At 60.4% G+C, this 57,671-nt stretch carries 51 protein-coding genes and 1 pseudogene (2 of these 52 only partly in view); 22 read left to right on the top strand and 30 right to left on the bottom strand.

Annotated elements, in window-relative coordinates; genetic code table 11:
* On the bottom strand, positions 1–955 hold the 5' portion of the coding sequence (locus tag ROSERS_RS13650; RefSeq protein WP_011957366.1) for a terpene synthase family protein. Its footprint begins 17 nt before the window's first position; the window shows 955 of its 972 coding nt (coding positions 1–955); its start codon is at positions 953–955; its stop codon lies beyond the left edge, outside the window.
* A 195-nt stretch (positions 956–1,150) separates the two neighbouring features.
* Between ROSERS_RS13650 and ROSERS_RS13645 the strand changes: the two genes are divergently transcribed.
* From ROSERS_RS13645 to ROSERS_RS13620, 6 genes are all read left to right on the top strand, one after another.
* A complete protein-coding gene (locus ROSERS_RS13645) occupies positions 1,151–1,372 on the top strand; it encodes a hypothetical protein (RefSeq protein ID WP_041333694.1) in 222 nt (73 codons plus the stop codon).
* Between the two features lie 27 nt (positions 1,373–1,399).
* On the top strand, positions 1,400–2,185 hold the full coding sequence (locus ROSERS_RS24230) for an STAS domain-containing protein (RefSeq protein WP_011957364.1): 786 nt from the start codon (positions 1,400–1,402) through the stop codon (positions 2,183–2,185).
* A gap of 670 nt (positions 2,186–2,855) precedes the next feature.
* A complete protein-coding gene (locus ROSERS_RS13635; protein ID WP_011957363.1) occupies positions 2,856–3,881 on the top strand; it encodes a gluconeogenesis factor YvcK family protein in 1,026 nt (341 codons plus the stop codon).
* On the top strand, positions 3,874–4,974 hold the full coding sequence (locus tag ROSERS_RS13630; protein WP_011957362.1) for an aminopeptidase: 1,101 nt from the start codon (positions 3,874–3,876) through the stop codon (positions 4,972–4,974). The genes ROSERS_RS13635 and ROSERS_RS13630 overlap by 8 nt, the downstream gene beginning before the upstream one ends.
* Positions 4,975–4,982: 8 nt before the next feature.
* Positions 4,983–6,218 carry a lycopene beta cyclase gene (gene crtL, locus ROSERS_RS13625; protein WP_041335414.1) on the top strand — a complete coding sequence of 412 codons (1,236 nt, stop codon included), beginning with the start codon at positions 4,983–4,985 and terminating at the stop codon, positions 6,216–6,218.
* A gap of 15 nt (positions 6,219–6,233) precedes the next feature.
* On the top strand, positions 6,234–6,515 hold the full coding sequence (locus ROSERS_RS13620) for a DUF507 family protein (protein WP_011957360.1): 282 nt from the start codon (positions 6,234–6,236) through the stop codon (positions 6,513–6,515).
* On the opposite strand, the gene ROSERS_RS13615 is transcribed toward ROSERS_RS13620, so the two are convergent.
* Together ROSERS_RS13615 and ROSERS_RS13610 are read right to left on the bottom strand one after the other, a co-directional pair.
* Positions 6,516–9,017: a transglycosylase SLT domain-containing protein gene (locus tag ROSERS_RS13615; RefSeq protein WP_011957359.1), complete on the bottom strand. Its 2,502-nt coding sequence runs from the start codon at positions 9,015–9,017 to the stop codon at positions 6,516–6,518.
* 29 nt (positions 9,018–9,046) lie between these two features.
* Positions 9,047–9,820 carry a Uma2 family endonuclease gene (locus ROSERS_RS13610; RefSeq protein WP_011957358.1) on the bottom strand — a complete coding sequence of 258 codons (774 nt, stop codon included), beginning with the start codon at positions 9,818–9,820 and terminating at the stop codon, positions 9,047–9,049.
* Between the two features lie 107 nt (positions 9,821–9,927).
* Between ROSERS_RS13610 and ROSERS_RS13605 the strand changes: the two genes are divergently transcribed.
* The gene (locus tag ROSERS_RS13605; RefSeq protein ID WP_011957357.1) at positions 9,928–10,827 is read left to right on the top strand and encodes an RluA family pseudouridine synthase; all 900 of its coding nucleotides are present in this window, start codon (positions 9,928–9,930) and stop codon (positions 10,825–10,827) included.
* A gap of 3 nt (positions 10,828–10,830) precedes the next feature.
* Here ROSERS_RS13605 and ROSERS_RS13600 read toward each other — a convergent pair whose 3' ends face one another.
* The 6 genes from ROSERS_RS13600 to ROSERS_RS13575 form a co-directional block, all read right to left on the bottom strand.
* A complete protein-coding gene (locus tag ROSERS_RS13600; RefSeq protein WP_011957356.1) occupies positions 10,831–12,168 on the bottom strand; it encodes a serine hydrolase domain-containing protein in 1,338 nt (445 codons plus the stop codon).
* Between the two features lie 16 nt (positions 12,169–12,184).
* Positions 12,185–13,450 carry a glycosyltransferase gene (locus ROSERS_RS13595; protein WP_011957355.1) on the bottom strand — a complete coding sequence of 422 codons (1,266 nt, stop codon included), beginning with the start codon at positions 13,448–13,450 and terminating at the stop codon, positions 12,185–12,187.
* A 185-nt stretch (positions 13,451–13,635) separates the two neighbouring features.
* Positions 13,636–14,616 carry a zinc-dependent alcohol dehydrogenase family protein gene (locus tag ROSERS_RS13590; protein WP_011957354.1) on the bottom strand — a complete coding sequence of 327 codons (981 nt, stop codon included), beginning with the start codon at positions 14,614–14,616 and terminating at the stop codon, positions 13,636–13,638.
* An 80-nt stretch (positions 14,617–14,696) separates the two neighbouring features.
* Positions 14,697–15,764, bottom strand: coding sequence for an STAS domain-containing protein (locus ROSERS_RS13585; RefSeq protein WP_011957353.1), 1,068 nt, complete (start codon positions 15,762–15,764; stop codon positions 14,697–14,699).
* Between the two features lie 14 nt (positions 15,765–15,778).
* Positions 15,779–18,568: a hypothetical protein gene (locus ROSERS_RS13580; protein ID WP_011957352.1), complete on the bottom strand. Its 2,790-nt coding sequence runs from the start codon at positions 18,566–18,568 to the stop codon at positions 15,779–15,781.
* Positions 18,569–18,596: 28 nt separating this feature from the next.
* Entirely contained in the window at positions 18,597–19,613 is a 1,017-nt protein-coding gene (locus ROSERS_RS13575; protein WP_011957351.1) for a nucleoside hydrolase, read from the bottom strand.
* A 221-nt stretch (positions 19,614–19,834) separates the two neighbouring features.
* Here ROSERS_RS13575 and ROSERS_RS13570 point away from each other — a divergent pair, with 221 nt between their 5' ends.
* The 3 genes from ROSERS_RS13570 (at position 19,835) to ROSERS_RS13560 (ending at position 24,897) form a co-directional block, all read left to right on the top strand.
* Positions 19,835–20,341 carry a ribonuclease H-like domain-containing protein gene (locus ROSERS_RS13570; protein WP_011957350.1) on the top strand — a complete coding sequence of 169 codons (507 nt, stop codon included), beginning with the start codon at positions 19,835–19,837 and terminating at the stop codon, positions 20,339–20,341.
* Positions 20,342–20,348: 7 nt separating this feature from the next.
* Positions 20,349–22,130: a Stk1 family PASTA domain-containing Ser/Thr kinase gene (pknB, locus tag ROSERS_RS13565; RefSeq protein WP_011957349.1), complete on the top strand. Its 1,782-nt coding sequence runs from the start codon at positions 20,349–20,351 to the stop codon at positions 22,128–22,130.
* A gap of 361 nt (positions 22,131–22,491) precedes the next feature.
* The gene (locus ROSERS_RS13560) at positions 22,492–24,897 is read left to right on the top strand and encodes a glycosyl hydrolase (protein WP_011957348.1); all 2,406 of its coding nucleotides are present in this window, start codon (positions 22,492–22,494) and stop codon (positions 24,895–24,897) included.
* Between the two features lie 322 nt (positions 24,898–25,219).
* Here the strand turns inward: ROSERS_RS13560 and ROSERS_RS27250 are convergent, their stop codons facing one another.
* Complete coding sequence (locus tag ROSERS_RS27250; protein WP_332249098.1) at positions 25,220–25,462, bottom strand: transposase; 243 nt, start codon at positions 25,460–25,462, stop codon at positions 25,220–25,222.
* A 73-nt stretch (positions 25,463–25,535) separates the two neighbouring features.
* Entirely contained in the window at positions 25,536–25,787 is a 252-nt protein-coding gene (locus ROSERS_RS26840; protein WP_232282606.1) for a transposase, read from the bottom strand.
* 73 nt (positions 25,788–25,860) lie between these two features.
* Here ROSERS_RS26840 and ROSERS_RS25060 point away from each other — a divergent pair.
* Positions 25,861–26,088, top strand: a pseudogene (locus tag ROSERS_RS25060) (NgoMIV family type II restriction endonuclease); the annotation flags it as partial.
* Positions 26,089–26,092: 4 nt separating this feature from the next.
* On the opposite strand, the gene ROSERS_RS13555 reads toward ROSERS_RS25060, so the two are convergent.
* The 5 genes from ROSERS_RS13555 to ROSERS_RS13535 form a co-directional block, all read right to left on the bottom strand.
* Positions 26,093–26,599 (bottom strand): cyclic nucleotide-binding domain-containing protein, encoded by a 507-nt coding sequence (locus tag ROSERS_RS13555; protein WP_011957347.1) that lies wholly within the window; start codon positions 26,597–26,599, stop codon positions 26,093–26,095.
* A gap of 141 nt (positions 26,600–26,740) precedes the next feature.
* Positions 26,741–27,118, bottom strand: a complete 378-nt coding sequence (locus ROSERS_RS26075; protein WP_157041084.1) for a hypothetical protein — start codon at positions 27,116–27,118, stop codon at positions 26,741–26,743.
* Positions 27,119–27,753: 635 nt separating this feature from the next.
* On the bottom strand, positions 27,754–28,974 hold the full coding sequence (locus ROSERS_RS13545; protein WP_011957346.1) for a sensor histidine kinase: 1,221 nt from the start codon (positions 28,972–28,974) through the stop codon (positions 27,754–27,756).
* Positions 28,971–29,666, bottom strand: coding sequence for a response regulator transcription factor (locus tag ROSERS_RS13540; RefSeq protein WP_011957345.1), 696 nt, complete (start codon positions 29,664–29,666; stop codon positions 28,971–28,973). Before ROSERS_RS13540 ends, ROSERS_RS13545 begins: the two co-directional genes overlap by 4 nt.
* 126 nt (positions 29,667–29,792) lie before the next feature.
* Positions 29,793–33,326: a cyclic nucleotide-binding domain-containing protein gene (locus tag ROSERS_RS13535; protein ID WP_011957344.1), complete on the bottom strand. Its 3,534-nt coding sequence runs from the start codon at positions 33,324–33,326 to the stop codon at positions 29,793–29,795.
* A gap of 621 nt (positions 33,327–33,947) precedes the next feature.
* On the opposite strand from ROSERS_RS13535, the gene ROSERS_RS13530 reads away from it, so the two are divergent.
* The 4 genes from ROSERS_RS13530 to ROSERS_RS13515 are packed head-to-tail and all read left to right on the top strand — an operon-like array spanning position 33,948 to position 39,237.
* Positions 33,948–34,709: an SDR family NAD(P)-dependent oxidoreductase gene (locus tag ROSERS_RS13530; protein ID WP_011957343.1), complete on the top strand. Its 762-nt coding sequence runs from the start codon at positions 33,948–33,950 to the stop codon at positions 34,707–34,709.
* Between the two features lie 6 nt (positions 34,710–34,715).
* Positions 34,716–37,673 (top strand): phosphoribosylformylglycinamidine synthase subunit PurL, encoded by a 2,958-nt coding sequence (gene purL / locus ROSERS_RS13525; RefSeq protein WP_011957342.1) that lies wholly within the window; start codon positions 34,716–34,718, stop codon positions 37,671–37,673.
* A gap of 23 nt (positions 37,674–37,696) precedes the next feature.
* A complete protein-coding gene (locus tag ROSERS_RS13520) occupies positions 37,697–38,515 on the top strand; it encodes a DUF5688 family protein (protein WP_011957341.1) in 819 nt (272 codons plus the stop codon).
* Positions 38,515–39,237, top strand: a complete 723-nt coding sequence (locus ROSERS_RS13515) for a hypothetical protein (protein ID WP_011957340.1) — start codon at positions 38,515–38,517, stop codon at positions 39,235–39,237. Before ROSERS_RS13520 ends, ROSERS_RS13515 begins: the two co-directional genes overlap by 1 nt.
* A gap of 4 nt (positions 39,238–39,241) precedes the next feature.
* On the opposite strand, the gene ROSERS_RS13510 is transcribed toward ROSERS_RS13515, so the two are convergent.
* Entirely contained in the window at positions 39,242–39,895 is a 654-nt protein-coding gene (locus tag ROSERS_RS13510; RefSeq protein WP_011957339.1) for an O-methyltransferase, read from the bottom strand.
* A 524-nt stretch (positions 39,896–40,419) separates the two neighbouring features.
* Here ROSERS_RS13510 and ROSERS_RS13500 point away from each other — a divergent pair.
* The 4 genes from ROSERS_RS13500 to ROSERS_RS13485 are packed head-to-tail and all read left to right on the top strand — an operon-like array spanning position 40,420 to position 44,677.
* A complete protein-coding gene (locus ROSERS_RS13500) occupies positions 40,420–41,139 on the top strand; it encodes an esterase family protein (RefSeq protein ID WP_011957338.1) in 720 nt (239 codons plus the stop codon).
* 26 nt (positions 41,140–41,165) lie between these two features.
* Positions 41,166–42,128, top strand: coding sequence for an ATP-grasp domain-containing protein (locus ROSERS_RS13495; RefSeq protein WP_011957337.1), 963 nt, complete (start codon positions 41,166–41,168; stop codon positions 42,126–42,128).
* Between the two features lie 15 nt (positions 42,129–42,143).
* Positions 42,144–43,541: a hypothetical protein gene (locus ROSERS_RS13490; RefSeq protein WP_011957336.1), complete on the top strand. Its 1,398-nt coding sequence runs from the start codon at positions 42,144–42,146 to the stop codon at positions 43,539–43,541.
* Complete coding sequence (locus tag ROSERS_RS13485) at positions 43,538–44,677, top strand: carboxylate-amine ligase (RefSeq protein WP_011957335.1); 1,140 nt, start codon at positions 43,538–43,540, stop codon at positions 44,675–44,677. The genes ROSERS_RS13490 and ROSERS_RS13485 overlap by 4 nt, the downstream gene beginning before the upstream one ends.
* A 30-nt stretch (positions 44,678–44,707) precedes the next feature.
* Here ROSERS_RS13485 and ROSERS_RS13480 read toward each other — a convergent pair whose 3' ends face one another.
* The 8 genes from ROSERS_RS13480 to ROSERS_RS13450 all read right to left on the bottom strand — a co-directional run bounded on the left by ROSERS_RS13480 (position 44,708) and on the right by ROSERS_RS13450 (position 50,343).
* Positions 44,708–45,697 (bottom strand): beta-ketoacyl-ACP synthase III, encoded by a 990-nt coding sequence (locus ROSERS_RS13480; protein WP_011957334.1) that lies wholly within the window; start codon positions 45,695–45,697, stop codon positions 44,708–44,710.
* An 81-nt stretch (positions 45,698–45,778) separates the two neighbouring features.
* The gene (gene rpmF / locus ROSERS_RS25055; RefSeq protein ID WP_083763299.1) at positions 45,779–45,976 is read right to left on the bottom strand and encodes a 50S ribosomal protein L32; all 198 of its coding nucleotides are present in this window, start codon (positions 45,974–45,976) and stop codon (positions 45,779–45,781) included.
* A gap of 27 nt (positions 45,977–46,003) precedes the next feature.
* Positions 46,004–46,546: a YceD family protein gene (locus ROSERS_RS13475; protein WP_232282605.1), complete on the bottom strand. Its 543-nt coding sequence runs from the start codon at positions 46,544–46,546 to the stop codon at positions 46,004–46,006.
* Positions 46,547–46,619: 73 nt separating this feature from the next.
* The gene (locus ROSERS_RS13470; RefSeq protein ID WP_011957331.1) at positions 46,620–47,039 is read right to left on the bottom strand and encodes a hypothetical protein; all 420 of its coding nucleotides are present in this window, start codon (positions 47,037–47,039) and stop codon (positions 46,620–46,622) included.
* 21 nt (positions 47,040–47,060) lie between these two features.
* Positions 47,061–47,543 carry a pantetheine-phosphate adenylyltransferase gene (coaD, locus tag ROSERS_RS13465; protein ID WP_011957330.1) on the bottom strand — a complete coding sequence of 161 codons (483 nt, stop codon included), beginning with the start codon at positions 47,541–47,543 and terminating at the stop codon, positions 47,061–47,063.
* Between the two features lie 65 nt (positions 47,544–47,608).
* Positions 47,609–48,226, bottom strand: a complete 618-nt coding sequence (rsmD, locus tag ROSERS_RS13460) for a 16S rRNA (guanine(966)-N(2))-methyltransferase RsmD (RefSeq protein WP_011957329.1) — start codon at positions 48,224–48,226, stop codon at positions 47,609–47,611.
* Between the two features lie 15 nt (positions 48,227–48,241).
* Entirely contained in the window at positions 48,242–49,609 is a 1,368-nt protein-coding gene (locus ROSERS_RS13455; protein ID WP_011957328.1) for an aspartate aminotransferase family protein, read from the bottom strand.
* On the bottom strand, positions 49,609–50,343 hold the full coding sequence (locus ROSERS_RS13450) for a metallophosphoesterase family protein (RefSeq protein ID WP_011957327.1): 735 nt from the start codon (positions 50,341–50,343) through the stop codon (positions 49,609–49,611). The genes ROSERS_RS13455 and ROSERS_RS13450 overlap by 1 nt, the downstream gene beginning before the upstream one ends.
* A gap of 209 nt (positions 50,344–50,552) precedes the next feature.
* Here ROSERS_RS13450 and ROSERS_RS13445 point away from each other — a divergent pair, with 209 nt between their 5' ends.
* The gene (locus ROSERS_RS13445) at positions 50,553–52,184 is read left to right on the top strand and encodes a GerMN domain-containing protein (RefSeq protein ID WP_011957326.1); all 1,632 of its coding nucleotides are present in this window, start codon (positions 50,553–50,555) and stop codon (positions 52,182–52,184) included.
* 34 nt (positions 52,185–52,218) lie between these two features.
* On the opposite strand, the gene ROSERS_RS13440 is transcribed toward ROSERS_RS13445, so the two are convergent.
* From ROSERS_RS13440 to ROSERS_RS13420, 5 genes are all read right to left on the bottom strand, one after another.
* Positions 52,219–52,554, bottom strand: a complete 336-nt coding sequence (locus tag ROSERS_RS13440) for a hypothetical protein (RefSeq protein WP_011957325.1) — start codon at positions 52,552–52,554, stop codon at positions 52,219–52,221.
* Positions 52,551–52,805: a hypothetical protein gene (locus ROSERS_RS13435; RefSeq protein WP_011957324.1), complete on the bottom strand. Its 255-nt coding sequence runs from the start codon at positions 52,803–52,805 to the stop codon at positions 52,551–52,553. The genes ROSERS_RS13440 and ROSERS_RS13435 overlap by 4 nt, the downstream gene beginning before the upstream one ends.
* 71 nt (positions 52,806–52,876) lie before the next feature.
* Positions 52,877–53,389 carry a CRISPR-associated protein Cas4 gene (locus ROSERS_RS13430; RefSeq protein WP_011957323.1) on the bottom strand — a complete coding sequence of 171 codons (513 nt, stop codon included), beginning with the start codon at positions 53,387–53,389 and terminating at the stop codon, positions 52,877–52,879.
* A gap of 3 nt (positions 53,390–53,392) precedes the next feature.
* Positions 53,393–53,641 (bottom strand): hypothetical protein, encoded by a 249-nt coding sequence (locus ROSERS_RS13425; RefSeq protein WP_011957322.1) that lies wholly within the window; start codon positions 53,639–53,641, stop codon positions 53,393–53,395.
* A 24-nt stretch (positions 53,642–53,665) separates the two neighbouring features.
* Positions 53,666–54,781, bottom strand: coding sequence for a M50 family metallopeptidase (locus ROSERS_RS13420; RefSeq protein ID WP_041333678.1), 1,116 nt, complete (start codon positions 54,779–54,781; stop codon positions 53,666–53,668).
* Between the two features lie 535 nt (positions 54,782–55,316).
* Between ROSERS_RS13420 and ROSERS_RS13415 the strand changes: the two genes are divergently transcribed.
* Together ROSERS_RS13415 and ROSERS_RS13410 are read left to right on the top strand one after the other, a co-directional pair.
* Positions 55,317–57,206, top strand: coding sequence for a protein kinase domain-containing protein (locus ROSERS_RS13415; protein WP_011957320.1), 1,890 nt, complete (start codon positions 55,317–55,319; stop codon positions 57,204–57,206).
* Between the two features lie 284 nt (positions 57,207–57,490).
* Positions 57,491–57,671, top strand: partial view of a YgaP family membrane protein gene (locus ROSERS_RS13410; protein WP_011957318.1) — the 5' portion only. It continues 41 nt past the right edge of the window; 181 of the gene's 222 nt are visible here — the first part of the coding sequence; it begins with the start codon at positions 57,491–57,493; its stop codon lies off the right edge, out of view.

The following is a 57,671-nucleotide window of genomic DNA, read 5'->3' as shown; positions in this document are numbered from 1 at the left end:
TGACCATCTGTGATCTATAACGGTTCGTGCGATGCGACCAGTCTTGCGTGGCGCGCAACCATGCTGCGACGTTTTCTAAAAAAATTGTTGTTTGAGCGTTTTCGCCACTAAAGCCCTGTATCCGTTGTTTGAGTTCCAGAAACCGTCGAAGCGACCAGTTGTGTTGAGTAATGACCCGATCCAGTGCTTCATAGAGAGAAAGGCGCTGCTCCTGGATGAGAATGTGGACAATATTATGAGCTAAGGCATTTGCGCTTTGCTCTTTCGGGTATGACCAGAGATCGTTGTACCACAGCACAGTTCGAGCAGCTGCATCTAACAATTCTCGCATCAGGGCATGCTCGAAAAGATAAGAAGGCAGAACAAAGTCCCGCGCCATATCTATCAGCGCAATCATTGGAAAAAACGCGCCAGACCAGAGGCGCATGTCGGCATATGTTGCACTATCCGGATAGACGCGATCAACTCGAGTGGATACCTCCCACAGATGCGCTTCCAGTGTTTGAACGAGCGCGCGTTGAAAACGAACCTGTGTGACGAGTCCTGCGTATCGCCTGAGTTCAGCCCAAAGATCCGCAACTGCAGAAATGAGCGGATGCACCTGTCCGTATGTGGTATCTTCAGCTGTCGCCGAAAGGATGCGCAGATGGAAATCCGCCAGTGCGTCAACCGAGGGAACTGTATCGGTCAGGTCATCCAGAAAGAAAAACCAGACAGTCCATAACCCGATCAGACGAAGCATGGGACGACTTAAGTCTGCATTTGCGCGTGAAACGAACTCTGCCAGGAGTGCGTCACGGATGTGTTTGATTTGCTCCTGACTCTGAATAAGACGGTGAGCACAGCACCACTCAATGATTTCTTGTTCTAACCAGTCAGCATCAGGATGTATCCGCTGCGGAAATGGGTAGTCTATCGACTCGACAGCCCGCCAGTACCACGACTCGATTGTCATATGGCGATGTTTCCTTTCACGGCGCTGTCGCGGGTGGTGTGACGTGCGCCTGCTGCGAGATGCTTCTACGACATCGATCAGGTAAGATTTCGATCATTGCAGAACTGCTACCGTTTCGAGACGATGTTGAACGGCAGAGCGCCGATCTCCTGCGATTATAGTATGCCTGGAGCATGTACAGAAAGGAAAATAAGGATGGAAACCGGTCTGGAGTTCGTTGCGAACGCACGACGACAACTGATCCGTCTCATCGCACTCACAATTGTGGCGAGTTCGTGCGCCGCTCTGCTGTTGATCGCCATCCTGATGATCATAACGGGAAATGTTGTCGGTCTTGCATCCTATGCTGGCGTGGTGGTATTAGGACTCGCCGGAAGTCTGGCCACGCTGGCCCTGCTGAAACGCCGGGTGCTGTAGCAGGCTATCATCCCGATCACTGTCGGGATGATGGTAGGACTTACTCTAAGCGTGTTTCTGATCCCGGAGCAGACATTTGTGGCGCTTCCGTTCCTCACCGTCCCGATTGTGTTGGTCACTCTTGGACGACATCGCCTCTCCATTCTATTGACGCTGGTCAGCGGCATTGTCGCTGGTGCAGGGCTTGCCTGGTTTGCGCCGTCGGTCGAGGTGGAGCAGGTTATCATCGGCGACGCGCTGCCGCTCGTCAGCGGCATTGGATTTGTCACCCTGCTGGTGATCATCTGGCTCCTGAGCGACCGGTTGCTCACCATCTCCGATGCAGCCGTAGCGCTCGCCGATAAACGCGCGGCGGAAGCCGAAGACGCGCGGCAACGCGCCGAGGAAGCACAATCCACTATTGCGCAACAGTATGCTGAACAGCAACGCCTGCTCGATCTGGTGAGCGTGCTTGAAACGCCGGTAATCGCCATCGCCGAGGGGGTGCTGCTGGCGCCGATCGTCGGTCACCTGGATAGTCGACGCGCCGGGCAGTTGACGCAGCGGCTCCTGGACGCCGTCTATGCGCAGCGTGCACGTGCAGTGATTATCGACATTGCCGGCGTGCCGCTGGTCGATACACAGGTGGCGCAGTTGCTGATCCGCACGGCGCAATCCATCCGTTTGCTCGGCAGCCGTGTCGCGCTGACAGGGATCTCTTCAGAAACGGCGATGACGTTGAGCAACCTGGGGATGCGCCTGGAAGAGATGCAGACCATGCGCAACCCGCAGGAAGCGATTCAGGTGATGACCATGCGTACTGTCAACCGTTAGCGTGTTTTTTGACTCGCCGCTGCCGATAGGCGATAGGCGATAGGCAATAGCCGATAGGCGAGAGCCGATAACCGATAGCCGATAGCCAATAGGGTCACTGTTGGAGTTCGCGTTCCGCGCAGGCGGGCTTTGCCCCACAGAGCCGATAGCCGATAACCGATAGCCAATGGTCGAGAGGGTCACCGTTGGAGTTCGCGTTCCGCGCAGGCGGGCTTTGCCCTGGATAGCCAGGGGCTGATGGTCTTCGCAGAAATAATCCGCTCCAGCCCGCGCAGGCGGGCTTTGCATTCCATAGCCGAGGGCTTATGGTCTTTGAGTAAATAATCCGCTACAGCCCGCGCAGGCGGGCTTCGCCTTGGCTAGCCGAGGGCTTCAGCCCCACGGCTAGCGCGGGATAGCGGAATAAATTCTCAATCGCCATCAGCCCCACGGCTCGCACGGTATAGCGGATTCAATCTCCATGAGCCCGACGTCCAGCGCTCCTCTCGGCTATCAGCTATCGCTTATCGGCTATTCATTCAGCCCAACGGCAAGAGGCGCATACCGGGTTAAAAATATCAGCACACGATCAAAGCCACGCTCTTGATTTGCACCTGCCACACCTGTTCTGTATAATGCCCCGTGCGTGCCTGTTATCTCGCCGTAAACAGCGTTTGCCGCACGATCCAGCATGGATCCCTGTTCATTTGACATAAAAATTGATGTCGTTGCAATTGGCGGCGGCGGCGGCGCAACCCACGTATTACGTGCAGTTGCGCCGTTCGCTGCATCGCGCACGGCGATCATCGCCGTGACCGATACCGGTCGTTCCACCGGGCTGGCGCGACAGATCGGCGCAATGCCCGCTCCCGGCGATCTGCGCGCGACGATCGCAGCGTTCGCCAGCGATCAGGTCATGGCGGAGACGCTGAACCACCGCTTCGATGGCGCCGGTGTTCCTGCGCTCGCAGGAATGGCGTTCGGCAATCTGCTGATCGCTGCGCTGACCCGTGTCACCGGCGACTTTGCCGTAGCCGTTGAGCATACCGCGCGTCTGGCAGGGGCGTCGGTGCATGTGCTGCCGGTCAGTGTCGCCAACACCACGTTGTGCGCCGAACTGATCGATGGCACATACGTGACAGGGGAGTTCGAGGTGCGCGCGCCGGGTAAATCTCCGCTTGCCCGCCTGTTCCTGCACGAACCGGCGAATGCCTATCCCCCGGCGCTCGATGCGATCCGCTCCGCCGATCTGGTGGTGATCGGACCCGGCAGTTTATGGACGTCGGTGCTTGCCTGTTTGCAGTTTGGCGGTGTGGTGGAAGCGCTGGCGCATTGTCGCGGGACGGTGGCGTATGTCTGCAATTCGACGACGCAGCCGGGGCAGACCGATGGCTACCGCTGTATTGACCATGTGCAGCGGATCGTCACAACGCTGGGTCCGGGTGTGCTCGATGTGGCGCTGATCAACCGCAGCAACCCGGATGCGGATGCGCTTCGTCCGTATGAGGAGGAAGGGCTTCATCTGCTGCGCCCCGATGAAGATGAAATCGCCGCCGTTCGCGCATTGGGGGTGATGCCGCTGGTGCGGGAATTGACCGGCTATGTCGAACCACGACGTGCGTTGTGGAACAAGCAGGATACCATTCGCTACGATACCGGTGCGCTGGGTGTGGCGCTCCACGAGGTTGTCATGATGAAAGGCAAAACCAATGGCTGATCCGCGTGTCGAAAAGATGGCTCAGGTGCTGGTGCACTACTCGCTGGCGATCAAGCCGGGCGACCTGTTTCGCATTATTGCGCCGCCAGCTGCCGCACCGCTGGTGCGCGCATTGTACAGAGAAGCCCTGCTCGCTGGCGCCCATCCCTATCTGGCATTGACTCTCGAAGAAACGGAAGAATTGCTCTTCCGATACGGCTCCGAAGCGCAGATCCGGTTCGTTTCGCCCCTCATGCGGCAGGAGATTGAAGAGATCAATGCAACCATCCGAATCATGGCGAGCGATAACACCCGTGCACTTTCCGGGATCGATCCGAACAAAATCGCGCTGCGTCGTCAGGCATTGAGTGACATCCAGAAGCGTACCATGCAACGTTCTGCTGAAGGGACGCTCAACTGGTGCGTGACGTTGTTTCCAACCAATGCGGCAGCGCAGGATGCCGATATGTCGCTGAGCGATTTTGAGGATTTTGTCTACCGCGCCTGCAAACTGCACTACGATGACCCGGTTGCCGAATGGCGCAAAACAGCCGCTGAGCAGCAGCGGATTGCCGATCTGCTCAACGAGTGCAGTGTTATCCGCCTTGTTGCGCCCGATACCGACCTGACCTATCGCGTTGCCGGGCGCACCTGGATCAATTGCGCGGGCGATCGTAACTTTCCCGATGGCGAGGTCTTCTCCAGTTGCGATGAAACCGCGACCCAGGGGTATATTCGCTACAGTTTCCCGGCTATCTATGCCGGGCGCGAGGTTGAAGACATTCGTCTGTGGTTTGAGAACGGCAGGGTCGTCAAGGCGACTGCGGCGAAGGGCGAGGATCTGTTGCACTCGCTATTGAACATGGATGAGGGAGCGCGGCGACTGGGCGAAGTGGCTTTTGGCACGAATTATGATATTACCCGCTTTAGCCGGAATATTCTGTTCGATGAAAAGATCGGCGGCACAGTCCACCTTGCGCTCGGTGCAGGGTACCCGGAAACCGGGTCACAGAACGTATCGGCGCTTCACTGGGACATGATCTGCGATATGCGCCAGGGGGAGGCGTATGCCGATGGACGCCTGATCTACAAAGATGGGAAGTTTTTGATTTGAGCATGACTATGCATGATGTTCTCGTCGTCGGCGCCGGTCCGACCGGCATGGCAATCGCTGCTGCGCTCAGCGCCACAGGACTGCGCGTGGCGGGGCTTGCGGCGGCGCCGCCGACGAAACCATGGCAGAATACCTACGGCGTGTGGCTCGATGAATTGCCGACGCCGGAATTGCGCGACACGCTGGGGCATCGCTGGTCGGATGTTGTGGTGTGCGTCGGCGAGCGCACCATTGCCCTTGATCGTGCGTATGGGTTGTTCGACAACCCGCGCTTGCAGCAGTACCTCCTCGACCAATGCGAGCGCCACGGTGTCACGTGGTCTGCCGGGATTGCGGCGCGCGTCGAGCATCAGGCGACGCATTCCCTGGTGACCACGCGTGATGGGCGTGTTGTTGCGGCACGGTTGGTGGTGGATGCCAGCGGTCATTCACCGGCGCTGCTGCGTCGCCCTGCAACATCGCACGTGGCGCGTCAGGCGGCGTATGGCATCGTCGGTGTCTTCTCCGCCCCGCCGATTCAGCCGAATCGAATGGTGCTGATGGACTACCGCGCTGATCATCTGACCGCTGAGGAACGGCGTGAGCCGCCAACCTTTTTGTACGCCATGGATCTGGGGGACGGACAATTTTTTGTTGAGGAAACGTCGCTGGCGCATGTGCCCGGCTTACCGCTCACCACGCTCGAACAACGGTTGCAGCGCCGGTTGACCGCCAGAGGTGTGACGGTGCAGCAGGTTGTGCATATCGAGCGGTGTCTGTTCCCGATGAATAATCCGTTACCGTACCTCGATCAGCCGATGATCGGGTTTGGCGGTGCAGCGAGTATGGTGCATCCCCCGTCGGGGTATATGGTCGGCAAGGCGCTGCGCCGTGCCCCTGAGGTTGCGCAGGCGATTGCTCGCGCATTAGGCGCAGCGGACGCTACCCCGCGCAGCGCTGCCCGTGCCGGATGGCGGGCGCTCTGGTCACCGGCGCGCCTGCGTCGCAGGCAGTTGTACCTGTTCGGGCTGGCGAGCCTGATGCGCTGCGACAGCGCAACAATCCAGGAATTTTTCGCTCTTTTTTTCAGTCTGCCGCGTCACGAATGGATGGGGTATCTATCGGACACGTTGAGCACTGTCGAGTTAGCGCGCACGATGCTGCGTCTGTTCATCCGCGCGCCCGGAAATGTGCGCCGAACCCTGATGGCGGCTGCGGGCGCAGAACATGCGCTGCTGCGCCGTGCGGCACTTGGTCAGGCTTGAAGCGGAGGAGTTCAGATGAAACTTTCGCCTGCGAAAATCGAACAGTTGTCGGCGTCGCTTGTTGACTATCTGGCAGAGGTGGACGGCGTGATGTTCCGAGGTGACGACAGCCAGTTGCGCTTGGCAGTGGAGCAGATCATCACCGATGAACTGCTGGTCGAAGAACGCCTCGACGCCGAGATCCATAAGATGCTCCAGGCGCACAAATACGAGATTACGATGGGTCGTCTGAGTTACGACGAACTGTTCAAGAAGACCAAACAGCGCCTGGTGCGCGAACGCAAACTGGTGTTGTAATCATTCCCCGTCCCAGCGGTACAGACGCCGGTAAACATCGTACTGGGCGATTACCGACTTGACATAATTTCTCGTCTCCTCGAAGTCGATCCGCTCGGCGAACAGATCGGGATCGGTGATCGGCGCGCCGCCCGACCAGCGTCGCGCGTTGCCGGGTCCGCCATTGTACGCGGCAAGCGCTCCCTCGATACTTCCATTCATCGCTGTCATCTGGCGACTGAGATAGAACGCGCCAAAACGAATGCTCAGATCAGGGCGATAGAGATCTGTTTCGCGGAATCCAGTTACTCCAAGCGCCTGGGCGATACCCTGACCGGTTGCAGGCATCACCTGCGCCAGACCGCGCGCTCCCGCCCATGAGGTCGCCGCCGGGTCGAAGGCGCTCTCCTGACGCAACAACGCATACATGAGAGCGGGATCGACGCCAAACTCTCGTGATCGTGTCAGCACCGTCGCTGTGAATGGAACCGGATAGAGGATGCGCCGCAGCGCAAGCGGTGCGTCTGACGCTGCGCCGCCAGGAGACAGACGGATGAGGCGGTTGGCAGCGCGCAGTGTAACGCTGGCAGCGCCCTGCTCATGCGCATAGCGCGCCAGCAGGTAGAGCGCATATGGGTTGTCATTGCGTATTGCCAGCGCCGCCGACCATTCCGCCATCGCCTCGACGCGCAGACGAAGCGCGTCGAGTTCGCGCGCGCGCCGGATTGTGGGGTCATCAGCCGGATTGGTTGTGTCGGGCGGCGGTTCGCCAGCCCATGTGGCAAGCCACTCCTCGATGGAACGCCAGTCATCCGCACTCATCGGGTCATCAGGCGCAATCGCGCCCGTTTCCCGACGATTGAGCAATACGCGGGCGCGTGCAGCGAAGTAGGAATCGGGTGCAGACGCAATTACCTGATCCAGCAATGCGCGCCCTTCTTCCCCGTTGCCCGCGGCAAGCGCTGCACGCCCTGCCCAGTACCGCGCTCGCAGCGCCGCTGCGCCTGTGGCGGCGGCAGCCAGTTCGTCCCACACCTGGCGCGCCTGCACCGCCTGACCAGACACGAACAGATGCAGCCCGCCCGCAAACCAGGCTTCCTGTGCCAGCGGCAGAGACGGATACCGCCGACCCAGGTCGATACGCTGCTGCGCCGCCGCTTCTCCATCACCGAGTCGGTCGAGCAACGCCGCAGCGCGACGCAACGCCTCTGGAGCGCGGGAATCATTGGGGAATGTCGCGGCAAAATCACGGTACCCCTGAATTGCCGCTTCGGTGGCGCCACTCTGCCCGACCGTCTGAATCCGGTCGAGGCGCGCCTGAATGCCAGCGTCGCTTTCGCCAGCTGCAGCAATTGCGGCATCAAACCCTGTCAGTGCTGCGGGAAAATCTCCCAGACCACGCAGCGCCAGGGCCCGTCGTCGGAGCAGATCGGCGCGCTGTGAGTCGTCCGCCGTGGCGAGTGCGGCATCGAGCGCAGCAACTGCGTCAGACCAGCGGCTATGCGCCTCGTAGACGCGGGCTGCCAGATCAGGCGGGATGGCAATCTCAGGATCAGTGCGGAGCCGATCCACCATCGCCAGGGACACCGGCAACCCCGGCGCGCGTGTGAGACCCTCGAACAGCCAGGATCGCGCTGTCGCCAGGTCTCCCTGGCTGCGCGGCAGATCGGCGAGTTCGATCAGCAGGCGGGCGCGGTATGCCGGTTGCTCCGCCAGCGTTAGCAGTTCGTTTGCCAGCTGCAACGCACCATCGATCTGTCTCAGGTCACGGCGTACCTGAATTGCCGCCTCATATGCCGCAGCGCGCTGACTGCGCGCAAGATCGCTGCGCGCAACCGCCTCATAGTTCGCGGCAGCGGCGTCGAGGCGACCAACGGCGCGTTCCTGAGCGGCCTGTCGCAGGCGAGCATATGTCTCAGCAGGTGTGGCGAAGGAGCGGAACTGCTCATACGCCGCGATTGCCGCAGCGTGCGAACCGGCTTCTTCATGCCCGCGCGCAATCCAGAACCATGCCCGTGCTGTCAGATCGTCCTGGATTCCGTCGGCAACAAACGCATTCAGCGCTTCGACAGCCGATGTCCAGCGTTCGCGGAGGGCAAAACTTTCTGCCAGGTAGAAGCGCGCGGCACGTCCCGTCGGCGTTCCCCGCGCGGCATTGGCAGCTGCAAAGAACGCCTCAGCAGCCGCATCGTAGTCGCCGGCTTCGCGTCGCTCCAGCCCACGCGCAAGCAGCTCATCGGGCGAGGCGACAGAGGAAGACGAACCTCCGGGGAGAGCGGGTGGCGAATCAGGTTGCGGTGTTCCCGGCGCCTCCGGCGATGCCATGTCGGGACGCGACTGCAGCGAAGTGGACAGGGAGGCATCGGGAGGAGACGGAACGTTTGTTTCGGTTTCCGGCGTACCTTGAGTTCCAACCGGCGTTACCGCTTCGATCAGGGAAGGAGACGGAACGTTTGTTGCAGTTTCCGGCGTACAGGCGATAAGCGACAGTGCGATCACCAGCACGCTCCAAAGACAACGCATGGCTCCATTGTACCACAGGAAACGGGGTATCAGGCGCGCTCTTCGCCGCGCAAGCGGCGGAGTTCGGCTTCGAGCGCAGCAATACGTTGTTCGGCTGCGATGCGTGCTGCGGTTTCGGCGTTGAGCGCGGCCCGAAGGTCAGGGTAATCGCCGATTGGTTTGCCGGAAGCGTCGTAGCACATCACCGCCTGTTCCTGTACACCGAGCCAGATCTGGAGCGGCTCGATCCACAACCGCCCCTGCGCGTCGGGCGACAGCACGCCGTAGACGGTCGGCGTCCGCCGGTAGCCGAGCAGACGCGGCGCGACCTGCCCGCGCCGCTGTACCACGTCCACAATCACGTAGAACTCAACCCCGGCAAGGTCATACTCGTCGAGTTTGACCATCAGGTCGATGGCGCGCGTTTCGGGGGAAGTGACTTCGATAATCAGCGTGGGACGTACCCCCTCGACAGCGACATCGAAGGTGCTCCAGTTTTTGGATTCCCGCACGCCGAAGATCACCGCCAGGTCGGGACCGTGCGCCTTCAGGTCGGGAACGTCCCAGGCGATGCGCACATCGTGCAGCACGACGGCGCCGGGGATGCTGGCGAGCACGCCGCGCAGGACATTGTACAGATACGCGCAGATGCGCTGATGCAGGTCGCTGTGGGTCACCTGGTCGCCCTCCTGGGGATGTGCGACATCTTCCAGCGTCAGGGGGATCTGTTCGAACGTCACCGTGCCATCGGGCGCGACGCGCTCGACATAGCGCCAGCCGTAGGGGAAGCGATCGGTCGTCGGCGTTTCGGTTACAGTCGTCATGGCATACGCTCCGGGTGCAGGCAACATGGTCATTATAGGACACATGTGTCAAAACGGCAAGGTCGGGAAAGCAGTAGAATATGTTCGTCTGGATTCGGTTCTGAGCCATGCCGTTAACGATACCGACAACCTCTCCCGGCGCATTGCTGTGCGATGCACTCACGGCTGCACTCGGCGACGCAACGGAAGCCTTGTGGCTGATCGCGCGCGGCGGCGTGTGGGTCGATGGCGTGCGTGTGCGCGATCCGGGCATGCGTCTGCCTGCGGACGCAACCATTGTGGTTCAGCGCCCCCCTGATGGGATCTACCGCGAACCGGTCGTGACCCCGGAGATGATCCTGTACGAAGACGACGACCTGATTGCGCTCAACAAACCGATAGACACCTACGTTGAGGCGACGCCCTGGGATGCGGAGGGGCATCTGCGCGCAGCACTGGCGCGATTCCTTGCGCTGCGCAATGGCACTGCACCGCCGCTGCACCTGGCGCACCGCCTGGATCGGGACACCTCCGGAGTCCTGTTGATCTCGAAAACGCCCGATGTCAATGCGGCGCTGCAACGCGTGTTTCGGGATGGAGCGGCGCACAAGACATACCTGGCGATCTGCGCCGGTTTGCCTTCTTTCGATGAGATCGAGATTGAAACCGGGCATGGACGGGGGCGTGGCGGCATGTTCCGGGTGTTCCCGCCCGAAGCGATCGGGCGCACGCTCCCGCAGGGCGGAACGGTTAAATCGATGCGCACACGCTTTCGTGTTGTTCGACGGTTGGACGATGCCGCGCTGGTACGCGCCTGGCCCCTCACCGGGCGTACACACCAGATCCGGTTGCACCTTGCCTTCCTGGGTCATCCGCTTATCGGCGACAGCAAATATGGCGGTCTGTCCATCTGGCGCGGCACCCCGGCGTTCCACCACCACCTGCACGCCGAACGCCTGGAATTGCCACATCCGCAGAGCGGCGCACCGCTGGTCATTGTGGCGCCAGCGCCGGAATGGGCGCAGTGACTATCATCGCGTTCGGGTTGGAGAAGGTGTTGGCGGCGGCGGGAACATGCGCGATGCGATAGAGTTGGCGATCCCTTCGACGTTGGCGTACTCCATGTTCGCCAGCACAATAATCGTCGCGCGGTCGTCGGGGTAGCGGGCAAAGAACGTTGCGACGCCGGTCATATTACCGGGGTGGCTGATTCGTCGGCGTCCATTGATCACTTCGATCTTCCAGCCGAACCCATAATCGCGCAGTGCCGGGGTAAACATCTGATCCAGTTGATCGCGCGCAAGCGCCTCATTCGTGTAGAGCGCCTGATCCCAGCGGAAAAGGTCGCCAACCGTCGAGTACAGCCCTCCGGCTGCGTAGAGCGTTGAGGCGTCGAGGAAGCCGGATTTCCTGCCTGGAACGACGTATCCCTGCGCGCCGTCAGCAATCGCGCCCCGACTGGTATCGTAACCGGTGGCAGTCATGCCAAGCGGCAGGAAGAAGCGCTGGTGCAGGTAATCGGCATACGCCATGCCCGACGCGCGCTCAATGATCAGTCCCAGCAGCACATAGTTCGAGTTGCAGTAATCGTAGAGCGTTCCGGGCGCAAAGGCGAGCGGAAAGGTGCGAAACCGCTTAACCAGTTCCTGCGGCGTCGCCGGGTGCATCTCGGTCGGCTCGAAACTGGCAAAATCGGTGTAATCGACCAGACCGGACGTATGGGTCAGCAGGTGACGGATCGTCAGCGGTTTCCAGGCATCGGGGCAATTGTCCAGGTAGACGCAGATTGCATCATCCACAGTCAGTTTGCCATCCTGCTGCAACGCCAGAATTGCAGCGGCAGTAAACTGTTTGGTGATCGACGCCAGGCGGAAGCGCGTGTACACGGTGTTCGGAACGTTCTCATCGGCATTGCCATAGCCGCGCGCAATCACCACCTTCCCGTCCTGCGCGACAAGCACCGCCCCCTGAAACTGCCCGCTGGCGGTGAGTCCGGTCAGGTACGCATCGATCTCACGCCCAAGCGGATCGAGCGGTGGTGCGCCAGGCGCAGAACCCGGCATCAACGTTGGCGTAGGAATTGGTGTGGCAATGGGTATTGCTGACGGCAGCGGAGTCGGCGACGGCTGCGGCGCTTTCGTGGCAACCATCCTTGGATCAGAGACGATCGCCGCAGCCGGGAGCGGCGTTGGCGCCGCTTCAGACGCCTGCCGGAGTCTGAGCGGCAGAAGCGGCGCGCTACAGGTCGCAAGCGTCACCAGCAGCGCGCCGGCTATGATCAGCACGACGCGCAGTATCGGCGGCGTGACGCGCCGCGCATGATGCCGCCGTCGGCGGCGATGACGTGGTTGGAGACGAACCGGTTGCACTGGCTTGAAAGATACGCTACCCTGCCCGCGCCTGACGGTCGCGCTGCTGCAACAGGTCGCGGTAGATGCCGAGAATGTCACACGCAATATGCTCCCAACCGAACCGCAGCGCCCGTTCCCGTGCCGCAGCGCCCATCGTTGCGCGCTCGTCGTCATTCAGCAGCAGGCGCTCAAGGTGTCGCGCGAGGGTCGGCGGGTCGGAAGGCGGGGTCAGCAGACCGCTGACGCCATCTTCGACGATAAACGCCGGACCGCCTGCACTCGTTGCTATCACCGGCTTGCCGCATGCCAGCGCTTCGAGCGCCGCCATCCCGAATGACTCGTAATGAGACGGCATGGTAACGACATCGGCAGCCGCGTAGTAGAGCGGCAGGCGTTCCTGCGGCTGCGCGCCGGCGAATCGCACAACATTGGCGATCCCAAGCCGCTGCCGGATGGCGTCCAGGCGCCGCTGCTCGGCGTTCCAGTGCGCCCGTTCCTCCTCGCTGCCCCCACCGACGATCAATGCCGTCAGCGTGTCGCGCCACTCAGGGTGGCGCTGCACCAGCAGGGCGCTGGCTTCGATCAGCGCATCGATGCCTTTGAGCGGCTCAATACGCGCCACCAGCAGGATGATGCGGTGCGGCGCTGGCGGGAGATCGAGCATTGTGCGCGCCATTGCTGCATCGCGCGGCTGAAAGCGGCGCAGATCAACCCCTGCTGGAACAACACGAATCCTGCCCACATCGGCGGCGTAGTGCCAGACCATCTGCGCCCGGTCGAGCGGAGTGGCTGCCACAATCGCGTCGGCTTCGCGCAGGATACGCTCCTCAACCGCGACCCGCTCGCGGGTTTCACGCTCCTGGTCGCCGCGCGCCACCAGATTTTTCATCGCGCCGAGCGTATGGAACATATGAACGACCGGCGCACCCCAACTACGGCGCAGCGCCAGCGCCGCCTCGCCAGAAACCCAGTAGTGGCTGTGAATGACGTCGTAGTGCAGGTCTTCACCGTCGGCGAAGCAGCGCACCCGCCCGATGAACTCCGGCAGATAGTCCAGCAGGCGGTTTTTATCGCAGGGCGCCGGTGGACCGGCGCGCACATGGATCAGGCGCACGCCCCGATCGATCTGAACGACCGTCGGTGCGTCGTGCGCCTGGGCGCGGGTGAATATATCGACGGCTATGCCGCGACGTCCGAACTCGCGGCTCAATTCGCGGACATAGACGTTCATGCCGCCCGCCTCTTTGCCGCCGAGACGCGCGAGGGGGCTGCTATGAACGCTCAACATTGCGATGCGCATGAAATTTCTCCAGAAAAGGTTGCCCTGCAGGACGATTGATTGTGCGTATGGTCATCGAATGTGACATAAGGAAGGGACGCGGCGCCCGCATCCCTTCTTCGCATCAGTGCGAGGTTGTCCCTGGTATTATACGTTCAAATGATCGTCGGTGTATGCACGGCGTTGGTGAAACGCCGCATATTCGATCATCCCACCAGCAACACCTTGCCGGGGCGGGTCTTGCGCTCGGCTTCACGTACCGCTTCCCGCACGTCGGCAAGGTCGTACTCCGCCACGATCGGGGTGCTGAGCGTCCCGTCGCCGATCAGTCGAAACAGGGTATCGAAGAGACTCTGCACCTGCGACGGTGTTGCGCTCTGGAACCAGTGCGTGAGCCACCATCCGCGGATGGTGGCGCTGCGGAAGAGGAGCATGCCCGGATGGATCGTCAGCGATTCGCCTGCAATTGCGCCATAAACCAGCATTGTGCCGCCTGCACCGAGTGACGCCGCCAGGCGCGCCCCGCTTGCGCCGCCAACCGAGTCGAGCGCGTAGCGCACCCCTTTCCCGCCTGTCAGCGCATGCACCCGCGCTACAACATTCTCATCCTGCTCACAGATGACTTCGTCCGCTCCCATGGCGCGCAACTCGTCGATGACCTCGCGTCGCCGCACAACATTGATCGTGCGGAAGTTGAGGCGTTGTCCCAACTGGATAACATGCCGCCCAACCACGGAACTGGCAGCGTTCTGCAACACCCATTCGCCGGGTTCGACGCGCAACGTCTCAGTCAACATCAGCCAGGCGGTCGCCGGGTTGACGAACGCCGTCGCCGCCTGACGGTCGCCGATCGGCTCAGGAACCGGGATCGCCCTGGCTGCCGGGACGACGACATACTCCTGCCACAGACCAGAGGCGCCCATAGGGATGACCAGTTGCCCGATGGTGCGGTCGGTCACTCCTTCGCCCACACCAACAATGACGCCGGCGCCTTCAAAGCCGGGAACTGCGGGCAATCGCGGCAACGCACCGTACAATCCGCGAATAACGAACAGATCGGAGGGGTTGATCGGGCGCACCTGCACCCGTACCAATACCTGCCCCGGACCGGGCTGCGGCGCAGGGATGTTTTCAACAGTCAGAACATCGGCGGGTTCGCCAAAGGAAGCGAAACGAACGGCGCGCATGGCTGTCTTCTCCTGAAATGCTGGCGTGCAAGCGACACTAGTGTACCATAGGGTGGTCGAATGTTCTGTTGTGTTATGTTCTATCGCTGCGCCAGAATATCCTGCGGCGAGCGCGCAATTGTAATGTTGTCCATCCGTATCCCAAGCGTCGTCATCGTCTGCGCCGTTGTGGGAGAAATGCCGGTCAGCGCCACATGGCAACCGATCAGTTCGAGCGCCTGAGCAGCGCGAAGCAGACTCTGCGCGACCTGGGTGTCGAATGCGGGCACGCCTGCGATGTCGATAACCATCAGGCGGGCGCGCTCGGCGCTGGCGACGGTGAGCAGACGATGCACGAGCGCCTCGGCGCGCCGGCTATCCAGCTGTCCGACAATTGGCGCCAGCAGGACGCCGCTGGCAAGCGGGACGGTCGGCGTCTCCAGGGTGGTAATCAGGGTGCGCAGCATGTGTTCGGTTTCCTGAAGACGTACCGTCTGACGCTCCAGTTCGGCGGCGCGTTCCTCCGCGAGTCGCGCATTCGCCTCCGCTCGCGCGGCATCGGCGGTCGCGCTGCTCGCCAGTGTGCTGAGACGATTCAGAAGATACATAAAAGGAACTGCCGCAAGACAGGTCATACATACGTAGACTGTAACCGCTCCAATCCAGGACGGCGATGTGTTCAATACGGCTATTTGCGCCGGAGCAGCGTTCAGCGTTCCCCCGACGTAGAACCACCCGACAATACTGAAGCCCGCCAGTGACATTGCCAGTGCGACGATACCGCCGCGTACTCCAAACAGTGCCACTGCCAGAACAACGCTCCCCATCCAGGCGATCCGTCCGCTCCCCAACAAACCATCACTGGCGAGGATGAGGGCGCTCATCGCCATGACAAGTCCGAGCAGCGCAATCGCCCGTACTGTGAAGCCGAGTCGTTTTACCAGGGCGATAACCAGGACAATCGCATATGCAGTCGTATAGGCGACAATCAGGGGTATCGCTTCTGCCCCGCGTGCCATATAATCCGACCAACCGCCACCGATGATCGCCAGCAGACCGACGACGATCAGCACGATCAGCAGACCGTCGAGCATACGGGTCTGCCATTGGCGCAGAAGTCCGGCTGCATCGGGGGTTCCGGTCTGCATCTTGTCGTGTGTGCTCAGCATACATGTTCACTTTCTTAGCGTAAGGCGCGTAACGGAAGGGGCGCCGGTTGCGCATCGCTGATCACGCCGTTGCGTATGGAGAATGTTGCAATCGGCGCAACAGGAGCGCGGGAGCGCCCGGCGGATTTCAGGTACACGATGTAGCGTCCGTCCTCCGCTTTCCCACGGTGGGTCAACCACGGTTCTGTCGGGTCAAGCAGGTCCACACTGAACGTAATCTCGCCGTTGCCGGACGTGACCGCTGGCGGTATGCCTCCAAGCAGATGGATGGGCTTATCGTCGCGGGCGGATGCGCCGCGCACATCCAACACCAGCGCGCCCGCGCCGCCGATGCGTGCAGTGACCAGCAATCGCGTGCCGTCAAAACGACAGTTGGCGGTGATCGCCAGCGATCCTTCCGGCGGCGGCGCGGGCGCGCGCGGGGCTGACAGCACCCGCAACCGCTGGATGCTGAGACGATCCGTCTGACCGATGATCGCCGTCTCCTGGTTGATCGGAACCGGAGCGGCAACCGTCACAGCGCCGGGTGGGACAGTGTATGCTTTGTCGTCGATCATCAGCGTTTGCGTCACCAGGCTGGCGATGTCAAGTTCAATAACGGCTGCGGTCAGCGACGTATGCAACGGGAATACTTTATCATGGATGCGTATCCGGTCTGTTTCGACGGTCACGGTCAATGCAGCAGGATACACCGGATGAAACTGTCCCGCAACCGGTTGCGCCAGGTCGATAGCCGTGCGGAGCCGTGGATCGCGGGCGTACAGCGCCAGACCGTTCGAGCGCCAGCGCACCCCTTCGGTATCGAAGCCGTAGATCAGTGGGTCTTCATCGGCAGCCAGCAACCCGTAGTCGAAAACCTGTCCGGGTTGCGGGATATGCAGCGCGGGGTAGTAGCGTGTCCGTTCAAAACCGTACAGGCGGGCGCCTTCCGCTTCCCAGCGTCGGATCAGACCCAGCGCCAGCACTCCCGGCGTCCGTTCGTCCGACGATACAAAGATTGATGCTCCGCTCATCACGGGTGATGGCAGATCAGCCTGTGGATCGATGGCATAGACCAGCGCGTTACCGACTTCAGCGCGACGCTTCAGCAGTGGTGTGGCGTCTGCCCATGCCAGAAGACGCGCCAGTGTTTCGGGATCGTACTCGTCGCGATGGATCACCAGCGTATCGACGCCGATCAGTGCCAGGTAGCGCAGCGTCTCGTCGTCGGGCAGGCGTTGTACGCGCCGCAGCAGGTCGGTTGTGCCAAACGGAATGATGCCGCTATACCCGGCAACGAGTGGTTTCCAGTGGCGTATCTGGTGAAACTGACGCACGGTGATGCGTTCCAGTTCTGCGCCACGCGGGATGGGACCGACCGGCAACTCCAGCAGAGCGCGCATATCGTGCTGCGCTCCGAGCCAGGCATACACCGGCTTTGGTATGGGAATGGTTGCCAGTGGCAGCGGGAAGGAGGCATGCTCAACAAGTGCGACCGTTCCGATCACTGCCGGAATGATCAATGCCAGACGATGGTTGACCATTGAGCGGAGCCATTGCCCGATGTGAACCAGCGTGAAGCTGGCAAGCAACGCCAGTGCCAGGTGGGTCAACATTGCCCAGCGCGCCGGAACCCGCAGTGCGCCAAAACCGGGGATGCGCTCGTAGAGCGTCGCATATGGCATCGGTATCGGCAACATCTCACCGCCGCGCTCCAGGCGGATGCCGACGCCGAGAGATAACACCCATGCGCAGGAAGCCAGCAACGCCAGGAAGATGACATCCGACGCACCAATCAGATCACGGTCCGCTTCCTTCCCGCTGCCACCCCGCTTCCAGACCGCCAGCGCCAGGCTCGCAATGGCAAGCACGGCAGTTACAAAGCCGGGAAACAGGGCAAACTCACCGCCACTGGCGGCAAACCAGGCGCCTCGCCCCCCATACAGCCAGTTTGTCGGTACGACTGCCAGGTACGCCTGGAGTGGCGCTGACCAGTTATCGAGTTCGCGTAGCGAGCGAACAACCCCCAGATACTCATACACACGGATGTAGGGCAGTGTCACCGGCGCAGCAATGAGCACGGCAAGCGCACCACCCAACGCCAGTCCGCCAATCCGTTGCCAGAAGTCGTGTTGGCGCTGATAGTTCAGCACGTCCCGCAGCCGGACTGTGATGGATAACCCAAGCGCCAGCGCCGCAAAATATGCGTAATAGAGCGCGGTTGCGCACTGAATACCCGCAAACAGTCCAAACAGCGCTGCGTTGCGCCAGCGCCTGTTCCCCGTTTCGGAGTCGCACAACAACCGCCGCAGAAACAGCAGCGCCAGCGGCAGCCAGGCGGTTTGCAGCAGTTGCAGATGAACAACATGCGTTATCCGATACGTGCCAAACGCAAACAGCGCACCCGCAGCAAAAGCGCCGACGATACGCATCCGCATATCGTCCGTGCGCGCCAGCATGTCGCGTGCCAGCAGATAGACGGCCCACCCCGTGAGGGCGTAACTGGTCAGCACCAGGAGATTGTACGCCAGCACAGGACCGCCTGTGATGATCAACGGCAGCGTCATCATCGCCAGCAGGAGATGATGATCGCTGTATGCCAGTGTCTCAGGGTAGGGGAAGAAGATCGGCGCGTGCCAGACGGTGCGTGGGTCGGTGATCAGCGCGTGCGCATCCCAGGCAAGCACCCATGTTTGCAATAATGGATCGAGTCCACTGCCAGTCGCCGTCGTCAGATGGGCGGACAGCGGCCAGGTGAAAACGACCGCCAGCACGAGATATGCCAGCGGAGGACCCAGGGCGTGCACCAGTCGGGCAGTGCTCATCAACCGTCCCGCTGCTGATTCGGAAGGCTTACCGACGCGCCAGTCGCTCCATGCGTTCGACAAACAGCGCAATGAAACGTTGGGTATCGAATTCGACCACTGTGCGCACATTTGGCGCCGGACGGAACGCGCGCCGCCAGTGCGGGGGCCAGGCGGCAGTGTCGTACCCGGTCAGATCGTGCGCATCCGGTTCGCGCGTCGCCGGACCAATATAACTGATGACACTCTTCCCTGCGGTAAGTTCACTGGTATACTCAACCGCCACATGCATCGGCTCGGTGCGCGCCAGGTCTGGCATAAACGCCAGCGCCAGCGCCGCCGGATCGTTGATCGAGCACCCCGCGTATCCGAATGCCGCCAGATGGAATTCGATGTAGAACCGCGTGGCGTCGGCAATGAATTGCGTGACCGGCGACGGCGTGCGGAGCAACCGATCAACATCTGCCTGAGTCAGAATAATATCTTTGGTAATGTCCCAGGGCAGGAGTGTGATCGGCATGCCGCTTTCGAGAACGATATGCGCTGCGTGCGGATCGACATAAAAGTTGAACTCCGCCAGCGAGGTAGTGTTGCCGTCGGTGCGCAACGCACCACCCATGATAATGACCTGGCGCACCGCATTGATAATCCGCGGCTCTTTGCGCAGCGCAATTGCGACATTTGTCAGTGGTGCGACGGCGACCAGCGTGACCTCGCCGGGATGCTCCAGGATTTCGCGGATGATCAGATCGACGCCATGTTCCGTGCTGACCGGTGCGGTTGACTCAGGGGGATGGGCGAAACCGATACCGGTTTCGCCGTGGGTCTCAGGTGCAGTGTAGAGCGGGCGGATCAACGGCAACGCAACCCCGCCGCACACCGGAATATCGGGGCGACCGGCGAGCGCCAGTACGTTACGCGCATTGCGCACGCCATCAGCCATCGGACAGTTGCCGCTGGTAACGGTGACGCCCGCAAGTTCGACTTCGGGGGAGGCGGCTGCGAGTAGAATCGCCAGAGAGTCATCGATGCCAGGATCGGTGTCGAGAATGACGCGCGTGGTCATACAATCATCTTTCGTTCGTGCGTGTCTGGAAGCGTCATTATACCACGCATCGGCGTTCTTCTGGCGCTGCGGCGCGTGCTATAATGACGCTGCTGCCAGGTGCAGACGGAGTTTTACCGTTTTCCTGAATACGAGATGATCCAGCGCTGGCGGTGGAGCACAGCAACGCACTGAGCCGCCGGTGCGTCACATCGTGTAACCTCCAGAGAAGGAAGAAGCGCGTGCGCGCCTATCTCGACATCGAAACAACTTTTGAGGGCGCGATCAGCGTGATCGGCATCTACCGTCCAGAGTGCGGCGCTATTCAGTTAGTCGGCGGCGGAGTGCGTGATACGACGTTGTACGATGTGCTCCAGGGTGTGGAAACACTCGTGACATTCAACGGTTCCGGGTTCGATCTGCCGGTCATTCGCAGGCGCCTCCTTGTCGATCTCCGACGTGACTTCGGGCATTGCGATCTCATGTATGTCTGTCGGCGACGTGGCCTGCGCGGCGGTCTCAAGGCTGTCGAGGAACGTCTGGGCATCCAACGTACAACACAGGGGATGAACGGACGCGATGCGCTGTACCTGTGGGATCGCTACGAGAAGCGCGGCGATTATCGGGCGCTGCGCACGTTGCTCGACTACAACCGTGAAGATGTGATCAATCTGGCAATCCTGGAAGAACGTCTTGGTCTTGTCCCACCAGGCGACCTATGCCTGGCTGTGCGCCACATATACGCCTGATGCTTCTATGCAGAAGAAAATTCTGAACAATCGCTACGAACTTGAGCAAAAGATTGGCGAAGGCGGCATGGCGCGCGTCTATCGCGGTCGTGATCTGCGCCTTAACCGGCGGGTTGCTATCAAGGTGCTGCACGAGCATTATGCCGCTGATGTCAGCTTCCTCCAGCGTTTTCACCACGAAGCGCAGGCGGCGGCCGGTCTGCGCCATCCATGCATCGTTAATGTGTACGATGTCGGGCAGGACGGCGATACGCACTATATCGTGATGGAGTATGTCGAAGGCAGCGATCTGAAGAGTCTGATCCTGCGCAACGGTCCGTTACCGGTCGATCAGGCGGTCGCAATTGCTGAAGATGTCGCCGGGGGATTGGAAGCCGCCCATCGCCTGGGCATGGTGCATCGGGATGTCAAGCCGCAGAACATTCTGGTCAGTCCTTCTGGCGAGGTGAAGATCACCGACTTTGGTATTGCCAAAAGTTCGCTTTCGACGGCGCTGACCGAAACCGGTATGACGTTTGGGACGGCGGATTACCTTTCGCCGGAACAGGCGCGCGGGTTTGCAGCCACGCCGCGATCCGACATCTATGCGCTTGGGGTGACGCTGTATGAGATGTTGACCGGTCGCCTGCCGTTTATGGGCGAGAATGCGGTTGCAGTCGCCATGCAGCATGTCAGCGTCGATCCGCCGCCGCCGCGCATGTTCAATCCTCAGATCCCGCCGCATCTCGAAACACTGGTGCTGACTGCGCTCAGCAAGAATCCTGACGAACGCCCGGCGTCGGCGCGCGAATTCGCGCAGATGCTGCACGCATACCGCGCAGTGAGCCAGGAGGCGACCATCGTGCGCCCGGTTGCGCCCCGTCAGGGTCTCCCACGCGCCGTACCCGGTCCTGTTTCGGCTGCTCCGACAGGAAATAGCGGCGGACGGATTGCGCCGTTGCCGCCGCCGCGTTCACCGGTGATCACCCAGGCGCCGCCAGCAAGCGGGGGACGCGATCTCGGCGTCTTTCTGCTCGGCATGATGTTTATCGGTATCGTGCTCGGCGTGGTCTATCTGGCTGCCACCGGTACGTTCGATAATCTGTTCAATCCCGGCAGCGGAACCCGTCCGCCGCCAATAACGCTTCCCGAACCGACTGCGACGCCGGAAGTGACCCCCGCGCCGGAGATGGTTGCAGTGCCGAATGTCATCGGTCTCGACGAGCGCGCTGCGATTGCGACCATCGAAGGGGCGAATCTGCTGCCGTATGCCGAATTGCCGCGCGCATCCGATGTCGTTTCGGCAGGACTGGTGTTCGACCAGTTTCCGCCGCCAACTACGCTTGTGACCGTTTCGACGGTCGTAACCTATGTGGTCAGTACCGGACCAGAACAGATTCCCTTGCCCCAGGTTGTTACTATGCGCGGCGTCGATGCCGAGTTTCAACTACGCAGTCTCGGTTTTCAGGTGCAGGTTGTCAGTGCGCCGGATCGCCTCAGCGCGGGTTTCGTCTTTCGCACCGAGCCGGTTGCCGGTACGCCGTTGCGCCGTGGCGACACGGTGACCATCTTCGTCAGCCTGGGCGATAAAGTGCGGATGCCGGATGTCACCGGCTTGCCGGAAGAAGAGGCAATCCGTCGGATTTCCGCCGCCGGTCTGACCTGGTCGTACTCCGATTATCAGGGATGCGATAAACTCGGCGACCTGTGCGACCGGTATGCGCCTGGAGTTGTCGTCAGTTCAATACCGCGCGGCGGAGACCTGGTTGATCGGGGTTCTCCGGTGACTCTGGGTGTGCGCGCACCGTAACCACAATAACCTCATCGCAAAAGTGCACCGCCGAGACGCAAAGCACGCAGAGGTTTCCTTCCATTGCTTGCTGTGTCCACTGCGCCGCTGCGTTGAAAGAACCTTGTTGCAAAAGACTCACTATTGCGATCAATCTGTCATCGTTGCACCGCAGTGTTGCACCGCCGAGACGCAAAGCATGCAGAGGTTTCCTTCCCTTGCTTGCTGTATCTACTGCGCCGCTGCGTTGAAAGAACCTTGTTGCAAAAGACTCACTATTGCGATCAATCTGTCATCGTTGCACCGATTGCATGATGCCCGAACTGCTGCTAAACTCCTCTGTGCGCTGCGTCGAAAGAGTCGCAGATGGCAGGAGGAGTCTATGCTGTTTCGATTGCTTTCCCGCGTTCTGATCGTCGTCACGCTGGCTGCCTGGTCGATGCCAGCGCCGGCATTGGCGCAGCAGTCCGCCCCTGGACAATCCGATTTCGGCGTGAATACCCACCTTGCGTCGCGCTACCCGGTTCAGGCCGGTTTCGATGCGCCGGTCGATCTGGTCGCCGGAACATCAGCCGGTTGGGTGCGCGAGGATTTCCACTGGTACTGGCTCGAACCGGAGCCGGGGCGCTTCGATTGGGCGATCTACGACCGCGCTCTTTCGCGCCTGGCGGGCAGTGGCGTCAACATCATCGGCGTGCTCAACACGGCGCCGGCATGGGCCACGCCGTTCGGCGGGGATGTGGCCCGTCGTCCTTCCTACTATGCCCCTGATCCCGCCGCGTTTGCGCGCTTCGCTTCGGCAGTTGTGACGCGCTACCGCGACCGGGTGCGCTTCTGGCAGGTGTGGAATGAGCCGGAGAATGTGCGCTACTGGCAACCACAACCGGATCCTGCCGCCTATGCCGCCTTGCTGCGCGCCGCTTACCCTGCAATCAAAGCAGCAGATCCGAACGCTGTCGTTTTGAGTGCGGGCATCGTTCCGACCAACATCGGCTTCATCCGCGCCATCGCTGAGCAGGGCGCCTGGGGTTCGTTCGATATTCTGGCGCTGCACCCGTATGTTGATCCGTTCAGCCCGGAGAACGGTCAGATCGGCACGGGTGATGTCAGTGCGGTAAAAACACTGGTGGAGAGTCTGGGGCGCAAACCGATCTGGGCAACCGAGTTTGGATGGTCGACCGGTCCTGCCGATCGCGATCCGCGCGGTGTTGATGAAGAGACGCAGGCGAACTTTCTTGTGCGCGCGGCTGCACTGCTGCGCGCGGCGGGTGTGGAGAAGGTCATCTGGTACACGCTGAAAGATACCGAGCCGCGTAACCTGTACGGTTTGCTGCGCTCAGCTGGCGGTCCTGCCGATCTGAGTCAGCCCAAGCCATCGCTGGCGGCGTTCCGCACGCTGAATCGCCAGCTCAGCGGCGCGACGCCCGCTGGAATGATCGACTTGGGAGCGCGCCAGGTAGTTTTCGATTTCGAGCGTTTCGGCACATGGCGGCGCGGCGATCAGCCAAACGGCTCATTCTCCGCCGATGGTTCGCAACGCTTGAGTGGTAATACTGCCGGACGCCTCGATTACAATTTCCCCGGCGGCGGCAATGATTTTGTCGTCTTCACGCCGCGTCCTGCCATCACAATCCCCGGTGCGCCGGGACAGATCGGGGTCTGGGTCTACGGCGACGGCAGCGGCCACGCGCTGAAGGTCTGGTTGCGCGATGCTGGCGGTGAAACACTCCAGTTCCGCCTGGGGTTCGTTGGCGCTCCCGGTTGGTCATTCCTCGCCACGCCGATCAATGCTCCGGTCGAGTCGTACAATCGGATCAGCGGCAGCGGCAATCTGCGCCTGGACTTTCCGGCGACGCTGGTTGCAATTGTGCTCGATGATGAACCGGATGCCGGCAGTGGCGCCGGATCGATCTGGCTCGACGATCTGACGGTGCTCAGCGGTCCTGAGGCGTATGGCGTGCGCTTCGCGCGCGGCGGCGATACAATCGATGTGCTCTGGTCGCCGGGTGGCGCATTCGTCAACCTGCCAACTGCGGCGCCGGTGGGGACAATCGTTGATCGCTGGGGCGGGGCATCGCAGATCGAAGCGGTCAATGGCGCATACGGGTTGAACCTCGGTCCATCGCCGATCTTCGTGACCCATCGCGCGGTTGCTGCGCCAGCCCCGCAGCCGACGCCGCCACCTGCGCCTGCGCCGCAACCCTCAATTGGACCGTGCCGGCAGTTTCCTGAGACCGGCTTTACGGTATGTGGTCGTCTGCTCGAATACTGGGAGCGGAACGGCGGCTTGCCGGTATTCGGGTTCCCCATCGGTCCTGAAGAAGATATGGTGATCGAAGGGCGAACGGTACGGGCGCAATGGTTCGAGCGCAACCGCCTCGAACTGCACCCGCAGAATGCGCCGCCCTACGACGTGCTGCTTGGACGTTTGGGCGCCGAACGGTTGGAAGCCAGCGGGCGCAACTGGTCCGATTTTCCGAAAGCCGACCCGCGCGCACCGATGTACTTTGCGCAGACCGGACAGGCGATTGCGCCCGAATTCCGTCAGTACTGGTCGTCACATGGCCTGAACCTGGATGGTCGTCCAGGGTACACATTCGAGGAAAGCCTGGCACTCTTCGGTCTGCCGCTCACCCCGCCGCTCATGGAAGTCAACCCGACCGACGGCAAAACATACCTGACGCAGCACTTCGAGCGCGCGCGCTTCGAGTATCACCCCGAAAATCGGGGCACGCCGTATGTGGTGCTGCTCGGATTGCTGGGACGTGAAACGACGGGGCGGCGGTGAGGGTGGGTGGTTTGGGGCGGCTAATGAGTTTCAAGAATTACAGCATTTCTCAGAGCGTGATCAAAAACTAACACCTCGGATAGAGCCGACTCAGGAGCATTACGATAGAACCTGGATAAAGAAAGGCTTCGCTTGACTCTGGATTGCGGTTGCGGCGAATAATTATTCGCCGCTCCAACCGATTGCGTCCCGCCCACGCAATCGAGCGTTCCACCACCCATCGTTTCGGAATGACGGAACATCTCTTTTGTCCAGGCGGTTTTTCAATAATATTCGGGCGTATCGCCGTGTTCTGTTGCATACATTCATCTCACCCTTGTTTCTACCCCTCGTCCACCTGAATCTCCTGCATCCGAGGAAACGATTGATGATGCGCCGCCAAAAGCCATTCTGCGCCTTCCGTATCCGAAATGTCGGCAAGATGTACGAACACTCGTAATAAGAAACCATTTGTATCAACCCAGAATTGCCGTTTGCGCCCGTTGACCTTTTTTCCCCCGTCGTAGCCGCGCTCGCCGCCTGCTTCGGTCGTTTTGGTTGATTGGAGTCCAGGACGTTGATGGATGGTGCCGGGTCGTGCTCTAGCGCTTTTCGCGCCGGTTGATGCAGCGTATCAATGTATTTTGATGCGTGTTCCATCACGATATCCATGGGTCGAAAGAGGAGCGAACCGCGCTCATCGGCGGAGCATCAGATGGAAGCCGTCGCCACTGGCAGCCGGTGTGCTGTTTGGAGCACAGTGCGTTGACGACCGCACGGAAATCGATGTCGGTCGGGTGCCCGCCCTTCGGTGACGTAACGGTGACGAGCGGCGCGATGACGTCCCATTGCGCATCGGTCAGATCGGTCGCATCCTTCGTTGGAGAGCATCGACGCTCACGTTTCGGCATGACAGATTGCTCCCCATCAGAAAGCCATGTTCACTGTTATGATACCACAAATCCGGGTTTCTGATCGCCCTCTAAGGGCCATACCCCGCATATTGTCGCGGTTACTGCGGAGCCGCTGCCGACACGCATTGCATCTCTGGCGCTTGGAACTGGCGATCTGGACTGTGTGTACCACATGGCGCTGCACGAACTGGAGATTGCAGTTGAGAACAATCAAGACCAGCGCGAGATGCTCCGCACTCTGATCGATGGCAAACGACTGCGCGACATCAGCGATCTGCCGTTCGATTTGGCGGTGTAGCTTGTTACACGCTGCGCTCCGCTCCCTCTAACGCCTTCAACCGCCCGCTGCCGATCCGTTCCAGCCTCCGCGACACGCCGCCATCGCTGTGAACCAGCGCCTGGATGGCGGCATGCGGCAATGCCAGCACGGTGAGCGATGTGAGCGCGATGACGCTTGCCACCGGCGGCGCATTGCGCAGCAGTTCGAGTTCACCAAAGAATTCCTGCGGTCCCAACCGCGCGATGGGTCGGGTCGTTGCCGGCGCTCCGTTGGTTGCTGCCTCGCGGCAAACGACTGCCGCCGTTCCCTTACGAATGATGAAGAATATCCCGCTCAGCGTCCTCTGGCGCACAACCACTGTGCGCGCCGGGTAGGTGCGCTGTTCGGCGATGGCGACCAGTCCGCGCAGCGTGTTGCGCGGCAGGTCGGCAAACAGCGGCACACGCTCCAGCAGACGCAACACTTCAACCGACTCCATCCCGCCTGCAGCGTAGCGATCCGCCAAAATCTGCAAAAGTCCAGTTATCATTTCGTCCTGCCCTGTATTGTCTCAATCCTGGAAGGAGTAACAGGACTGCAAATTATGTGGAATTGGACAGCACCGGTGCTGTTGTTCCTAAGGGTTTATTGCATTGACGCCGGTGCCATCCAAAGTATGATTACACCATCATCACTGTGTTGGATTTGGTGCTTCCACGCTTATAGCAGGCAGGGCAACTGGAGGAGTATCTACAGGGACAACATCTGCCGGGCTCACGCGCTTGCCCGGATTTGCGCGGATCCATTCATCATCGGGTATGACACACCGTTGAAGCCGGACCGGACGTGTCTGTGTAGCACTGACCCATTCTTCGGCATCCACTATCTCGCAATATCCCAATTCCGGCACGTCTGGTGTTGGCAGTGCCTGCAGTGAACCTGGCTCTTTTGCCTCAGGAAATCCCCATGCGCCCACTGGAACTGCCATCAAGAGGACGCCGCCCACGATACCAATAAATAAAACTACGCCGAGCAGGAATGTCCATTGCTTCCATTGCACCATATGCATAGTACACCTCCTTGAGTAGGGTAGGGGAGTGGACATTGGAGGAGTATCAGCACCATGCGTCCAATGCCCACCGCCCTCAAGGGTATTTATACGTCAATCGAACCACTATATGAGATAGCTTCCGGCCCTGTATTCCAAATCGCCAAAGAGTAGTTCCCTGAGCTGGGAACAGTAAAAGTATGACTCCCCACCCCCCCTGTATATGTACCGGTCCACGAACAGCTCGACAGTGATGTACAGAGACCAAATCGGACACTGGACGTACTGGGATTCCAGGTAATTCGGATGGTCATTTTCGACCCCCTGGTCTCATAATACTGACCGTACTGGTGCATCCAATTTGTATCCAACGTTCCACTAATGGAATACGTCGCCAGTGGCTGTGGGTCCACTGATGTCAACACTGGTGCAGCGTGACTAACTGGAACACTCAGCACGAACAACAGTACGATAGCGAGAAGCTTCGTGAACCATTGTCGCCCAGCCATTACTGACCTCCTTCTCTATGGGCTACATCCACCCAATCGTGGATGAGACAAGCATAGCAAGAACGGCCTAAGGTTTCTGTTAAGTTTTGCTGGGAAGTCGTTCTCGGGGTGGGGAGGTGTGTAGCGAGCACAGTGGATCGTACAGAACTACCGTGGTAATCGGACAGTGAATCGGCTGCCGACCCCAAGCGTACTACTGACCTGAATGTGCCCGCCATGCTTCTCGACAAGGTGCGCAACTATCGACAGTCCCAAGCCAGCACCACCCAAATGCCGAGATCGTGAACGATCCACGCGGTAAAATCGTTCAAACAGGTGGGTTTGCTCCTCTGTCGCAATGCCGATCCCAGTATCCGCAACCTCCACAACTGCCCAACCTTCGTCCTGCTGCAGCGTGACTATGACCTCACCACCAGGACGGTTGTAGTGGATCGCGTTTTCGATCAAGTTTCTGAAGACGTGCGACAACAACGTAGCATCGCCCTGCGCCGTGGTTTCCGCTTCACCCAGTAGCCGCACTGTCACGTCTTGTGCATCCGCAAGCGGCTGTAGATCAAACAGCACCTCTTCCACGAGGGGCCCAAGTTCAACAGTATCACCCGTGATGCGTTCGTCACTGGATGCGAGTATAAGGAGGTTACCGACTAATCGCTCAAGCCGTATGAGCGCCCGCTCTAAAGTAGCCGTCATTGCGCGATACTCATCCACTGTGGCCTGTGAATTGGACTGTACCACCTCAACCGAGGTGCGTAAGGCGGCGAGCGGCGTTCGCAATTCGTGGGCTGCATCAGCGATAAAGCGACCCTGCTGCTCAAATCCCTGTTTTAGGCGGTCAAGCATAGCATTGAAAGCCCCTGCAAGCTCATACAGCTCATCATGCGGACCATCGAGTCTAAGCCGTCGGTCCAATGTTCCAGCACTGATCTGCTTGACTGTCTGATTGATCTGATGCAGTGGACGGAGCGCCATACCAGCCAATAGGTAGGCACTCGCACTACCCAAACAAGCGATGAATATTAACCCGACAAGCGAAATAATGCGTACATCACGCAACAAGGCTTGCGGAGTCGTATCTGCTGGTCGAGTAGCGGCAGGAGTTGCGTGCGGAGGCGGTGACAAAGATGCCTTGGGCATGGGAGCGGGTGATGACGGTATGGCAGTAAGTGGGGCCATGTCTGTGGCTGCTGGATCTATTGACGGCAGATTACCAGGCGCCCGATTCGAGATAACGATGGAGGCTATCACATTGATAAACAGTACTAAGCTCAGACTGCAAATAACGATGAGTCCACCCGTCCATATGGCGAGGCGCAACTGCAATGTCAACCGTTGTTGCCACCAGTGCCGACCCTGTTTCATATGCATCATACTTCTTGCTCCGATTCACCTGCGTTCCCAAGCCGATACCCCACGCCAACCACAGTCTCTATATAGCGGTACGGCGCTATAGTGTCCCTCAACTTGCGCCTGAGGGCATTAATATGAACCCTCACGGTGTTGGTGAAGGGATTTACAGTTCCGTCCCATACATGTTCTAACAGCATTTCTTGGGTGATAACCTCGCCCTGATGACGCATAAGATAGGAGAGGATCGCAAACTCCTTGCGGGTAAGATTCAAGCGTTGGTTGTTGAGCCAGACGGTTTGAGTAGCAGGATCAAGTTTCAGATCTCGATACTGGAGCAGCGGTTGGCGAACTCGTAAATCGCGCCGGAGAAGCGCCCGGATACGCGCCAGTAATTCACCGAAATGAAACGGCTTGATCAGATAGTCATCGGCACCGGTATCAAGACCAATGACACGCTCCTCTGGTTGATCCCGAGCCGTCAATATTAAGATTAAGAGGTGTGGATAATTTGCTCGAAGGTATCGGCAAACATCGAGTCCGTCAAGTGCAGGTAGGTTGAGATCCAGAATGATGAGATCATATTCATTGATGCTTGCAAGTTCACATCCCTGTTCTCCATCAGCTGCCCAATCCACAGCATACCCCTGTTGGCGGAGTCCGCGTACCAGTGCGTGCGCCAGGTCATCCTCATCTTCAATCAATAACAGGCGCATGTGGCATGGTCCTTTCCCGGTAGGCGACTACCCCGGCGTGACAGCGGGGGCGTGACCAGGGGCTCAATCGCCGTTCATAGGTCGTCTGTCAGATCGGTCGGATAGTTGGTCGGGTAGCGCCAGTGCTCACACTTCGGCATGAGGCCTTTCTCCTCCCTCTAACGCCTTCAACCGCCCGCTGCCGATCCGTTCCAGCCTCCGCGACACGCCGCCATCGCTGTGAACCAGCGCCTGGATGGCGGCATGCGGCAATGCCAGCACGGTGAGCGATGTGAGCGCGATGACGCTTGCCACCGGCGGCGCATTGCGCAGCAGTTCGAGTTCACCAAAGAATTCCTGCGGTCCCAACCGCGCGATGGGTCGGGTCGTTGCCGGCGCTCCGTTGGTTGCCGCCTCGCGGCGGACGACTGCCGCTGTGCCTTTGCGGATGATGAAGAATGTCCCGCTCGGCGTCCCCTGGCGCACAACCACTGTGCGCGCCGGGTAGGTGCGCTGTTCGGCGATGGCGACCAGTCCGCGCAGCGTGTTGCGCGGCAGGTCGGCGAACAACGGCACGCGCTCCAGCAGACGCAGTACTTCAACCGACTCCATCCCGTCTGCGGCGTGCGGTGCGCGTTCGGCAGTCAGGCGGAAAAATTCGTCCGCTGGGAGGTAGAGCAGGCTCGATGCGACCGTCGCGCGGTAGGTGTGGAGACACGGTTTACCGCCCAGCACTTCTTCGACGCCGATAACGTCGCCGCGGTGCAGTTCGGCAACGATGCGCCCGCCCCGTCGGGCGATGATTTCCCCGGCTTCAATAATCCAGATGCCCGGAACCGGAGCGCCCGACCGTAGCACTATCGCGCCCGCAGCGCAGGTCTGTTCGACGACGCTGGACGCCAGCGCCTCCAGTTCTTCGTCGTCGCAGTTCAGGAAAATATCCACCTGCCGCAGTAACCGCAGGCGCGCTGCACGTATGTCACCAAACGAACTCGACAATTCACGCGCCCACGGCGTGTCGGGGAAGCAGAGGCGGCTGGCGGTCTCACGTTCGGGCCAGGGCAGTGCGTCGTATGCCGCCTGAATGCAGCGTCGCGCGAATGCAACACCGGCAATCTGTTCGATCTCGGCGACGGTGTAGCGTAACACTTCAGCAAACCGCGCACCCTGCTCCGCAATCGGGAGAGTTCGCACCTGTGCGCCAATCCGTGCGCGTTCGTGATCCAGGGTGACATCCCAGTCCGCCGTGGCAGCCAGAATGTCCATCCGGTCATCGAGCGCACGCGCGCGGCGCTCACCGTAGACTGAGTGTAGCATTGCATAACACCCATGGTACGTCAATTGAAATGCCCGCGCAAGACGGTCGCTTTCGCTCATATTGGGAATGTGTTCCCAGCGGAATTCGCTCAGCGTGAGATGGCGGAGTGTTGCAAGATGCACCAGCCACGCTGTCGCCCACAATCCCGATCCCAGCACATCGAGCGCCAGACCGCGCCCGTGCAGATCGGCAATATAGCCGGCCGTTTCGACCAGGGCGCCTGCCCAGAGCAACGCCCACGCCCAGACCATCCGCGAGTCTGCCAGACCGAACAGGTGTTGCAGGAGGAGCGCCAGCGCCAGCGCGCCGAAGTATGCTGGCGCTGCCGTGATCAGGAGCGTGAGCGCCCCCGCCGTGGGGTAGACTGTCTGGGCGCTGAAGAGTGCTGCTCCGCCAATTGCGAATGCAGCCATGAGCAGGACGGCGGTCCCCAGCAATTCGCGCAGCGGCGCGGCGCGCAGATCCACATCGAGGAGCGCGGTAAAACCCGCTATCAGCAACCCGACGAACGCCAGCCCGTCAAGCATCACCCAGATGCCCGGAGATATGGGGAGCATGCGCGCGATGCCAGCCAGCCCGGCAAGCGCTGTCGTTGCGATCAACGCCAGTATTGCCGGGTAGATGGCGGCGCCGCGGTAGTACGGGCGGACAGCCAGCAGCGCGTTGAGCGCCACAATCCAGAGCGCCGGTCCGAGCGCCAGACCGACCCATCTCCACCCACCCTCCTGGGTTGCCAGAACCGCCAGCGATGCGCTGATCGCCAGCAGGACGCCGAAAGCTGAAAGAAGGCCGGGTTGCCGTCCATAACCGCGCCGCACCAGCCAGCCGACCGTGGTTTGCCCTGCTTCCCACAGAGCCAGCAGGACGGCTGCAACTGCTGGCAGCACAACGATCAGGATCAGCAGCGCGCCGATCACTTGTTGCCACCAGACTCCCCGCAACAGTTCGAGCGCGGGTTCGAGGATCTGCGCACGCCAGAACCAGGCGGCGCCGATGATCGCCAGCGCAGTGTAAAGCGCCGTGGCTGCTCCATACAGCGCGAACACGCGCTCCTGGCGACTGAACGGCAGTGTGCGCTCGTCCAGGTTGACCGTCGTCGCCTGCGGATGTCTGGAAGCACGGCGTATCCAGCGCGTCGAGCGCATCCGCAGGTGAGCGCCCAGTTTGTCCCACAGCGGACCACGCACATACGCCAGCGCCTGACGGCGCAGATCCGGCATCCGCAGCAGATCGACAAGAATGTAGTAGCCATCGAGTTCGAGGAGTGGATTCAGATTGAAGACGCTCGACACGAAACTGGTAAATGCCAGTTTGTAGGCTATCGACCCAATCGCAGCATCCGGCGACAGGTATGCGGTGATGGCTGCCAGGCTGCCGACCAGCAGATCTGCCGCAGGACCGGCTGCCGAAACGATAATGCGCGCCGAGCGCGGCGAGCGCCAGATGTCGCTGGTGTCCACAAAGGCGGCAGGCAAGCCGTAGTACAGCATCACACCGCCACGCGTCAGCGCACGTCCGAAATGTTTGACCGCCAGTGCATGCGCGCTTTCGTGGATCACGAAGGACAGAAGCGTGACTGCCCAGAGTGCTGCCAGCCCCAGCATCACCGAGCCGTTGAGTCTGATGACCTCATACGTATCGGATCCGCTGCTCATCGCCAGTCCGAAGGCGATAATTCCGGCAAGCGCGACGATGCTGGCAAGCACGGCAAAAACGCGGGTAAACAGCAATCTGCCGCCCCAGCGATAGATTGCGCTGTAGAACGCATCGATGCCGGGCAGGGTGAGCGTTGCGCCTGTCAACACGCGCCTGATCCGGCGTCCCCATGTGCGGGTTGTTCCTCTGGCAAGCGCTTCGTTGATTGCACGGTACACGCCTACCGGCTTATCGAGCAGCAACCCTTCCGCCTTGAGGGTTGCGACCAGTTCACCGATCGGCAGGATCAGGCTATGCCGGCGAAATGCGTCCAGCCCCAGTTCGGCAATGGTGCGCGTGCCATCCATTGCCCGCCAGACCTCATGCTGCGCTTCGGTCAGGCGGAGATAGGCGCCCTGTGGGGTGCGTACAATATAGTGCGTCTGTCCCCCTTCGACGACTGGATCGGCGGCCACATCGGGAATGGCGTGTGGTCGGTACAGTTGCGGATTCGTCCGTTCGCGCAGGATCGTCCACAAGCGTAGTTCTTCCGATTGTTGAACGCCACGCTCGCGCAGGATCGTGAAGACCCGGACGTTTGTTGCCGGAGGTTCGGCAACGCGCCGCCGCACCGCAGCCCATATGCCGCCCGGAAGCGGTTGGGCGCCAGCAGCTGTTGGTTGGGATGCGTGAGTTATTACATCGTCGAGCGTTGCCATCGCATCCATTCTAGCACGGCGTTCCAGGGAAGTGGATGATGTTCTGCGAGGGGGTGTGGTACGAAGGGCGTAGAGGCGCTGTGAAAAGCGAACGCCCTGCTTTTCACTCAGCGCGCTTCGTTCTCTCCTGAACCTGACTGCTCCAACCGGTTGCTTCGTATGCCTGTGTTCAGGACATATCGACATCACCGGTCTCTGAGATGACGTGGTACACTTTCGCGCCACCATAGTCATCTCGGAGCGCCGCACCTGGCTCCTAGCGCAACGGGTATTTCACTGCCGCGCGTATTTGCTGGTCTCCCCGAGCAGATCCAAAATCTCTCGTTTCCCTCAGCTTACGACAGCCTTTTTCAGTACTATCGCTTGCCAGGTGCGGGTACGTCAGGTTGTTCAAGAACGGGCCCTTCGCTGAGTTACTCTGTCAGGGCGGTAGAAATAGTATACTCCACACCGGACGATTTTACAAGCCCTTAATATGATGCAATTTAATGCAGTTTGTTGTGCAAATGGAGAACAAGAGAATGGTACAATACTGCCATAGTTGACCGCACAGCGACGCTGCGGTAGACTACGCGCGAGCGCGCTCCAGACTGTTAAGAGTGGCTGTATGTGTGATGGTGAGGTTCACGCATGAGTACGTTGAATGAGAAGACGGCGTTCATTACAGGCGGTGGGCGCGGGATCGGTCGGGCGATTGCGCTGACCTTTTCGGGCGCCGGTGCGACGGTGGCGGTCGCCGGTCGTAACCGGGAGGCGCTGGATGAGGTGTGTGCGACGATTGAGCAGCGTGGCGGTCGCGCCATTGCCGTCATCTGTGATGTCGCCGACCCGATGCAGGTCTATGCCGCCGTCAGCCAGGCGCGCGCGGCGGTGGGTCCTTTCGACATTCTCGTTAATAACGCTGGTGTTACCTACAGTGCAAAACTGACCGACACGGACGATGCGCTTTGGGAACGAATCATTCAGGTGAATCTCAACGGCGCGTATTACTGCTGCAAGGCCATCGTTCCCGATATGATTGCGCGTGGTGGCGGGCGGATTATCAATATCGCCTCGATGGCGGCGCTGGTCGGCATGCCATTTTCAGCCGCCTATAGCGCTGCAAAGCACGGTCTGCTCGGTCTGACGCGCTCCCTGGCGCTCGAATTGCAACGCTACCACATCACCGCAAATGCTATCTGCCCTGCCTGGGTCGAGACCGATATGATGAAGAACGCGATCAACGAACTGGCGGCGAAGACCGGGCGTACACTGGAAGAAGCGCGCGAGGCGCTGCTGTCGCGCGGCGGCCAGCAACGCGCTATGTCGCCGGAGGAGGTCGCTATCACAGCGCTGCGCCTCGCCGGACCGGACAGCGCCGCTACGACCGGTGAAGCTATTGTGCTCCATTAGGACGCTATGACTGCCTATCTTGTCACTGTCCGTTCGTTGCACGATCCGACTGCGCCCGATCATCTCTTTCTGATCGATGGCGATCTTGATGGTGCAACGGTTGCCCGCCTGACGACCGATCTGCTCTACGATCCGGTGGTGCAACAGGCTTCCTGGACGCCGGTCGATGATCTGGTCGATGAACCGTCCGCCAGCGCAACCGGAGTGACTCTGGTCGAGATTGCCTATCGTCCGGGTGTGACCGACAACGAAGCGGAGAGTGTGCGGAGCGGCGCAGCCCGTCTTGGCATCATGGGTCTGCGCACGGTGAAAACGCTCCGTCGCTATCGGGTGGCGCACCCCGGCGATGAACACGATCTGTATAACGATCTGATCCAGACGGTGCTACGCTATCCTGAAGGTGCGGGCGCTTCCGAGCGACGCGCGTGGTATATGCATCTGATCTGCCCGCCTGCGGATCATGAGCCGTTGGTGGCGCATATCCCGATCACAACCGCATCTGACGAGGAGTTGATGCGCATCAGTCAGGCGGGAGTGCTGTCGCTCGATCTGGAGGAGATGCGCGCGATTCAGGCGTACTATCGCGCCGAAGGGCGCGAGCCGACCGATGGCGAACTCGAGACGCTGGCACAGACCTGGAGTGAGCATTGCAGTCATAAGACGTTCAAAGGGCGCGTTCGCTACCAGAATCAGGTCCCGCTCAACCCGCAGGATGTGGCGTTGCCCGCCGAACATTATCCGTCGCTGCATCTGCTGTCGCGCGATTGTGAGATCGATAGCCTGATCCGCACCTTTCTCATGGCTGCGACCCGGCGCGTTCTTGATCAGCGCAGGGATCGTGATTTTGCGGTGATCTCGGCATTCGTCGATAACGCCGGTATTGTGGCGTTCGATGAACACTACGAGATCTCGTTCAAGGTCGAAACGCATAACCATCCTTCGGCGCTTGAGCCGTTCGGCGGTGCAAATACCGGCGTCGGCGGCGTGGTGCGCGATGTGCTCGGCGTTTCTGCCCAACCGATCGCCAATACCGATGTGTTCTGCTTCGGACCGCTCGATCTTCCAACAACTGAACTCAGCCCCGGTGTGTTGCATCCGCAACGGATCGCCGCTGGCGTGGTCGCCGGCGTGCGCGATTATGGCAATAAACTCGGTATTCCTACGGTGAATGGTGCAGTCTTCTATGACCGGGGCTATGTGGCAAATCCGCTCGTCTACTGCGGCACGGTCGGTCTTGCGCCGCGTGATACGCATCCGCGCGCGGTGCGTCCGGGTGACGCGATTGTGGTCATTGGCGGACGCACCGGTCGCGATGGCATTCACGGCGCGACGTTTTCTTCGGCGGAACTGACCCATACCACGGCTGAGGAAGTCGGCAGCGCAGTGCAGATCGGCGATCCGATCACGGAAAAGAAGATGATCGATGTGGTGCTTCAGGCGCGTGACCGGGGTCTCTACAGCGCGATTACCGACTGCGGCGCCGGGGGGTTGTCCTCAGCAGTGGGTGAAATGGGCGCCGATTGTGGCGCAGAGGTGGAACTGGCGCGTGCGCCGTTGAAGTATGCCGGTTTGCAACCCTGGGAGATCTGGCTTTCGGAGGCGCAGGAACGGATGGTGCTGGCAGTGCCGCCGCAGTGTCTCGAACGCCTGCTGGCGCTCTGCGCCAGCGAAGATGTCGAGGCGACGGTCATCGGGCGTTATACCGATACCGGGCGCCTGGTTGTGCGCTACAATGGCGCATCGGTGGTCGATCTGGCGATGTCATTTCTTCACGAGGGGCGCCCGCAGCGGGTGCTGGAAGCGCGCTGGGACGGCGGATCACTCCCCAAACCGCAGATGACGGTTCACAACGGCGATCAAGACCGGGTGGACGTCGCGCACCTGTTGCTGGCGTTGCTGGCGCATCCCAACATTGCCTCCAAAGCGCCCATTGTCCGCACCTATGACCATGAGGTTGGCGGACGAACGGTTGTGAAACCGCTGGTCGGCGCTGCCTGCGATGGACCCGGCGATGCCGCCGTGCTTCAACCGCTGCCGTCGTCGGTGCGCGGGATTGCAATCGGGTGCGGGATCAATCCGCGCTACGGTCTGATCGACCCATACTGGATGGCGCTGGCGTGCGTCGATGAAGCGCTGCGCAACGTGGTCGCCGTGGGCGCCGATCCGACCCGCGCCGCCATTCTCGACAATTTCTGCTGGGGCGATCCGCGCCTGCCGGACCGCATGGCAGGGTTGGTGCGCGCTGCCGCTGGTTGCTACGATGCGGCGGTGGCGTATGGCGCGCCCTTCATTTCCGGCAAGGACTCGCTCAACAATGAGTACCGCGATGCCGAAGGTCGCCGCACGCCGATCCCGCCGACTCTGCTGATCTCGGCGCTGGCGCTGGTTCCCGACATCCGCCGCGCGGTGACGTCGGATTTCAAAGAGCCGGGCAATGCGGTGTACCTGGTCGGGTTGACCAGGGCGGAACTGGGTGGCAGTCATCTGCTGGATGCGCTGCCAGCGTCGTGCATCTCCCCTGCGCTCTCCGATGCGCTGACGCAGATGCCGCGGGTCGATCTGGCGCAGGCGCCGCAGTTGATGGCGGCGCTCCATGCTGCAATAAGCGCCGGTCTTGTGCGCGCCTGCCACGATCTGAGCGAGGGGGGGCTGGGGGTTGCGGTTGCGGAAATGGCGCTCGCTGGCAATCTTGGGGTGACCCTGGATGTGCGCGCCGTGTCACACAACCCGGCTGCCGCCGATGACCTGGTGCTGCTGTTCAGCGAGTCGCCGACCCGCTTCCTGGTCGAGGTGCGCCCTGCAGATGCGTCAGCATTCGAGGCGGCGATGACCGGACACGCCTGTGCGCGCGTGGGTACGGTGACAGAAGCGGACGTGGCGATCACCGGCTTGATGGGCGAGACGCTCGCTCAACTCTCGTTGTCCGCCGTCAGGGACGCCTGGCAGGGAACGCGTGTCGTCTGAACGATCCGGGAAGGGGGGCGGGTATGCGCAACGGTGATACACCTCTCATGGATGCCGATCGGTTTGCCGCCTATATTGTGCGGCGTCTGAGTCTGCACGATGATGTGATCGAGGTGCGGGAGCGGCGCGGTGATGATCTCATCCTGCGGGTGCGGGGCAACGATGTTACCGTCAATCTCAGACGTCTCTATGATGCGTATGTCAAAAATCCCGACCAACTCGACGCCATCATGCAAACGATTGTCAGCGCTGCAACACACGACATACCGGCGCGTGATCGGCGCGATTTCGCATCCCTGCGCGAGCGCATCTTCCCCATGCTCAAGCCCATCAATCTGCTGGTGTTTGTGCGAGAGCGCAACCTGCCGATGCTGGTCTATCGCCCATTCCTGGCAGACCTGATGATTACCTATGTGGTGGATGAGGCGCGGAGTGTTGCCTATATCAATGAGCAACACCTCGAACGGTGGGGTGTTGGTGAGCGTGAGATTCATGAACTGGCGTTGCGCAATCTGCGGCGACGCACCGATGAGCAGGCGCCATACGCAATGATTGGCGAAGGGGATCAGCGGCTCTTCATTTTCAACAGCAACGACGGCTACGATGCGACACGCCTGCTGCTGACCGATATTCTGGCAACCTGGGCGCAGCACGTGAGCGGTCACCTGGTCATCGGCATCCCCAACCGCGATTTTCTGATTGCGCTGGGTGACGCCAACCCCGACATTCTGCGCAGTGTGGCGGCGCAGATCCAGATCGATGCCGTTCAGCGCGATTATGGGTTGACTGATCGCCTCTTCACCCTGGTTGGTGGAGAAGTGCGTGAGTACGAAATGATCTGATGGAGCCTGGCATTCTATTGTTCACCATTGGGGCGTTTGGTGTGGCAGGCTTCCTTGCCTGGCGCGATCATCAACCGCATTATCTGTTTGCGCTGGCGGCAGGGCAGATTGCTACCCTGCTCTCACCGCTCTGGCAGCGGCTCTACGGCTTCTCCTACGATCCATCGCTCGGTGCGCTCTTCAGCGTGCTGGACCGGTCGTTGCCCACGCTGGTCTTCCTGGCGGGATGGACGCTGATGTTGCCGCCGCTGGCGATTTTTTTCCTCTACCAGCGCCGCTGGTGGTTTTCCGGGTACTTCACCGGCGCACTGACCTTCGTGCTCTTCACGCTGTACCACGTCTTGATCGAAACGATCGGCGTCCGCGCCGGATGGTGGGGATACGCCGATAACGGCGCATTGCCGTTCAATATCAGCGTCACCCTGCTGGCCGGTTTGATGAATGGACTGGTCTCGCTGGGTGGGCTGGCCGTGCTGCTGATCACGCGCCACTACGCCTGGCCCATGCTTCTTGCCGTTGTGCTGCCCACCCCTCTGCTGATGAGCGCACTTGTGCACGGCTTGCTCGGCGCACCGCTCTACACGGTCGTGCTGCTTCGCGCCCAATCATGGGCGGCTGCGATTGGCATGATCGGCACCCTGGGACTCGTCCTGTGGGGCGCGCACATTATTGCCAGCGAACTGGGGCGCCGACCGGCGCCCGGTCGAACGATGCCAGCATAGCGCGTCAATCGCGCTTGCGACAGATGCCCACGCCGTCGCGCAACGGCACGATGACCGATTCGAGGCGCGGGTGGGTCATGATGGCGCGGTTGAACTCCTGGATGCCGCGCACAATCGGCGCCGCATCGTCTTCGAGCACCAGCGCACTGCACAGCACATTGTCGGCAATGAGCAGCCCGCCAGGGCGCAGGCGCGACACGCACAGTTCGAGTGCGCGCAGCGAATCGCGCTCATCGTTCAGATGACGAAGAATATCGAGGAAGATAAGGTCATACGGTCCTTGCATCTGTTCGAGGGAGCTGAACCATTCCCCTTCGATGATATTGAAGTGATCACCATAGCCAGCGTGGGCGACATACGTACGCGCCAGTGCGATCCGCTCCGGGTTGCGCTCGATTGCCGTCAGATGCCCGCCAACCGGGGCGATGGCGCGCAACAGCCAGATAGCGGCATAACCGGTGGCAACGCCGATCTCCAGCGCTTCGCGCGCGCCGTGCATCTTCGCCAGCATGTAGAGGAACTGACCCTCGACCGGACCGACTAGGGGCCATCCATGCTCACGCGCCTGACGCTCGAGTTCAGCAAGCGCCTGCGGTCGCGGCGGCATCAGTTCGACCAGATAATCTTCGATTGCGATGTTGGTAATATCGTCACGCATACGGCGCCCTCCTTGCACGATGGACGTGATTCTATAATGCCTGTCGATGAGCGCGACAGCGGTCGTCACCGTTGCCCACCGCGCGAACGCGCTGCATATCAGCATGAAAATTGTACCACACATGCACAAAGTACGTGAGCAACACACCGCATCTGCGCGCGGAATGTTCCGCCTGCCGCACGACACCAGTGCGCCCGGATTCTTCTATCGACGAGTCCACTGCAAAAAGGATATGTCACCGCAGGGGCGCAGCGCTCACAGAGAAAATGATTGCCTGGCTCAGGCGTATGCTTCGCCGCGCATCGAACCCGTTTTGTTTTTGGCGTTCTCTGTGCGATCAGCGTCTCAGCAGTGTTGCGGCGAAGCCATCGATACTATTGCGAGTCCGTTGACAGGCACTGCTCGTGTGCGGTATCATAGCGAACCACACGACGCATATCGGGGATGAAGCGCGTCTCTTCCGCCATCCACGAACGTGATTGCGTTCGCTGGCATGCGTTTCCTCCTTGCGAGATGGAGTCCTCATGCATCGCGCCTATCATTGCTGGGAAAGCCCGGCGCTCGGCAGACCGATGGAGTTGCTCGTCTTCGGTCATGCCGGTGCGCCAGTGATTGTGTTTCCGACGTCACGCGGTCGGTTTTTTGAGTATGAAGACCGTGGCATGGTGGCGACGCTCGCTCATCACATCGAGCAGGGATGGATCCAGTTGTGCTGCGTTGATAGCGTGGATGCCGAAAGCTGGTACTGCGGATGGATCCATCCCCGCGACCGCCTGCGCCGCCATGATCAGTATGAGCAGTACATTCTTCAGGAGGTATTGCCGTTCATTCGCAGCCAGAACTCTAATCCCTACGTCATGGTGCACGGTTGTTCGTTTGGCGCCACACACGCCATGCTTTTCGGTCTGCGGCATCCGACGCACTTCAACCGTATTCTGGCATTCTCTGGCTTGATGGATATCCGTTCGTTCATGGACGGCTACCATGATCAAGAGGTCTACTTCCACAACCCGGTGGAGTTCATCGGCGGGCTTCAACCGGGGCAGTACGCCGATGCAATTCGTCGGTTGGACATTATTATGGCTATCGGGCGCGATGATGAACTGGCGTCCAGCAATGCCGCGCTCTCAGAAGCGTTCTGGCACAAAGGCATCTGGCACGCGATGCGCTGGTGGGACGGCTGGGCGCACGACTGGCCCTACTGGCAGCAGATGATCCGGATCTATATTAACGGCGCGGATTAATCCTGTGCATACTCAAGGAGCGGCGTGTGACACTGAAGATCGGCATCCTGGTTGGACGGGAGAGTACCTGGCCCCCCGCATTTATCGAAGAGGTCAACCGCCGGAATGCAGGGGTCACGGCGGAATTTGTCAAACTGAGCGGCACGCGTATGGCGGAAACGCCGCGCTATGCGGTGGTTGTCGATCGCATTTCGCATGAGATACCGTACTACCGCACCTTTCTCAAAACCGCAGCAATTGGCGGAACGCACGTGGTCAATAACCCGTTCTGGTGGAGCGCCGACGAAAAATTCACCGGTGCGACGATTGCAACCCGCCTTGGCATCGCCCATCCGCGCACGGTTGCGCTTCCGTCACATTCGTACATTCCCGCCATCCATCCGGTCGAGTCGCTGCGTAATCTGGAAGCGCGCATTCCCTGGGAAGATCACGTTGCGTATGTCGGCGGCTTTCCCCTTATCCTGAAACCGCACGCTGGCGGCGGGTTCAAGCAGGTCTACAAGGTGTACGACATGCAGGGGTTGTGGTCGGCGTACAACGAGAGCGGCACCGAATGCATGATGATGCAGGAGTTCATTCACTGGGAGAAGTATGTGCGCTGCCTGGTTATCGGTCGCGAACACGTGCTGGTGATGAAATTCGATGTGAGCGCGCCATACCCGCACCGCTACTTCGATGAGCCGGACTATCTGACGCCCGAAGAGCACGAGCGGGTGGTGCGTGATGCGCTGACGCTCTGCCGCGCGCTGGGATACGATATGAACACGGTCGAGTTCGCAATCAAGGATGGCATTCCGTATGCAATCGACTTTACCAATCCGGCGCCGGATATGGATTACTGGTCGCTCAAGGAAAAATTCTTCCGCTGGGCGGTGACAAAAATGGCGGATATGTGCATCGCAAAAGCGCTCTCTGGACCGGCAAAGCTCGACGAAATTCACTGGAGTCGTCTGCTCAACCCGCACGATGCGCGGCATGAAGCGGCGTAGGAACGGAGGGCGCGTATGCTGGAAACGGCGATTGCCGATTATCACGCGGCGCTTCAGGATGAAGCGATTGCGCGGGCGACCTGGGAGGCGTTGACTGTCGGGCAGCGTGAGTGCAACCTGTTCTTTGGCGATCGTCCGCTTGCCACGGTGATGCGTCCGCGGTTTCTGACACGCCCACAGTACGATCTGCTCCGACGCGGCGTTGGGCTGGTCGTTGCCGCCCTGCAGCGTCTCGGCGACGCCCTGCTGGCGGATCCAGCGTTGCGCGCTCGTATCGCGCTGACGCCGCAAGAGGAGGCGCTGCTGGTGCGCGATCCGGGGTATCCATACCATAGCGCCCATTCGCGCATGGATACGTTTCTCACTCTTGATGGCGCATCGCTCCGGTTTGTTGAATACAACGGCGAAAGTCCGGCGGCAATCGCCTACGAAGATGTGCTTGCAGAACTGTTCCTCTCCCTGCCGGCAATGCAGCAGTTCACCAGGACGTATGCCGTCACACCGTTGCCAGCACGCCAGCGTTTGCTTGATACGCTGCTCGACGCCTGGGCGCATTCTGGCGGTTCCGGCTCGCCACGCATTGCGATCGTCGACTGGAGCGGGTTGCCGACCCATTCGGAGTTTATGCTGTTTCAAAGGTACTTCTACGATCACGGCATCGAGGCGGTCATCTGCACCCCCGACGATCTGGCGTACCGTGATGGACGCCTGATTGCAACCCGTTTCCAGGCAGTCGAACCGACCGCAGCGCCAGCGTTTCCCATCGATCTGGTCTACAAGCGCGTGCTGACCAGCGAGTTGCTCACGCACTACGGCGCAACCGCGCTCGACCACCCGCTGGTGCGCGCGTATGCCGACGGCGCGATCTGCATGGTCAATTCGTTCCGCGCCAAACTGCTGCATAAAAAAGCGATTTTTGCCCTGCTGACCGACGAGTCGTTGCACGATCTGTTCACGCCCGACGAACGGGCTGCGATTCACGCCCATGTTCCCTGGACGCGCCTGGTGCGTCCAGGAATGACAACCTATCAGGGCGCTGCGATTGATCTGCTGACCTTCGCGCATGCAGAACGCGAGCGTCTGGTGCTCAAACCCAACGATGAATATGGCGGCAAAGGAGTGGTGATCGGGTGGGAAACCTCGCCCGACGAATGGGCGCGTGCGCTGGCTGAAGCGTTGCGCACGCCTTCTATTGTTCAAGAGCGCGTCACCATCGCGTATGAAGAGTATCCGGCAATGGTCGATGGCGCCGTGCAGATTGGGCGCCGCCTGGTGGACAGCGACCCATTTGTGTTTGGCGGCGAGGTTCATGGGTGTTTGTGTCGTCTTTCGACGGTGACGTTGTTGAATGTGACCGCCGGCGGCGGTTCGACGACGCCGGTCTTTCTGGTGGAGAGGGGATCAGAACCATGACGTCGTATAATCCCGCGTCGCCCGATTTTCCATTCACGCTTGGCATTGAGGAAGAGTATCAGGTCGTTGATCCGCAGACCCGTGAACTGCGCTCGTACATTACGCAGATCCTTGATCGCGGGAAGATGATCCTGCGCGAGCAGATCAAACCGGAACTGCACCAGAGCATGGTGGAAGTCGGAACCCATCCATGCCGCACGATCCAGGAGGCGCGCGCCGAAGTGGTGCGCTTGCGCAGCATCATCGCCGGTCTTGCCCGTCAGCATGGGTTGACGATCATTTCCGCCGGAACTCACCCGATCTCATCCTGGATGAGTCAGGAGATCACCCCATTTGAGCGTTACAAGGGCGTGGTGGAAGAGATGCAGCAACTCGCGTTGCAGTTGCTCATCTTTGGCATGCACGTCCACGTCGGCATGCCGGACGATGAGGTCGCCATCGAGTTGATGAATGTCGCGCGTTACTTCCTGCCCCACATCCTGGCGCTCTCGACGTCATCGCCGTTCTGGATGGGGCGGAATACCGGCTTCAAGTCGTACCGCTCGGCGCTCTTCGCAAACTTTCCGCGCACCGGCATTCCGCCCAGTTTCCATTCAGCCGCCGAGTTTCACAACTATGTGAACCTGCTGATCCGAACCAACTGCATCGACGACGCGAAGAAAATCTACTGGGACCTGCGCCCGCACCCCTATTTTGGTACGCTCGAATTCCGCGTTTGTGACGCTGCGACGCGGGTCGACGAGTGCATTGCGCTTGCGGCGCTGATGCAGGCGCTGACCGTCAAACTGCATCTCATGTTTTCTGAGAATACCACCTTTCGCGTCTACCGCCGCGCCGTCATTATGGAGAACAAGTGGCGGGCGCAGCGCTGGGGTCTGGATGGTAAACTGATCGATTTCGGCAAACGCGCCGAGGTGGATGCCAGGGCGCTGATGTACGAACTGGTCGCCTTCGTTGACGAAGTGCTCGATGAACTGGGGAGTCGCCAGGAAGTCGAATACCTGTTGAAGATTGCGGAAGGCGGCTCAAGCGCCGACCGCCAGCTGGCGGTCTTCCGCGAAACCAACGACCTGAACGCAGTCGTTGATAACCTGATTGTCGAGACGCTGGAGGGAGTGCCAGCGTATCAGGCGTGAAGGGTTTGCAGGTTGCACTGCCCGTGATCTTCAGGCAGTCCAGCGGATCACCGCCGACGCCCAGGTAAGACCCCCGCCAAACGCAGTGAGGAGCGCATAGTCTCCCTTGCGCAGTCGCTGCTGCTCGACTGCTTCGACAAGTGCAATCGGGACGCTGGCGGCAGAGGTATTGCCGTAGCGGTCAAGGTTGACGAACACGCGCTCCATCGGCACTTCGAGGCGTCTGGCAGTTGCCTCGATGATGCGCAGGTTTGCCTGATGCGGGACAACCAGTGCAATATCATCAGGGGACAGACCGGCGACACGGATCGCTTCCAGGGAGGAGGCTGCCATTTCCCGCACGGCGTGCTTGAAGATCTCGCGCCCGTTCATATAGACATACTGACGTCCCTGTTCGAGGAGTTCCGGTGTCGCGGGGAGGCGCGTTCCGCCGGCATCGACCGCCATCAGGTCTTCCTGTTCGCCATCGGCGCCGAGCACGCACGAAATCAGCCCTGCCGGTTCATCGGAGGGTTGGAGCACCACGGCGCCTGCGCCATCGCCGAACAGCACACAGGTATTGCGGTCGTTCCAGTTGATGAAGTGGGTGAAGATATCGCAGGCAACGAAGAGCACATTGCGCGCCGCGCCGCTGCGGATCATGCTGGTTGCCACGTTCAAGCCATAGACGAAGCCGCTGCACGCTGCTACGAGATCGAAGGCGGCGGCGCGGCGCGCACCGATGCCCGCCTGGATGGTGCAGGCGGTTGCCGGGAATGGCCGGTCGGGCGTGCAGGTTGCCAGGATGACCGTATCGATCTGAGCGGCGTCGAGACCGGCGCGCTCAAGGGCGGCGCGTCCGGCTGCGATTGACAGCGTGGACGTATATTCGCCGGGACCTGCAACCCGGCGTTCACGAATACCGGTGCGGGTTTGAATCCACTCGTCGGATGTTTCGACTATTCGTTCAAGATCGGCATTCGTCAGCACACGTTCAGGAACCGCCATGCCCCAACCTGTCATCGCTGCGTAGTTCGCCATACTCGCCTCGATAATACAAAAAGGGTTACTGACGCGCCAGGATGGCAGGTCAATAACCCGTCACGACACGCCCGTGATGTGTTATTCCTCCCCGGCTTCGCTCTTTGGTTCGATAACCAGGCGGCCCCGGTAGTAGCCGCACGATTTGCAGACATAATGGGCGCGCATTAACGCGCCACAGCGCGTGCAGGGCACGAGCGTCGGCATGGCGATCCGCTGATGCTGGCGGCGATTGCCGCGTCGGTGGCGAGAGACTTTGGTTTTTGGTACGGCGCCCATGATAGACTTCACCTTCTCGATAGACAACTACTCTGGCTTCAGCAGTGCACGCAACGCGGCGAACCGTTCATCAATGCTGGTGCTGCCGCATGAACACTGCTCGACATTCAAATCTGCACCACACTCCGGGCAGAGACCGCGACAGTCGGGACGGCAGAGCGGCTGCATCGGCAGTTCGAGCAGCACATACTCGCGCAGCATCTCACCGACATCCGCCATATGCAACTCATCGAGGTAGAACGGGTCTTCCTCATCGGGTTGCGGCAGCGGCGTGCCAGTCGTCACGTCGATCCGTGAGTGAAACTCGTCCCGGAAGCGCACCTCAATATGCTGGACGGCGGGATTGAGGCAGCGGACGCACTCCATCACCACGGTTCCGCGAGCATGCACATCGACCAGGACACCACTGGCGGTGCGGGTAAATCGCACCGCGCCGACGACGTCGCGCATTTCGAGCACATCGTCGAGACGCAGGACCGGCTCGGTAAAGTCGTATCTGCGCGACCCGCCGACATACTCGCGGAGCAGTTGAGCGACGTTGAACTTCAGATCTGTGGTCGGTTTTGACATGTGCATCGATAGCGCCTTCTGCGCTCACAGGGGCTGCATTATAGGTCAGCGACGCCGCGTTGTCAAGGGATGATCACCTGCCGGAAGAATGCGGCTCACGCGCTGCTCCCAGTTCCTGGAGACCGTTCTGCACGCTGGTAATGACTTTCAGCAGGCGCTGTTCGAGTTCTTCGAGCACCTGGCGCGCATACTCATCGGCGCCAGCCCGCACGGCGCGCGCCTCGCGCTCCGCCTGTTCTAGCAGTCGCGCACGTTCAGCTTCGATTGCCTCCAGCAACCCCTGCTCGTGCAGCACCTGCTGCACCCGTTCCTGCGCCTCACGGATCAGGCGCTCCTGTTCGTTGATGATCCGGCGCGCCTGACGCAACTCCTCAGGGATCGCCACCCGCATCCGGTCGATAATGTCGAGCACGCGATCTTCGTCGATCAGCAACCGACCGCTAAACGGCACCCGTTTGCCTTCGGCAATCACATCTTCCAGTTCATCGATCAACTGATCCAGTTCGATGGCCCATCACCTCCTGCCATATGCGCGTTTCAGCGCTTCCACGACGGGACCGGGAACCAGCCAGGACACATCACCGCCAAGTGACGCAATTTCACGCACGGTGCTCGAACTGAAGAAGGTGTAGCGATGACTCGCCATAAACAGGACGATATCGATGTCGGGCGCCAGCGTTTGATTGATCTGCGCCAGTTGAAACTCTGCCTCAAAGTCGCCGACGGCGCGCATCCCGCGCACGATGACCGACGCGCCGACGCTGCGCACATAATCAACGGTCAATGTCGAATAGGTATCAACTTTGACACGCGGAAGGTGACGGGTCGATTCGCGCAGCAGGGCTACTCGTTCTTCTGTGCTGAAGAGCAACTGTTTATTGGGGCGATCAAAGACGGCCATGATGACCGTATCGAAAATGCGCGACGCACGCGCAGCAATATCGAGATGACCATTGGTAACGGGATCGAAGCTTCCTGGATAGACTGCGATCGTCACCCCTTCTCTCCTTCACTGATGCAACAAGGATTCGCAGAACGCTGCATCGTTCGATCAACCGTCGGTCAACCGTCGGTCGATGGCAGAACAGACTGATCGTGCGTCTCACCAGACCGGTCGGCAGCGTCGTCCGTCGCCAGGTCGTAGATTGAGAAGCACGAATCCCCCAGACGGCGGAATTTACGGCGGTGGAAACGCTGGTAGCGATCGTCGAGTTCAACACGCGGCGAGTGACCGACCACCAGGAGACCGGTATCTTTCAGAAGGTCGGCATCATGCACGGCGCAAATCGTCGCTTCAATTGCAGGATCGGCATAGGGCGGGTCCATAATGATTATATCATATTTCTCATGGGGACCTTGCCGATGCAGGAAACGCTCGACCGGCATCTGAAAGACGCGTGCGCGATCCGCCAGGCGGGTATGTTCCAGGTTTTCGCGAATGATCTGGCAGACATGCGCCTTGTGTTCGACGAAGTCGGCCCACGAGGCGCCACGGGAGAGACATTCGATGCCGAGTGCTCCGGTGCCAGCGTACAGGTCGAGCACCCGCCCACGAATCGGTCCGTACCCTTCAAGAACGGAAAAGAGCGCTTCCTTCACCCGATCCAGCATGGGGCGGGTGCCCAGACCCTTCGGCGCCTTCAGGCGATGCCCTTTTGCTGTACCGGTAATCACACGCATGGTTTATCCCGTCGATCATCTCTGTCGGCTGACGCCGGGTTGCGGTTGTGCGTCGGGTTCGCCGATCGCATCGAGTGTGGCGGCGAATGCTGCGATTGTGGCAGCGACATCGGCGGATGTGTGCGCTGCCGAAAGGAAACCGCTGCGCCCGCGCATGAGATCGACGCCGTGATTGATCATGCCGAGGCGTAGCAGGTGCACCAGGCGCGGATCGCCGCCACGTTTCAGTTCATCGGTCGGTGTGCGCGGGTCGAGTTCGCCAGCGGTGAAACCGTTGGAACATCCGGCGACAACATGGATGATCGATCCGTCGCCATAGGCTGCCCATCCGACCAGACGACGCTTCCGGATTTCGGCATTCATACTGGCAACGAGGGTCTCACCCAGCGTGGCGGCATATGCACAGGGCGCGCCATCAGCCACAATTTCGAGCATTGCGATCCCGGCGGCAGCCGCGAGCGGCGCTGCGTTGAATGTGCCAAAGTGACGAATTTTGCGTTCCTGGTTCCATTCAGCATCGCCAAACGCCAGATGTTTCAAGATATCGGCGCGCCCGCCAACAGCGCCGCCCGGCAACCCGCCTGCCATCACCTTCGCCAGGGTGGTCAGGTCGGCAACGACCCCTTCGCGCTGTTGTGCGCCACCCGGCGCAACACGAAACCCGGTGACGATTTCATCGCAGATCAACAGCACGCCATACTTCCAGGTCAACTGCCGGAGATCGCGCAGAAATCCGGCGGGCAACGGAACGGCGCCATACGATGCGCCGGTCGGTTCGAGAATGACGGCTGCCACATCGCTGCGTTTGCGCAGGACATCTTCGACATACGTGAGATCGGTCGGGACGACAATGGTCGACCCGGCCAATCCGTCGAGCAACCCGACCGGCAGGGTGTCATCCGTCGTATCGCGCGCCAGCATGTCGTGCCAGCCGTGGTAATGACCGGCAAAGCGAATGATAATCGGTTTGGCGGTGTAAGCGCGTGCCAGACGCAGCGCCATCATGGTAGCTTCGGTGCCGGACGCGGTGAAGCGCACCTGTTCGATGCCGGTAAAGAGACGCTTGATCAGGTGCGCCCATCGCAGGCTGAGTTCGTGTTCGGCGCCGTAATGAACGCCACGCTCCATCTGGCGTTGCACCGCTGCAACGATCGCTGGATGCCCATGACCGAGCAACAGCGCGCCGTGCCCCATCCAGTAGTCGATCAGTTCATTGCCATCGACATCCCATTTGCGTGCGCCTGCACACCGCTCAACGTAGAGGGGGAATGGCGTTACATAGCGTCCGTCGTGGGTGACGCCGCTGGGAAAAAGGGTCTGCGCCTGATCGAACAGCGCCTGCGATCGGGGATGGCGCTGGATGTACGTTTCGATGATCGACATCAGATGCCATACTCCAGCCGTGTGATCAACGCTGCGGGCAACTGCGCCTCGTGCATCTGGCGCTGGGTTCTCCCAACATCGTACTGAACACGGTGAAATGTGATCGTGTCGGTTGATGTGTCAAACACCGCAAATGCAGCGCGTGGATCCTGATTACGTGGTTGACCGACGCTGCCAGGGTTAATGATATACCGGAATCCGGGTTTAAGCATCAGGGTTGCGCCATTATCGGGGGAAGACGGTCCCTCGCAGCGACCTTCAGGCGTGAGTTGAAAGATCAGCGGCACGTGCGAATGCCCGATCAGGCAGACCTGCTGATCGAACCGGCGGAAGTTATCGAATGCCTGGTAGCGGGTCAGCAAATATTCCCAGATCGGCTCGCGCGGACTGCCGTGCGCCGCCAGGAACCGCTCATCTATCGGCTGGATGGGTTCGAGTTCTTCCAGCAATATCCGGTGGTCGTCCGTCAGTTGATCACCGTTCCAGACATTCGCTGCGCGCGCGTCCGGGTTGAAGTCGCTCAGATCCAGCAATCCCAGACAGGCGAGGTCGTGATTCCCTGCAAGCATCACACTTGCCACCGTGCGGATCGTTGCCACACACTCATTGGGACGCGGACCGTACCCGATGGTGTCGCCAAGGTTCCAGACGGTATCAAAAGAGCGGGCAGCGGACAAAACCGTTTCGAGCGCCACGATGTTCGAGTGAATATCCGAAAGTATCAGGATGCGCATAAAGAGACGTCTATCCTCGTAACCCTCTGTATCAGGCAACAGGGCATGACAGACATGATACCACGCCGGGCGCTTTCGTGGGGCGTTACAGCAAGCTGCAACCTGGCTGTAAGGTTTCGTTAATGCCAGGGCTTTGCGTCAACTTCTGCCCGCTCCTATAATACGCCTGAACGTCGTAGCACACAGCGTGCAAGGAGACCCGGCGCGCCATGAGCGAAGCACCGCCAACTGGCCAGGGATATTGCCCATATCTCGGTCTGAAGCAGAACCGCGCTATTCGCTTCTCGTCGCCAACGCCGGAGCATCGCTGCTATGTTGGCGGCGAGCCGGTCGAAATACCGGTGGATCAGAGCACCTTCTGCCTGTCTCGCAATCATGTTCAATGCCCATTATACATGGGTTTAACAATCCCCTCAACGCCAGCAACGATCAGTCCCGCTGGTGCAGCGACTGTCGCTCCCGGCGGTCTGCGGGGATGGTTGGGGACGCTGTCGCCGCGCGACCGCGCGATCTATGCGCTGATGCTGGGGATGCTGGCAATCATTATCCTGGTGTATGCGGTTGCAGGATGGCAGGCGCTCACCGGCGGCGGTCTGATGCCATCAACCGTTGTGGCATCACCGACGAGCGGTGGTGCGGTCGGTGCGCTGGAGACGGCGACTGCTACGGAGGGGGCGTCGCCGCAGCCAACACCGTCGGCTACGGCAACGGCAGTTCCTCCCACGCCGACGCCGCTGCCAACCAGTACGCCCTCGCCTCAACCTTCTCCCACGCCGACACCGGAACCGGTCATTCTTGTGCCAACGGCGTTGCCGACCCAACCGACCGGAGGTGCGACGATTGTTCCATCGCCGACCCTTCAACCGACGCAGCTGCCGGTCACACCTGGAGTGACCGCAACGGTTCAACCGACGCAACCGACCGCAACGCCCACGGCAACTATCATGCCGCCAACCGCTGTTCCAACGACACCGCCGTCGCCGCCACCGCCGACGGCGCCTCCTGCAACGCCGCGACCACCGGCGCCAACCGTGCGCAATGAGCGGTTGTGGCTCTACTTCGGGGATGCAACCGGCACACTATTCGTTCCGACTCAACGGCTCGTTCCAGTTGAGGATCGCAAGGTGGCGACTGCCGCTATCAATGCGCTGATTGAAGGTCCGCGCAATGGTCTGGAACGGCTGGTCGATCCGCAGGCACGGTTGTTGGGCATCACGATCAGCAACGGACTCGCAACTGTCAACTTCGACCGACCGCCCCACTTGAACGGCGATCCGCGCGGGTTGCACTCGATTGTGCTGACGCTGACCCATTTCGAGACGATCAATCGCGTCCAGTTCCAGGTCAATGGCGCCAACATCGGCATCAACGGAAGCGGTCCTATCGCCCGTCCGGTTGTCAATCCGCTCAACCCGGACAATCTGCCGGTCGATTATGCAGCGACGGAATTTTTGCCGACGTACTATCTGGCAAATGATGGGTATCACACGATTCGCATCATTCGCATGGTTCCGAAGACGCGTCAGGTTGCGGAGGGGACAGTCCGCGCCCTGATCGAGGGACCGGGGATCTATGAGTACGCGGTGCAGCGCACCATCCCGCCGACGACTGAACTGCGCTCGATTGGGATCAACCGGGGGGTTGTGCGCGTCGATTTCAGCGCACAGTTCGCCGAGGCGGCGGATCGTGCGGCTGCGGTGCGCACGCTGGTCGAGTCGCTGACAACGCTGCCGGGTGTCACCGGGGTGCAGATTTTTGTCGAGGGGCGCTCACTGGCGGAGTGGTGGGGAGAGCCGTATGGGAAGGTCTTCCCGAAACCGTTGATCAATCCGGAGGGATGACTCCCGTATTCTGTCTGCGCTGCGGATGGCGCTCCTACCACCAGCGCCACTGCACATAACTGTGTTCCTGTGGCGGGACGATGCGGCAGCGTTCACACACCCGGAAGGGAATGCCGGTCTCGCGCTCCAGGAGGAGATTCTCCCGCCCGCCGCAGTACCGACAGATGCTCAGATTTTCAATATCGTCAGCGCGCCAGAGTTGCGGGATGAGGGTCAGTTCCAGCGGGTGCATGCCATCGATCGCGGCAATCTTGACGCATACCGCTGCGGGAAAGACCGCTTCAACACGGGCAAAAAGGTGGTAGCGGTACGAATATACCTCATCGCCGACGCGAATGGCGCCTATTCGTGGATGGGTCCGAATTTTCATAGCGTTCTCAACTGCGCAACCAGACTGCGCAATGCTCCTTCTTCCAGGCGAAACGCGGCGTGATCGGCAAACATCAGGGTGTCGAGTATGTCGGCAATACGCTCTTCGGCGCCGGTTTCGATCTGTGCCAGACCGAGTTCGACGGCGTAGAATCGGTCGAATGCCCATGCCGCCAGCGTTTCGTCGGTGATAGCGCCGCTCAATCGAGCTTCGATCTGTTCAGCCAGCATTTCGCGCGTAATAATGGTCATCGAGATGTTCGCAGCAATCTGCTCTCTTCAGTGTTCGGGCGTTCCGCGTTCCCATATTCTGCCTGCAACCGTCAACCGATGATTGCCTGATCGCACTGCGATAAGAAGCCGCATCCCCGACAGCGTGCAGGATCATCGTGACTCCGATCACAGTCGTTGTCAAGGGCGTTGCGCATTTCGTCGAGCAGTGTCAGCACTTCTTCGCGCACCCGCGCGGTATACGAGAGACGGAAGGTGCGCTCCGCGTACCGCAGCAGACCATAGGGCGGGGCGACGCCGGTCGTTTCCTCGATCAGTACGCAGTACGCTGCCAGTTGCATCAGATCGGATTCATACGGATGCGCAGCGTTTCGCCCCGGTTTGACTTCTACGGGTATGAGACATCCGCGCATCTGGATCAGATAATCGGGCTTGCCGACCAGTCCGATCCGGCGCGCAACCAGTGGTCGTTCCGGCGTCCAGGCGTCGGTATCGTGATAGACCACCGGCGCCCACGGAAGTCCGGTTGCAGCACGGAGGCGCAGCGCACCGATCAGAGCGATCAGCGCCAGCATGATCAACGCCAATCCGACGGTGATCGCCATGGCTCAGCCCGCATATCCGCCGCCGACCAGCACAATCAACGCAGCAACGCCGAGCAACACTGCCACAGCCAGCAACAGACGACTCAGCGCCACCGAGCGTGCGTGGCGGCGGTGCAGAGTCGTACCGCGCTCACGCCGTTCACGCCCCTCTGGTTCCAGTCCGGCGACACGGCGCAGCCACCAGGATCGGGCGCAGTACACATATTCGCCCACTTCGCTGGCGCGGATCGTCGGTAAACGTCGGTGAGCCATAGCACATCAGCAACAGGCGGACCCTCACCCCCCACCCAGCACCGGGTTCCCGCCAATCCAGTTCGCCACGTCGGAAACCGTAATCACGACCATCAACCCCATGAGCATCATGAATCCGATGGCGTGCACCATTGCTTCACGCTCCGGCGGAATCTTCTTCCCACCGCGCGCAATCTCGATCAGGGCAAACAGGATGTGACTGCCGTCCAGTGCCGGGATGGGCAGCAGGTTGATCAGAAACAGGTTCAGGCTGATGAGCGCCGTCCACTGCCAGAAGCCGATCCAGCCATCGCGCTGGAGAACCTCGCCGGTTCCACGCGCAATCCCGACGACGCCAGCGACCCCGCCCGGCGGCGCCTGGGTCAGCCCCAGCAGACTGCCGAGCATCTGCCCGATGCCGCCGATAAAGCGCCCGAGGATCTCGAAGGTGTACGAGAACCCGGTGGTCAAAGCCTGGGGCAGGGTTGCCGGGACGATCTGCATGTTGGGGGCGTAGGCGAAACCGAAGCCATTTTCGTACACAACGCCATCACGTTCCCACCTGCCGGGAGTAACGACGAGAATGACGCGGGCGCCATCACGCTCAACGACCGCCTCGATCGGGCGTCCGCGGTTCTCTGCCGCGATCTGGCGAATCTCGCTCAGATCGGTGCGGAGTGGACGACCGGCGAGTGAGAGGAGCAGGTCGCCGCTGCGCAATCCGGCGCGTTCGGCTGGCGTTCCCGGATAGACGACATCGATCCGCGCGCCGTCGAAGGCGGCAGGAATGCCACGCGCCATGAAAATGGCGCTGAAGATGGCGAATGCCAGCAGCAGGTTCATCAGCGGACCTGCGAAGAGCACGACGATTTTTTTCCAGGGTGACGCAGTCGCCAGACTGCCGACGCCGTAGATCTGATCGCCTTCGCCGCTGAAGCGCACAAATCCGCCGATAGGCAACCAGTTGAGGGTGTACTTAACACCATTCCGTTCGAAGAGCACCATTGCTCGCGGCGGGTATCCAAGACCAAACTCTTCGACCTTGATGCCAAACCATACTGCTGTCAAAAAATGCCCCAACTCATGCACCAGCACCAGCAGTCCCAGCATGAGAAGAAAGGCGGCAATGGTCACCAGACCGCTCGGTACACTTTCCAGCACTGCATCTCTCCTGTGATGAACCGGCAGACGCCGCGCCCCCCTTTGGATCGGCGTGTTGCGCACAGGGTAGTGTACCCATTGTGAAAGCGCCTGTCAACCGGGTTGGGCGTTGAAGGTTGAAGGTTGAAGGTGGGAACGTTGGGGTGGTGAGCGTTGGGTGTTGAACGTTGAAGGTTGAAGGTTGAAGGTGGGAACGTTGGGATGGTGAGCGTTGGGTGTTGAACGTTGAAGGTTGAAGGTTGAAGGTGGGAACGTTGGGATGGTGAGCGTTGGGTGTTGAACGTTGAAGGTTGAAGGTTGAAGGTGGGAACGTTGGGATGGTAAGCGTTGGGTGTTGAACGTTGTGGTTTTCAAAGATGAACATGTGTGCTATAATTAGTGGCATGATTGTTCCCTTTTGTTTGGAGCAAGTGCGCAGAAGCATAACGTTTTGCGGCAACCGAATGTTGCGTCCGTTTGCGTTCGGCGGCACACCGCGTTATACTCATCGCGCTGGCATTGCTCGAAGCGTTTTGTTCTGCGTCGAAGGCTGGCGATGGCGACACTACGGGCACAGTCACACTCCGGCAATAGCGACACGACCGGTTCGGCGTCGCAGTCGGGCGCTGCCCGCGAACTGCGCAACTATCGCCTCGATCAGCGGATCGGTCAGGACGAACTGGCAGTCGTGTACCGCGCCACGCATCTGACGCTCGACCGCCCGGTGCTGGTCTCGGTGCTCCATCGCACCGACTGGGTATCGTCGAGTCGTTTTCAACTTGCCGGTCGTCTCGCCGCGCATTTGACCCATCCCAACCTGCTGCCGGTGATTGATGCCGGGTATGATGAGCGGATCGGGCACTATCTGGTGACGCCGTACCTGGATACGCGCTCGTTGCAGGATGTGCTGGCGGGTGGGGCGCTCGAACCGTTGCAGGCGCTCCGTATCGCCACGCAACTCGCCAGTGTGCTCGATTATCTCCACGCGCAGAATATCGTCCACCGCGATGTGCAACCGGCGAACATTATGATCACGCCGCAGGGAACTGCATACCTGACGAATCTGAGCCTGGCGGCGGCACCGGATACGCCGGATCTGTCGAGCATCGACGATACCGACTATCGCACGCCGTACACCGCGCCGGAGCAGACGTTGCGCTCCGGGCAGCCGACGCCAGCCAGCGATCTGTACAGCCTTGGCGCAGTCATTTACCATATGTTCAGTGGCGAGTCGCCGCCGCCAGCGGGTACGCCGCCGTCGCTGGCGCTGCGGGACGAAGCGCTCACTGCGGTTGATCGGGTGATCCAGCGTCTGATGGCGCACCATCCGTCGCAGCGGTACAGTAGCGCTGGTCAGGCGATCACGGCGCTGCGGCAGGCGTTGCGGGCACAGATCGACGCCGTGACGGTCGATATGGAGGAGTCGCGCTGGGAGCCGATCGCCGAATGGCTCGAAAACCCGCTCGAAACAGTGCTCGGCAACCTGATCGATGCCGATTTCGTCGCCCGCAGCCGTGCCCGCGCCGATGCGCTGCATCGGGTCGATGCCATCCGGCGCCTGCTGGATCGCTGGAGTCGCCAGAATTGGACGCACCGACCGCAACTCGGTCATCTGATCGAGCCAGAGCAGATTGTCAGTTACAACCTCTATTTTTACGAGTTGCGCGTGGCGTATGAAACCCGCACCTCGCCACAGGTGCGGCTCGGTGTGCATCGCGGCGGCGCACTGACGCCGGTGCGTGAGGCGAGCCTGTGGGAAGCGCCGGTTCCCGATCTGCCGCCGTTCGAGACGCACGCCGCCGAAACGATGACTCTGCCGGGGTCGCAGCGTGTGGTTGGTTGCCCGGAGTGCAGCGGTGCGGGCAGGATTCCGTGTCGAACGTGCGAGGGAAGCGGGACAGTGCTGCGCACGCGCAGGGTTAAGGAACCGGATGGCACGACGCGCGTTGAGCAACTCTCGGAAGAGTGTCCGACCTGCCGCGGGTACGGGCGCGAGGAGTGCGAACGCTGCGAGGGAACCGGACAACTGCTCGAAGAGAAGGTCTTCTCCTGGTCACGTTCCGCACGCGCCTATTTCAATGAGGACGACCTCAGCGGCTTGCATAAGCCGACGCTCCAGGCGAAAGCGCAGAAGGTCTTCGAGGGTCCGGTGTCGCTGCGCGAGGGGCACTGGTATCAGGTTGCGCCGCTAAAAGAATTGATCGAGGAAGCGCAGCGCGGTTGCGGTGATGATACCCGCGTGATCGCTGCTGAACTGATCATCCGCGGCGTTCCGGTGACCGAGGTTGATTATCGCTTTCGCGATCAACCGCGCACGCTGGCGTTCATCGGCTTCGATAACACCCTCAAAGGCGATATGACCCTCTACGATGTCGAGCGTATCGTGCTGTACGCCATTATTCTGGTGATGGCGATCACGCTTGCAGCGATCCTCGCGCTGCGCTGAGCACGACGTTCGCCTGACCGCCGCAGCATTGATATCCAATCTGGTGGAACACGATGCGCGTGGTACACCGGTGTTTGTTCAACCCTCCGCGCCGGTTGCCGGAGAACGCGGTCGTTCTGCCCTCGCTCCCGTGATGACAGCCGATTTGATAGGACCGGGCGCTGCGATGCTGCGTCTGATCTTCCCCTGCTCTGTCCCTCTGCACTATGTAACATTTTTCACACATGCTACGTCTAATATGGCGGAACAATGAAACAGTACAACCACAACTGAAAGGAGGGACGATGATGTTCCATCAAAATGTCGGTCCTATCGATCGTGGCATCCGGGCAATTGCCGGTATTGTGCTGCTCGTTGCCACGTTTGTGCTGCTGAGCGGCTTCTGGCAGATCCTTGCCGCGGTGGTGGCGGTCATTCTGCTGATTACCGCCGTTTTTGGCGTGTGCCCGCTCTATTCGGCGCTTG

It is taken from the genome of Roseiflexus sp. RS-1 (genome assembly GCF_000016665.1).
GTDB lineage: Bacteria > Chloroflexota > Chloroflexia > Chloroflexales > Roseiflexaceae > Roseiflexus.
Note: the sequence above shows the minus strand (reverse complement) of the source record. Positions and strands in the feature narration are given on the sequence as shown.

Bases quoted from the DNA above. Each gene is read 5' to 3' on its own strand.
- ROSERS_RS13575 (WP_011957351.1), bottom strand. From the start codon at position 19,613: ATGACCACGCGCGTCATTCTCGACACCGATCCTGGCATCGATGACTCT.
- ROSERS_RS13455 (WP_011957328.1), bottom strand. From the start codon at position 49,609: ATGTCGATCATCGAAACGTACATCCAGCGCCATCCCCGATCGCAGGCG.
- ROSERS_RS13475 (WP_232282605.1), bottom strand. From the start codon at position 46,546: ATGTCAAAACCGACCACAGATCTGAAGTTCAACGTCGCTCAACTGCTC.
- ROSERS_RS13530 (WP_011957343.1), top strand. From the start codon at position 33,948: ATGAGTACGTTGAATGAGAAGACGGCGTTCATTACAGGCGGTGGGCGC.
- ROSERS_RS13415 (WP_011957320.1), top strand. From the start codon at position 55,317: ATGGCGACACTACGGGCACAGTCACACTCCGGCAATAGCGACACGACC.
- ROSERS_RS13560 (WP_011957348.1), top strand. From the start codon at position 22,492: ATGCTGTTTCGATTGCTTTCCCGCGTTCTGATCGTCGTCACGCTGGCT.
- ROSERS_RS13620 (WP_011957360.1), top strand. From the start codon at position 6,234: ATGAAACTTTCGCCTGCGAAAATCGAACAGTTGTCGGCGTCGCTTGTT.
- ROSERS_RS13605 (WP_011957357.1), top strand. From the start codon at position 9,928: ATGCCGTTAACGATACCGACAACCTCTCCCGGCGCATTGCTGTGCGAT.
- ROSERS_RS13450 (WP_011957327.1), bottom strand. From the start codon at position 50,343: ATGCGCATCCTGATACTTTCGGATATTCACTCGAACATCGTGGCGCTC.
- ROSERS_RS13510 (WP_011957339.1), bottom strand. From the start codon at position 39,895: ATGCGTGACGATATTACCAACATCGCAATCGAAGATTATCTGGTCGAA.
- ROSERS_RS13610 (WP_011957358.1), bottom strand. From the start codon at position 9,820: ATGACGACTGTAACCGAAACGCCGACGACCGATCGCTTCCCCTACGGC.
- ROSERS_RS13515 (WP_011957340.1), top strand. From the start codon at position 38,515: ATGGAGCCTGGCATTCTATTGTTCACCATTGGGGCGTTTGGTGTGGCA.
- ROSERS_RS13485 (WP_011957335.1), top strand. From the start codon at position 43,538: ATGACGTCGTATAATCCCGCGTCGCCCGATTTTCCATTCACGCTTGGC.
- crtL (WP_041335414.1), top strand. From the start codon at position 4,983: ATGCATGATGTTCTCGTCGTCGGCGCCGGTCCGACCGGCATGGCAATC.
- ROSERS_RS26840 (WP_232282606.1), bottom strand. From the start codon at position 25,787: ATGCCGAAACGTGAGCGTCGATGCTCTCCAACGAAGGATGCGACCGAT.
- ROSERS_RS13590 (WP_011957354.1), bottom strand. From the start codon at position 14,616: ATGCGCGCCGTTCGTTTCGCTTCCTTTGGCGAACCCGCCGATGTTCTG.
- ROSERS_RS13635 (WP_011957363.1), top strand. From the start codon at position 2,856: ATGGATCCCTGTTCATTTGACATAAAAATTGATGTCGTTGCAATTGGC.
- ROSERS_RS13580 (WP_011957352.1), bottom strand. From the start codon at position 18,568: ATGAGCACTGCCCGACTGGTGCACGCCCTGGGTCCTCCGCTGGCATAT.
- ROSERS_RS13645 (WP_041333694.1), top strand. From the start codon at position 1,151: ATGGAAACCGGTCTGGAGTTCGTTGCGAACGCACGACGACAACTGATC.
- ROSERS_RS13445 (WP_011957326.1), top strand. From the start codon at position 50,553: ATGAGCGAAGCACCGCCAACTGGCCAGGGATATTGCCCATATCTCGGT.
- ROSERS_RS26075 (WP_157041084.1), bottom strand. From the start codon at position 27,118: ATGCATATGGTGCAATGGAAGCAATGGACATTCCTGCTCGGCGTAGTT.
- purL (WP_011957342.1), top strand. From the start codon at position 34,716: ATGACTGCCTATCTTGTCACTGTCCGTTCGTTGCACGATCCGACTGCG.
- ROSERS_RS13540 (WP_011957345.1), bottom strand. From the start codon at position 29,666: ATGCGCCTGTTATTGATTGAAGATGAGGATGACCTGGCGCACGCACTG.
- ROSERS_RS13555 (WP_011957347.1), bottom strand. From the start codon at position 26,599: ATGATAACTGGACTTTTGCAGATTTTGGCGGATCGCTACGCTGCAGGC.
- ROSERS_RS13520 (WP_011957341.1), top strand. From the start codon at position 37,697: ATGCGCAACGGTGATACACCTCTCATGGATGCCGATCGGTTTGCCGCC.
- ROSERS_RS13480 (WP_011957334.1), bottom strand. From the start codon at position 45,697: ATGGCGAACTACGCAGCGATGACAGGTTGGGGCATGGCGGTTCCTGAA.
- ROSERS_RS13615 (WP_011957359.1), bottom strand. From the start codon at position 9,017: ATGCGTTGTCTTTGGAGCGTGCTGGTGATCGCACTGTCGCTTATCGCC.
- ROSERS_RS13545 (WP_011957346.1), bottom strand. From the start codon at position 28,974: ATGATGCATATGAAACAGGGTCGGCACTGGTGGCAACAACGGTTGACA.
- ROSERS_RS13425 (WP_011957322.1), bottom strand. From the start codon at position 53,641: ATGGCTCACCGACGTTTACCGACGATCCGCGCCAGCGAAGTGGGCGAA.
- ROSERS_RS13630 (WP_011957362.1), top strand. From the start codon at position 3,874: ATGGCTGATCCGCGTGTCGAAAAGATGGCTCAGGTGCTGGTGCACTAC.
- ROSERS_RS13430 (WP_011957323.1), bottom strand. From the start codon at position 53,389: ATGGCGATCACCGTCGGATTGGCGTTGATCATGCTGGCGCTGATCGCT.
- ROSERS_RS13435 (WP_011957324.1), bottom strand. From the start codon at position 52,805: ATGACCATTATTACGCGCGAAATGCTGGCTGAACAGATCGAAGCTCGA.
- ROSERS_RS13535 (WP_011957344.1), bottom strand. From the start codon at position 33,326: ATGGATGCGATGGCAACGCTCGACGATGTAATAACTCACGCATCCCAA.
- ROSERS_RS24230 (WP_011957364.1), top strand. From the start codon at position 1,400: ATGATGGTAGGACTTACTCTAAGCGTGTTTCTGATCCCGGAGCAGACA.
- ROSERS_RS13440 (WP_011957325.1), bottom strand. From the start codon at position 52,554: ATGAAAATTCGGACCCATCCACGAATAGGCGCCATTCGCGTCGGCGAT.
- ROSERS_RS13595 (WP_011957355.1), bottom strand. From the start codon at position 13,450: ATGCGCATCGCAATGTTGAGCGTTCATAGCAGCCCCCTCGCGCGTCTC.
- pknB (WP_011957349.1), top strand. From the start codon at position 20,349: ATGCAGAAGAAAATTCTGAACAATCGCTACGAACTTGAGCAAAAGATT.
- rpmF (WP_083763299.1), bottom strand. From the start codon at position 45,976: ATGGGCGCCGTACCAAAAACCAAAGTCTCTCGCCACCGACGCGGCAAT.
- ROSERS_RS13500 (WP_011957338.1), top strand. From the start codon at position 40,420: ATGCATCGCGCCTATCATTGCTGGGAAAGCCCGGCGCTCGGCAGACCG.
- ROSERS_RS13490 (WP_011957336.1), top strand. From the start codon at position 42,144: ATGCTGGAAACGGCGATTGCCGATTATCACGCGGCGCTTCAGGATGAA.
- ROSERS_RS13585 (WP_011957353.1), bottom strand. From the start codon at position 15,764: ATGCTGAGCACACACGACAAGATGCAGACCGGAACCCCCGATGCAGCC.
- rsmD (WP_011957329.1), bottom strand. From the start codon at position 48,226: ATGCGTGTGATTACCGGTACAGCAAAAGGGCATCGCCTGAAGGCGCCG.